Source organism: Agrobacterium sp. CCNWLW32 (assembly GCF_037083425.1).
In the GTDB taxonomy this organism is placed as follows: domain Bacteria; phylum Pseudomonadota; class Alphaproteobacteria; order Rhizobiales; family Rhizobiaceae; genus Agrobacterium; species Agrobacterium radiobacter.
Genome location: NZ_JBAOJM010000012.1, coordinates 1 through 56,407, shown reverse-complemented (window position 1 = coordinate 56,407; position 56,407 = coordinate 1). Strand labels below are relative to the sequence as shown.

Sequence of the window (56,407 nt, the reverse complement as noted above, 5' to 3'; positions counted from 1 at the left end):
TTCAGCCCGCCCGGATGTTTTGCATCAGCCTTGACCTCGATGCGCAACCGGATGGAGCGGTGGCTGGCCAGATCGATATCTGCCAGCGTCACATCCGAAATCCGGGTTCCGTCAACATAGGTTCCCTGCGCGGTGATGCGCCAGGTCTTGAGCATGCCGTATTGGGAACCGGAGAGTTTCCACCAGTCTGGCGTAAACACGCCCCGCTTGTCGCCGAAGTCCCCGGGCGAGGTCCACACACCGATTTCCCTGCCGTTGACGGACAGCGTGATATCGGACGGCCAGTCGCTGTGCGTTCCCGGCACCTCGGAACTGACCTCCATCGAAAACTCTATTTCCTCGACGCTACGCCCCTGAATCTTGGCATTGTTGGGGAATTGATACTCCACGAAGCCCGATGTCAGCCACAACAGCGCCGTCTTCATCCGGTCTGGATCCATGAAAGTATCGGGCACATCAAGAAGGCCGATAATGCCCTCCGGCGAGCAGATACCGCAGGGCGCGGTGACCGAACTCTGGGTATAAAGGCCGAGCGGCATGGCGACCGCGATGTAATTTGATGCTGCCGGCGCCTCGGGTTTGCGGAAGGAAACGATGAGTTCGTCACAGGTGGCGAAGCAGATTTTCTGATTGCCCTTGCGCGCCTTGCGCGTCTCGGTTCGCAGCAGCCCCGCCTCCTCGAGAACGGCAACGCCGGCGGAAACTGTGGACTGCGGCAAATCCAACCTCTGCGCAATTTCGTTGACATTGAGGCCGCTCGCCTCGTGCAGCAGCTTCAATATCTGCACGCGGATCAGCGACGCCGCCGCTTTCAGGACATCGAACTCTTTTTCAGCATCAACGAGAAGGAAATTGGGCGCCATATTCTAATCTTCAGATTTATCGATCCAGATCAGAATTTCTGGCTTAAATGCCATGCACTTGTCCAGCACTGTTTGTCTGACAAACAATTTTCAAAGGTGTGAAGCGCCATTCACCCTAGGCATGCCATAAAAAGCACCGCCACACGGCTTCGATTCCGTGTGGCGGCGCCCGTTTCGTCGTCAGCCGCGCTTGCGCAGGGTCCGCGTGCCGGTGTCGACGAGGTTTTGCGCCGCTTCGTCCACGCTGGCGCGGCCGAAGGCGAGCGAATCGGCGATGGGACGCATCACGCCACGGTCAAACTCGTTGGCGCCGATCGGGGCGGGTTCCGGATAGGAATCGAGCTTGCCCGACAGGCTTTCGATATAATCCACCGTCTTGCGCTCGGTCTCGTTGAGGCTCGGCAACAATGCTTCCCGCACGACCTTGGCCGGCGGCACGCCACGCTCGACGCCGAGCACCTTGCCCGCCTCGAGATCATTGACGAAGAAGTTGATGAATTTCGCCGCCGCCTCCGCATTGGTCGAGGTGGACGAAATGGACCAGATAAGGCCCGGCCGGTAATAGTGCCCGGTCGGCTTGCCCGCCCCCTCACCCGGCAGCATGCCGATGGACAGCGTCTGTTTATTGAGCTTCTGATAACCGACCAGCTGGTTGGAATAGGCAAAACCAATGGCCGAATTGCCAAGCGTCAGGGCGTTGGATTCGATGGTATTGTCGTCACGCGTCTGGATATCGGCGGAAACGCAGAGCTTGTTCTCGCGCAGGTCCTCCCAATAGGCGAACCATTCCTTCGCATCTTCCTTGTTGAAGCCGATGGTGCCGTCCTGAAACAGAAGCTTGCCGCGCTGGCGCAGCCAGACATCGAAAACATAGTGATAACGCGCACCATAAGGCACCGCCCAATAGTTCCGTTTTGCCGGGCCGTTCTTCTTGAAATCACGCGCCAGTTCCGCCAGCGCCTTCCAGGTGATCTGGTCCTGCGGCACGGAAACGCCGGCTTCCTTCAGCGTATCGGCGTCATACATCATGCAGAAGGAATTCAGCCCGAGGCCGACGCCGTAAAGCTTGCCATCGATACGGCAGAGATCGACTTCGCTTTTGCCGAAGGTGGAAAGATCAAGCGACTTGCCGACGAACTGGTCCAGCTCCATGCAGGCGCCACGGCCGGAATAATCGGCAATGGTGGAAGGTTCTAGCTGGAAGATGTCGGCGACGTTCCGTCCCGCCATCGATGTCGCGAGCTTGGTCCAGTAATCGGAACCGGCGATCATCTCACCGCTGATCTCCGTCTGCGGGTTCGCCTTCTGGTAAAGGGCGATCACGTCGTTGGTGCGCTTGCTGCGGTCGGCAGATCCCCACCATACGCAGCGAAGCCGGGTTTCGGCCGCGGCCGCGCGAAAACCGCCCGCCGCCACGCCGAGACCGGCCAGCGCCGCCGTCACCAAAAATCCACGTCTGTCGATAGTTTGCATCTGCTCCTCCCGCGTTTTGCAAGTTTTTCACTGAACACTTAAATTCTTGCAAATTTTCTTAGTTTGCAATATTTGCATCATATTAGATTTTTTTGCAAGCGCAGGAGACGATATGAACGATACGCCCGACATCAGCCGCCCGCGCCAGTCGGATATCGCCCAGCGCGCCGGCGTTTCCATCAGCACCGTTTCGCGGGTTCTCGCAGGGGAAAAGGGTATCAGCGCATCCATCCAGACCAAGGTTCTGGGGGTGGCGGCGGAGCTTGGTTATCCATTGCGGCCGGTCACGACCCAGACCGGGGGCGTGCCGCTGGAGGGCAAGAAAATCCTTGCGCTCATGTCCGCCGAAAGGGCGACCGGCGATATCGGCGCTTTTTATCACGATATTTTCGACATGCTGCGCAGCCTTGCCCAGACGGATGGCTTCGAACTTGATATCAGGCTTCTGCATCAGAAGCAGATCGACGACGCCCTGACCCAGCGGGTCTGCGAGGTGGACGGTCTTCTCGCCATCGGTCTCGATCCCGAGGACGAAATCATCCACCGCATCACGCAGGGTGTGCTGCAACCGGTTCTGGTCAACAGCGCCGATCCCTCGATGATGCTGGATTGCGTCTCGCCTTCCAATTTTTACGGCGGCGCGCTGGCGGCGCGGCGGCTTCTGGAACTCGGCCATCGCAAGGTCGCCTATATCGGCCCGCATCATCGCCACACCATAAGGGAGCGTATGCGCGGCTTTCGCCATACGATCCTCGAGGAAGAGGGCGCGACCTATGAGGAGTTTCTGCTTTCGACGGCGGATAGCGGTTTCGGACAGGCAGGCGATGCGGTTCGTCAGCTATTGGCCAAAAACCCTGAACTCACCGGCATTTTCTGCATGAATGACGCGATTGCGCTGGGTGCGCTTGGGGCGGCGCAGGAGCTTGGGCTCGGCGTGCCGGATGATCTTTCCATCATCGGCTTCGACGACCTGCCCTTTGCCGAACTCTCCACGCCCCGTCTCAGCACAATCCGGGTCGATCGTCGCGAAATCGCCCGTGAGGCGGTGGAACTGATGCGCCGCCGGCTGACGGAACCTTCCGCCAATGCCCGCCAGGTGCAGCTTGGCGTGCAGCTCGTGGAAGGACAGACGGCCGGCAAGGCGAAAAAGACGGGAAAGGCGACACGCGATGCATGACACCATGACCAAGGTAAATATGGCCAGGTTTAATCCGCTGCACGGCAATCCGCTCAAAAGCCGCGCCGATGTCCGGCGGGCGCTGGATGACAGTTTCGCGCCGCTTCTTGCCTATTTTTCGCCGGGCGGCGCGAGAGTGACGCTCAGCGGGGCCGCCGCGCATTTCGACCGGGCGGCGGCGGATCTGGAAGGTTTCGCCCGGCCGCTCTGGGGCATCGCCCCGCTTGCGCTCAGCGGCGATCATTTCGACCATTGGCCGCTTCTGGCGCAGGGAATAGCCAACGGCACCGATCCCTCCCATCCCGAATATTGGGGTGACGTGCGCCAGAAGGACCAGCGGTTGGTGGAGCTTGCCGCAATCGGGTTTGCGCTGCGGCTTGCGCCTCAACACCTGTGGGAACCGCTGTCCGAGGTGCAGAAAGACAATGTGCGCCGTTATCTGCTGACGGCGCGCGAACGCAATTACGCCGATAATAACTGGAAGTTTTTCCGGGTGATGGTCGATATGGCCCTTGATCATCTCGGCATCGATTTCGACCGCAGCCTGACCGAGACATTCCAGAAGGAACTGGACGAGTTTTATATCGCTGACGGCTGGTATCGCGATGGCAACTACCGCCGCATCGATCACTACATCGCCTTCGCCATGCATTTTTACGGCCTGATCTACGCGAAGCTCAGCAAGCCTGATGATGCCTATGCCGAACGCTACCGCGAGCGCGCTCGCCTCTTCGCTGGCGATTTCGCCAGCTGGTTCGATGAGGATGGCGGCACACTCGCCTTCGGGCGCTCCATGACCTATCGTTTCGCCTGCGGCGGCTTCTGGGCAGGTCTGGCCTTTGCCGATGAGGAGGCGCTGCCCTGGGGCGAGATCAAGGGGCTTTATCTGCAGCATCTGCGCTGGTGGGCGAAAAAGCCGATTGCCGACCGCGACGGCGTGCTCTCCATCGGCTATGCCTATCCGCAGCTCACCATGTCTGAGAGCTATAATTCGGCGGGCTCGCCCTACTGGGCCTTCAAGGCCTTTCTGCCGCTGGCCCTGCCGGAAAACCACCCCTTCTGGCTGGCGGAGGAAAAGCAGCCTGAAACATCCGCAAACCCAAAGCCGCTCGCGCATCCCGGCATGGTGATGATGCGGGCGACAGGCAATGTCACGGCGCTTTCCAGCGGCCAGGAAAACCTTTCCATGCGCGGTGGGCCGGAAAAATATGCCAAATTCGCCTATTCCTCGCGTTATGGTTTCGGCGTGGAAGTGGATGAGCGCGGCTTCCGCACCAATGGTTTCGACAATATGCTGGCCTTTTCCGAAGACGGCCTGCATTACCGCGTGCGTGAGACCAACGAAAAGGTTCTGCTGGCGGGAGAAAGCCTGCGGGCGACATGGAAGCCGTTCCCCGATGTCGACGTTGAAACCACGCTGGTTGCGGCCGGTGACTGGCATGTCAGGCTGCACCGGATCAGGTCGACCGGCCTCCTTTCGGTGACCGAAGGCGGCTTCGCCATCAGCCGCAACGACGGCGACCGTGATGCCGTGAGCGAAGAGGCGGGCCGGGCGACAGCCGATTGCGGCGCCGACATATCCGCCATCATCGATCTCGGCTCCAGCATAATCCGTCACGGCGTGGCGCTGAAGGCGCTGCCCAACACCAATCTCATCAACGCCAAGACCACGGTGCCGCAATTGCGGGGCGAGATTCCGGCGGGCGAAACCCTGCTTGCCTGCGCGGTCTTTGCGGGGGTGGCCGGGCCAGAAAGCGAAAAAGCGCTGGCGACAGTTCCGGCACTTCCGGATATGGAGGCGCTCGACCGCCTGTTTGCGGAACAGGGTGTTCCGGTCAGCAGCATGGCGGCCACGGGAGAGCCGCAATGACGAGCCCGCTTCCGCGTCTCAGCCTCGCCATGGACCCGGAGCGAACCCAGCATGTGCTGACACCGCAGGCGTTCGAAAGGCTGTCACAGAGCGTCGAGATTCTCGATGCAGGGCGGATCTGCGATTTCCACGCCGCTTCAGTAAAGGAGCAGCTGGCGCGGACGGATATTCTTCTGACCGGCTGGGGCTGTCCGGATATCGGCGCGCGGGAACTGGCGCTGATGCCGCGTCTCAGGCTGATCTCCCATGCCGCCGGCACGGTCAAATATTTCCTGTCGCAAGCGGTGTTTGATCGCGGCATTACCGTATGCAGCGCGGCGGAGGCGAATGCGCAGCCGGTCGCCGAATTTTCGCTGGCAATGATCCTGCTGGCCGGCAAGCGCACTTTCGGCTTCCGACGTCTTTATCTGGAGCATCGCGACCGCGCGCCTGTCGAGCGATTGCAGGCGCAGGCCATCGGCAATCTCGGCCTGACGGTCGGCATCGTCGGCGCATCGCGCATCGGACGCCGCGTCATCAATCTGTTGCAACCGTTCGAGCTCAACCTCATCCTTTTCGATCCGCTCCTGAGCGTAGCGGAGGCGGAAAAGCTCGGTGTGCGTCTTGTCTCGCTCGAGGAACTGATGGCGATGAGTGATGTCATTTCCCTGCATGCGCCCTCCCTGCCGCAGACACGGCATATGATCGGCGCGGCAGCGCTTGCCCGCATGAAGGACGGCGCAACCCTGATCAACACGGCGCGCGGCGCGCTGGTGGATGAAGACGCGCTTCTGGCCGAACTGAAAACCGGACGCATCGAAGCCGTCATCGACGTCACCGACCCGGAAGTGCCGCCACCGGGGTCACCCTTTTACAGCCTGCCGAACGTCTTTCTGACGCCGCATATCGCCGGCGCCACCGGCCTTGAACGTGCAAGGCTCGGCGACATGGCGATTGCCGAAATCGAACGCTTCTGCCGCGCAGCGCCATTGCAACAGCAGGTGCGGCCGGAACATCTGGAACTGATCGCATGAGAATGTTTGAGCCGGGCCTCTGCTCCGTCACCTTCCGCTCCCTGTCGGTGCAGGCCGTCATCGACCTTGCCGCCGCAAATGGCATCAGGGCAATCGAATGGGGCGCGGATATCCATGTGCCGTCAGGCGACCTTGCCAATGCAAGGAATGTGGCGGCGCGGACGGCGAAAGCGGGCCTCGTCGTCTCTTCCTACGGCTCCTACATTTTCGCACCCGATTTTTCGCCCGAGGACATGACCGCCGTGCTGGAAACAGCAAAGGCGCTCGGCGCCGGCCATATCCGCATCTGGCCGGGCCAGCGCAAACGCCCCTCAGCGGATTATTCGCCCTCGGAGCGCCGCGCGGCAACTGAGGCGCTGGCGTCAATCGCCCGCCGGGCGGAAGACTATGGCATGACGATCGGCCTCGAATATCACCCCAATTCGCTGACCGACACCCTGCCCTCGGCCCTGCAGCTGGCGCAGGATCTGGCCGCACCCAACCTCTTCTTTTACTGGCAACCCGCACCCGGCCTGCCGCTGGACGATGCACTTGCGGAAATATCCGCACTCGGCTCGCGCATCTGCCATCTTCACGTCTTCGCCTGGCTTGCCGACGCCAGCCGCCTGCCGCTTGCCGAGCGCACGGACTACTGGCGGGCCTGCATTGATGCGCTGCCGGAAAGCGCTTGGGAAAAGACGGGCTATGCGATGCTGGAATTCGTCAAAGGTGACGACGTCGGGCAGTTTTCGGCAGATGCGGTGATGCTGCGGCGAATTCTTGCCGGTTCGTAGAACCGCTTTTTCCCTTATCGAAAACCAATGCGGCGAACTAAAAACTCGCTGTCCGTCACAGAGCGTCCTGCGGCCCTCATCCCTGTGCCCGTCACAGGAATGAGGGGAGGGTTTGCCTCCCCCATCCGGTTCTGCACCTTATATCCGCCGCCCATCCGCCCCGAACAGATGCGTCTTCGAAAGATCAAAGGCAAAGGGAATTGTTTCGCCGATGCGGATTTGGCGCTGGCCGTCCAGCAGCACAGTGGCGGGCTGGCCGTCGGGGGTGTTGGTGTAAACCACCGTCGAGCCGCCGAGATGTTCCACGAGCTGGATAGAAGCTTCGCCGAGCGAGGATTGCGCCTGCGGGTTCACATGTTCGGGACGCACGCCGAAGGTGAGCGGCTCGCCCTGCGCAGCCGCGACGGGCTTTTCCAGCACGATGCGCTGGCCGGCCACCTCGATGGTGCGGTTGGAACTGTCCCCTGCAGCCACTTTTGCGGAGAGGAAATTCATTTTCGGCGAACCGATGAAGCCTGCCACGAACTGGTTGGCCGGATTGTTGTAGAGATCGAGCGGGCGGCCCACCTGCATGATGCGGCCGTCACGCAGCACCACGATCTTGTCGGCCATGGTCATGGCCTCCACCTGGTCATGCGTCACATAGATCATGGTACTGCCCAGCGTCTGGTGCAGCTTGGCGATTTCGACGCGCATCTGCACGCGCAGTTCGGCATCGAGGTTGGACAAAGGCTCGTCGAAGAGGAAGATTTTCGGCTCGCGCACGATGGCGCGGCCGATGGCCACACGCTGGCGCTGACCGCCCGAAAGTGCCTTCGGCTTGCGCTGCAACAGCGGGCCGATCTGCAGGATATCGGCGGCCTTCTGCACCCGCGCCTCGACTTCCGGTTTCTTGTAGCCTGCCGTTTCGAGACCGAAGGCGAGGTTCTTGTAGACGCTCATATGCGGATAGAGCGCATAGGACTGGAAGACCATGGCGATGCCGCGCTTGGAGGCGGCTGTTTCGTTGACCCTTTCGCCGTCGATACGAAGATCACCTTCCGAGATTTCCTCCAGACCGGCGATCATGCGCAGAAGCGTGGACTTGCCGCAGCCCGAGGGGCCGACGAAGACGGTGAACTCACCCGGCTCGATCTTGAGGTCGATGCCGTGAACGACCGGAAAGGCGCCGAACCGCTTGACGATTTTTTCCAGAGTAATGCTGCTTGCCATGCTGTTTCTCCCGACTGCCGCGCCGCATTCAGGGCGGCAGCGACAGTGTTGATTGTCTTAAAATGCGTTCCCGATCTCGGTTCCGTTCAGCGTTTCATGCCCGTGGTGGCGATGCCTTCGATGAGCAGCCTCTGGAAGAACAGGAAGAACAGGAAGACCGGCACCAGTGACAGGTTGGACATGGCGAAAAGCGAGGTCCAATCCGAGCTGCCGGTGGAATCCACGAAGGATCGGAGACCGAGCTGCACGGTGTAGGTATTGATGTCGTTCAGATAGATCAGCGGCCCGAAGAAATCGTCCCAGGTCCAGATGAAGGAAAAGATGGCGGCGGTGGCCAGCACCGGCAGCGACAAAGGCAGCATGATCTTCCAGTAGATGCGGAAGGGTGAGCAACCGTCCATGACAGCCGCCTCATCCAGCTCACGCGGGATGCCACGGAAGAACTGCACCATCAGGAAAATGAAGAAGGCATCCGTCGCCAGATATTTCGGCACGATCAGCGGCAGCGAGGTGTTCACCCAGCCCATTTCCAGAAACAGGATATATTGCGGGATGAGCACGACGTGATAGGGCAGCATAAGCGTGCCGAGCATAAGCGCGAACCAGAAATTGCGCCCGCCGAAGCGGAGGCGGGCGAAAGCGAAGGCGGCAAGCGAGCAGCCGACGACATTACCGATGGTGGCGAGTATCGATATGAAGAAGGAGTTCCAGAAGAACTGCCCGAAGCTCACCTGCAGCCCCGTCCAGCCGCGAATATAACCGCCGAAATCGACCGCCGAGGGGATGAGCGAGGAAGAGCCGAACAGCTCGTCCTGCGGCCGGAAGGAACCTGATATCATCCACAGGATCGGATAGAGCATCGCGAAGGACGCGATGATCAGAGCCGTGTGGAGCATCACCGATTTCAGCGGTGAACGTTGCGGGCCTTGTCCCGGCCGGGGGGCGGTAACAGCATCAGTCATCGTAGTGCACCCAGTATTTCGCGCTGAGGAACGAGAAGGCCGTGAACAGCGAGATGATGATCACCAAAATCCAGGCAAGCGCCGAGGCATAACCCATGCGGAAGAAACCGAAGGCTTCCTGGTAGAGATAAAGCGTATAAAACAGCGTCGAGTTGATCGGCCCGCCGGTGCCTTCGGAAATGATGAAGGCGGGGGTGAAGGCCTTGAAGGCGTCGATCGTCTGGATGACCGCGTTAAAGAAGATGACAGGCGTCAAAAGCGGCAGCGTAATGCGGAAGAATTGCCGCACCTTGCTCGCACCGTCGATTTCGGCGGCCTCGTACATATCCTGCGGGATTTGTCTCAGACCCGCGAGGAAGATGATCATCGGAGAACCGAACTGCCAGACGGACAGGATGACCAGCGTGTAGATCGAGTAATCCGGATTGGAAATCCAGCTCGGCCCTTCATAACCGAAAGCCTGCCACAGGATCATGTTGACGAGACCGTCAGAGGCGAAAAGCTGGCGCCAGAGCACGGCAATAGCGACGCTGGAACCGAGCAGCGACGGCAGATAGAAGATCGCCCGATAAAGCGTCAGGCCCTTGATGCCGCGATTGAAGGCGAGCGCCACCAGAAGCGCGAAGATCAGCTTCAGCGGCACCGACAGCAGCACATAGGTAAAGGTGACCTGCATGGCGGCGGCGAATTTGGGGTCGGCCGTGGCGATGCGCACGTAATTTGCCGCCCCCACCCAGTCCGGCGACTGCAACAGGTCGTAATTGGTGAAAGACAGATAAAGCGACGCGAGCGCCGGACCGAGGGTGAGGCCGAAGAAGCCAATCAGCCAGGGCAGGAGAAACAGGTAGGCGTGAATGTTGCGGTCGAAAATCCGCTTCACACCGCCCCGTTTCGGGAGAGCCGCGCCACGGCTCTCCTCTACAAGAGTTTCAGATCGAAAGGCCATAAACCATCACTTCCGTTTGATAACGGTTTCGGATTCCTTGACGAGGCGGTCGCCGCCCTCTTCCGGCGTGACCTTGCCGAAACCGATTTCCTCCGCCGTGCGTTTGAGGACGAAGGCGAATTCGCCCGCGCCCGGAGGCGGTGCCGGCGGCAGTTCGCCGACACCGGGGGTAATCTCGGCGATATAGTCCACCATGATCTTGCTGACCTCGTCGAGCTTGCTGCTCAGCTGGTTGCGCATGGATTCCGATGCCGGAACGCCGCGCTCGACACCGAGAATGTCGATACCCTGCGGTTCGGCAACGAGAAAATTGATGAAGCCGACCGCCTGCTCGATGCCGGCGCTGCCGTTTGCGACACTGATGAGCATGGAAGGTTTGAGGTAATGGCCGGAAGGGCCATCCTTCGTGCTCTTCGGATAGGAGCTTATGGCAAGCTTGGACTTGTTGAGCTTCTGATAACCGACGAACTGGTTGGAATGGGCAAATGCGGTTGCCGCCTTGCCCGTCGTCAGCGGGTTCGTTTCGATGTTGAGCTGGTCAAGTGCCTGCACATCGGCGGGCACACAGGCGCCGCTCTTGCGCAGATCCGCCCACAGGGTGAACCACTTGGTCGCATCGGTCGGATCAAAGCCAATGCCGCCATCCTGCGTGTAGAGCGACTTGCCGTTCTGGCGCAGCCAGTTTTCAAAGCTCGGCTCCACGCCGCTGGCGTCGGCCGTCGCGTAATAACCGGGCTTCGGCTTGTTCTTGCTGAGCTTGGCGGCGTTTTCGGCAAACTCTTCCCAGGTCTGGCCGATCGCTGGCGGCGTTGCGCCTGATTTCTCCCAGGCTGCCTTATCGAAGAAGACAGCGCTGGAATTGACACCGAGATTGATGCCGTAGAGCTTGCCATCGACCCGGCCGGAATCGATGTTCATCTTGCCGAAATCTTCGATCTTCAGGCCCTTGCCGATATAGTCATCCAGCGGCGCCAGCGCGCCGCGGCGGCCATATTCGAAGATGTAGCGATAATCCATCTGGATCAGGTCAGGCGCATTGCGGCCGGCAACCTGCGTTGCAAGGCGCGGCCAGTAATCGCTCCAGCCCGCGAATTCACCGGCAATGTCGAGATCCGGCTTGACCTGCTTATAAGCTGCTATCGCCTTGTTGGTGCGATCGGCGCGCTCCTGCGAACCCCACCACAACATGCGAAGGCGCGCGGCCTGAGCCTGCGCCGAACCCCCTCCCAATGTTGCAAGCGACAGGGCCGCAAGCCCTGCTGAAAGCACGCCTCTCCTGTGAAGCATCATGGGCATTGGCAACTCCTCCCTATTGACTGCCAATTGATGATGAACGTAAACGACACTTGCCGTTTTATAACTAATTGGTTACATGGGAACACTGATCGCAAACATTGTCAAGCGGGTGCTGAAATGGAAGAAACGACAAAAAACCAGCCGTCCGATCCGGCCCCCGATCCGGCCATGGAGAATACACCGTCGCCCAAGCGCAAACGCGCGACGACACAGGTGCGAAACCCGGAAAGAACGCGCGCCGCCATTCTCGAAGCCGCCCGTCGCGAGGTGGCCGCCAAGGGGCTGGCGGGGGCTCGAATCGATGTCGTCGCCCGGCGCGCCGGCACCAACAAGCGGATGATCTACCATTATTTCGGCGACAAGGATGCGCTTTATCTCGCCGTTCTGGAGGATGCCTATCGCCATATCCGCCACACCGAAAGACGGCTTGACCTGACCCGCAAGGCCCCGTCGGAGGGCTTGCGCGAGCTTGCGCTTTTCACCTGGCACTACTTCCTCGACCATCCCGAATTCCTGAGTATCCTCGCCACGGAAAACCTCAATAAAGCCCGATATCTCAGGCAATCTCCGACGATTGCGGCGATGCATTCGAATTTTATTTCAGAACTCGAGGACGTGCTGCGGCGAGGCAGCGACGCGGGCGAATTTCGTGATGGCCTCGATCCGATCGACGTCTATCTGACCATCGCTTCGCTCGGCGCTTTTTATCTTTCGAACCGGTTCACGCTGTCGACGATCTTCCAGCGCGACCTCACCGATCCGGCCGAGCTGGAACGCTGGGGCCAGCACATCGTCGATACCCTGCTTGCTGCAGTGCGGCCGGTCTGAGCCGGCCGAACCGAATTCCTCTTTAACAACAGCGACGACGCGCCATTCGCATCCGCGAAGCGCGTCGTTTTCTTTTGCGGCGCGGTGGCGATACGTAAACGCGACAGTTCGCACAAGACGAATTTTTCCTGTCGAAAACACCTTGACAGATCGCATCCTTCACGACCACAAATAACCAAATGGTTACAAATTTCCATGTTTGACAGAAGCGGCTTTCGGGAAAAGGCCGCCTTGGGAGGAAATTCATGAAACGTATCGGCGTCATCATGCACGGCATCACCGGCCGCATGGGTTACAACCAGCATCTCGTGCGCTCCGTTCTCGCCATTCGAGATCAGGGCGGTGTGCTTTTGAAGAACGGTGAAAGGGTCATGCTCGACCCCATTCTGGTCGGCCGCAATGGCGCGAAGATCGAGGAAATCGCCAAAAAGCACAATGTCGCGCGCTGGACGACCGACATCGACGCTGCCCTCGCAAACCCCGATGACACACTGTTCTTCGATGCCGGCACGACGCAGATGCGCGGCAGCCTGCTGGAGAAAGCCATCAAGGCCGGCAAGAACGTCTATTGCGAAAAACCCATTTCTGACACGATGGAAGAGGCATTGGCCATCGCCCGGCTCGCCGAAAGCGCCGGCATCAAACATGGCGTGGTGCAGGACAAGCTGTTCCTGCCGGGCCTGCGCAAGCTCGCCATGCTGCGCGACAGCGGCTTTTTCGGCAAAATCCTCTCCGTGCGCGGCGAATTCGGCTACTGGGTTTTTGAAGGCGACTGGCAACCGGCGCAGCGGCCCTCCTGGAATTACCGCCTGAAAGATGGCGGCGGCATCATTCTCGATATGCTGTGCCACTGGCGTTATGTGCTCGACAATCTGTTCGGACCGGTGAAATCCGTAAGCTGCCTCGGCGCCACCCATATTCCGGAACGTTTCGATGAGCAGGGCCGCGCTTATGTGGCGGATGCTGACGACGCCGCTTATGCGACCTTCGAGTTGGAAGGCGGCGCCATTGCCCATATCAACTCCTCATGGGCGGTGCGGGTGCGCCGCGACGACCTCGTCACCTTCCAGGTGGACGGCACCCATGGTTCGGCGGTGGCGGGCCTGACCAAATGCTTTACCCAGCACCGCACCAATACGCCGAAGCCGGTGTGGAACCCGGACCAGCCGCAGACCATCGATTTCTACAAGACCTGGCAGGAGGTGCCGGACAATGTCGTCTACGATAACGGCTTTAAGGCGCAGTGGGAAATGTTCGTGCGCCACCTCGTCGACAATGATCCGTGGCCCTATGGCCTCATGGAAGGAGTGAAGGGCGTGCAGCTTGCCGAACTTGGGCTGAGATCGTGGAAGGAACGCCGCTGGCTCGACGTTCCCGCCCTTTCCTGAGGAGGCTGATGTGAGCGAGCTCAAGCTTCCGAAAGACGACCGCAGCATCGAGGTCTACAAACTCTCAGGCACGCCGTTCGCCGTTGAAAAACGAAGTGCTGCGGATTTCAACCGCGTCGCTTTCGCCGCCGCCCATGTGGTGGCCGATCCGCTTGCCGATAATGATCCGTGGCTCACGCCCGCCATCGACTGGGACGCCACGCTGCGCTTCCGTCACCGCCTGTGGGACCTCGGTCTCGGTGTCGCCGAGGCGATGGATACGGCGCAGCGCGGCATGGGGCTGGCGTGGCCGCAGGCGCAGGAACTCATCTCCCGTTCGCTGAAGGAAGCCGCCAGCCGCAAGGATGCGCTGATTGCCTGCGGGGTGGGCACCGACCATCTCAATGGCAGTGGTTACGACCTCAACAAGATTGTCGACTCTTACCTCGAACAGCTTGATTTTGTTCAGGGAGAAGGTGGACGCGTGATCCTGATGGCCAGCCGTGCGCTGGCCGCTGCCGCCCGCTCGCCGGATGATTATCTGAGGGCTTATGCCAGGGTTCTCTCCCGTGTGGAAGGAAAAGTGGTGATCCACTGGCTGGGCGAAATGTTCGACCCGGCGCTGGAGGGCTATTGGGGTTCGGGCGACCATATGACGGCCATGGAAACCTGCCTTGCCATGATCGAGGAGAATGCCGACAAGATCGACGGCATCAAGATTTCGCTTCTTTCCAAGGAAAAGGAAATCGTCATGCGCCGTCGCCTGCCGGCTGGCGTGCGCATGTATACCGGCGACGATTTCAACTATGCCGAACTGATCGCCGGCGACGAACAGGGCCATTCGGATGCGCTGCTCGGCATTTTCGACGCCATTGCGCCGGCCGCCTCCAAAGCGCTGGCCAGCCTGAAGCGTGGCGCGGACAATGAATTCTTCGACATTCTGGAGCCGACGGTGGCGCTTTCGCGTCATATCTTCAAGGCCCCGACCCGCTTCTACAAGACCGGTGTAGTGTTTCTCGCCTACCTCAACGGGTTACAGGACCATTTCACCATGGTTGGCGGCCAGGAAAGCACCCGCTCCACGCAGCATTTCACCGAGCTTTTCCGGCTGGCGGACAAGGCCAATGTGCTTGCAGAGCCGGATCTGGCGACGCAGCGCATGAACGCGTTTCTCGCCGTCCGGGGTATCAGCTGAAACAGAATGAGGGGAGATACCGACATGAGCCTTGAAGGCCTTTCCATCAATTTCGCCACCGTGCGGCAGGGTGGCGATTTCGGCGCTATTGTCGATGCCTGCCTTGCGCACGGCATCACCGCCATCTCGCCCTGGCGCGAGCAGGTGCACGGTGTCGGGCTTGCCGAAGCCGCCCGCATCGTCGAACGGAACGGGCTGCGTCTCAGCGGCCATTGCCGTGGCGGCTTTTTCCCCGCCCACGATGCCGAAGGCCGCCGCATCGCCATCGAAGACAATAAACGCGCCGTCGATGAAGCCGCCGCGATGAAAGCCGATTGCCTTGTGCTTGTCGTGGGCGGCCTGCCCGCCGGCTCGCGCGATCTGAAAGGTGCGCGGCAGATGGTGGAAGACGGCATGGCCGAACTGCTCCCCTATGCCCGCGCCGCCGGCGTCCCGCTGGCCATCGAACCGCTGCATCCCTTCTATGCCGCCGACCGCGCCTGCTTCAACACGCTGAAACAGTCGCTCGATCTCTGCGACAGGTTAGGGTCGGGAACAGGCGTTGCGATCGATGTCTACCACGTCTGGTGGGACCCTGAACTGGAGGAGCAAGTGGCGCGTGCGGGAAGGAACGGGCAAATTCTGGCGCATCACATCTGCGACTGGCTGGTGCCTACCACCGATCCGCTCAATGATCGCGGCATGATGGGCGACGGCGTGATTGACCTTAAGGCATTTCGCGCCATGATCGAGGCCGCCGGCTTCCATGGCCCGCAGGAAGTGGAAATCTTTTCGCATCGCTGGCAGGCGCGGCCGGTGGACGAGGTCCTCGCCACCGTGGTGGAGCGTTTCAAGACTGTTTGTTGATATATCCGGGAGAGAGCAAATGCCTGAAAAGGTGAAACGCAAACGCTATGCGCTGGTCGGCACCGGCAATCGCGGCACCACCATGTGGGGCCGCGAATTGCTGGCCGGCTGGAGCGACTATGTCGAACTGGTCGGCATTTGCGACCTGAACCTGATGCGCGCCGAACGCGCCCGCGCCATGATGGGATCAAGCGCGCCGCTTTACGACGATTTCGACCGGATGATGGAAGAGCAGCGCCCGGAACTCGTCATCGTCTGCACGCCTGACGATACTCACGACGACATCATCATCCGCGCGCTGGAAGGCGGGGCCGATGTCATCAGCGAAAAGCCCATGACCACCACCCCGGAAAAGATTGACCGTATTCGCGCCGCGGAGGCGAAAAGCGGCCGCCGTGTGGATGTCTCCTTCAACTATCGTTTTTCTCCCACCGCCGCACGCATCAAGGAGCTGATCGATGAGGGTGCAATCGGCACCGTCACCTCGGTCGATTTTCACTGGTATCTCGATAACCAGCACGGCGCGGATTATTTCCGCCGCTGGCACGCCTTCACCGAACATTCCGGCAGCCTGTTCGTGCACAAGGCCACGCACCATTTCGATCTTCTGAACTGGTATCTCGATTCCGACCCCGTGGAGGTAAAGGGGTTCGGACAGTTGCTGCATTATGGCAAGAACGGCCCGTTCCGGGGAACGCGCTGTCGCACCTGTCCACACAAAAACGAGTGCGATTATTTCATGGATCTGGGCGCCGATCCTTTCCTCGATGCTCTCTATGAGGACCCTTCGGCGGTGGACGGCTATATGCGCGATGCCTGCGTCTTCCGCGAGGAAATCGACATTCCCGACACCATGAGCGCCTCGATCCGCTATGCCAGCGGCGTGCAGGTCTCCTATTCGCTCAACACCTATATGCCGATCGAGGGCCACCATATTGCCTTCAACGGCCATAAAGGCCGTATCGAAATGCGCCAATATGAAAAGCAGCCCTGGACGGAGCCGCCGGCCGACGAAATCCTGCTGGTGAAAAGCTTCGGCGGCGGTGTTGAACGCATATGGGTGCCGCATGAGCCAGGCGGCCACTATGGCGGCGACAACCGCATGCGAGACATGATCTTCAAGCCGGGCTCGAACGACCGGCTGCGGCAGCGGGCGGGTTCACGCGCCGGCGCGATGTCCGTTCTGACAGGCGTGGCCGCGCTGAAAAGCGCCCGTGAGGGCGGCACAGCGGCGGTGAAATCGCTGCCAGTTTAGCCGCGACAGCCTGCGGCCTCGTCGACAGATGGGCCGCAGACGGCAATTACCAAAAAAGAACGGACGATATTCCGCAGATTACGCGCTTCTTCCCTGCCGATAAAATGATCGCCGGGGGAAGAAAGAGTGAGTCATGTCCAGTTTTGAATCCTTCGTTCCGCTCATCATCATCGGCGTCAGCCTCGTCGTATTCTTCAAATGGGTGGGGCGAGATATGAACCGGGAAGAGAAAAAACCGCGTTCCCGCCGCTGATGGCGGAAAAACGCGCCCGCGCGGCGTGGAGGCGGAACCAGTACCTTTTCTCCGGCGTTTTCCCTGCAAGAAGGAGGACGCAATATGACGAAGAAAAAGAAATCGAAAACCGTTGAAAAAGGGCCTTCCAGCCCGAACGACATTCCCCCCGCCGGCCCGCATGCCAAACCCTCCCTCACCGACTATGACAAGACGCCGGGCGCGGGCAGCCTGCCGGATGACCGTGAGAAAGACGTGTCTCCAGGCGCGGGTTGATGCGCACGGGACGGAGGGCCGCGCCAAGCCCGAAGGACTCTGCGGCGATCGGGAAATAGTGTCCTGAACCAGATACTTACCCGCTGGGCAGTGGCTCGCCGGTGCTTTTTTGTTCTCCGCCCATTGCAAAATCAAAAATTGAGCCTATATTTTGGATATCGACCATTGCTTGTGACGTCGTTCTGGAACAGACTGTTCCCCGTCGGATTTCCTCTCAAATAATCGATCTTATCCCGCAAGGTATCGCGGGAACCACAACGATTCTACGAAAGGAAATCGTTATGAACACTGGTACTGTAAAGTGGTTCAACGCCACCAAGGGCTTCGGCTTCATTCAGCCTGACAACGGCGGCACGGACGTTTTCGTTCACATTTCCGCTGTTGAGCGCGCTGGCATGCGTTCGCTGAACGACGGCCAGAAGATCAGCTACGAGATCGTCCAGGACCGTCGGTCCGGCAAGAGCTCGGCTGACAACCTTCAGGCAGCTTGATATTCGTCATTTGACCACGCAGACCACGGATGTACTGGCTGCAGGTTTAAGTGATTGTGAGAGGTCGGGTCAAAGCCCGGCCTTTTGTTTTTGGGCCATGGAGGTCCTCATGCGTAAAAATCCCTACCGATGCGGCGATGCCATATTCTTGAAGCCAGGCGTGCTGGGCAACAACCAGCCCGACGGTCCTGGCAGGGTCGTATCGATCCTGCCCGAAGCGCAGGGAACTGTACGCTACAGGGTGCGTTTCCAGCATGAAAATTTCGAGCGCAACATCGCACTCGATGAAATAAGTGCGCCCACCTCGGCGCCATCGCCGTCGCGCAACAGCGAAAGCCCATCGGCGCGCGAAACGGGATCGAGCTGGATCAATCCGGACAGGATTAAAATCAGAAAATAGCAGCTGCGGCTGCATAAAGGAGATATTCGTGCAGGTACTCGTTCGAGACAATAATATAGAGCAGGCCCTTCGCGTTCTGAAAAAGAGAATGCAGCGTGAGGGCATTTTCCGCGAGATGCGGGCCCGGCAGTCCTATGAAAAGCCCTCGGAAAAGCGCGTCCGCGAAGAAGCAGAGGCCGTGCGCCGCCACCGCAAGCTGGCGAAGAAAAAAATGCAGCGCGAAGGGCTGTTGCCCGCCCCCAAAAAGGTTGCCCGCCCCCGCTAGCCGTTCGATACTGCTCTTCCGTAAAGGAGAATGCCATGGCTGCGACAAAAGAAGCTTTTTTCAAACCCGGCAAACTATCCGCGCAGGACAAGGCGTCACTGACGGATAGCGCCGCAAAGCAGATCATAAACGCCGAGGCCGCTCAGCGCGCCCGCAAAACGGAACGCCTTCGCCAGCTTCGCGAAGCCCAGGAAGCGACGATCATAACCGACACGCCCGTTTCCGCAAAAAAACGATCCGGCAAGAAATAGCCGGACGGGATTTCCAGCATCGACGATCGAACGGGTCTTGAACGGATTATCTCATACCCGCTCAAGGCCCCATCAATCCAACAGGAGGAGGACACCATGGCCAAGGGTCAATTGCGCAGTAACAAGGAAGTCCGAAAACCGAAGAAGGACAAGACGGCGAAAGTGGCTGCAGCGCCGCCAGCCGGTTCGCAGGTCAAGTTCGCAAATGCCACGACAGCGGACGGCAAAAAGAAGTAGTGCGACGCGCAGCCGGCAAGCCACGACGAATAAAAACATCGCGATAGGCGCCGGACTTGTTTTGGCCACATTGCCAGTTTAAATAGCTCTCATGGCAACTGCTGGTGAGCGCGAATGAAATCGATGTTCGCAGTTGTTTTAGTCGCTTCAGACTTTTGACCACGGATGTACTGGCACTGGTGTTGAGAGCGATATGAGGAAGGTCGGTGCAATATTGCCCCGGCCTTTTTTGTTGCCTGCGGCAGCGAATGCTGCATCTTCCCTGCGGTAACGGAATTAACTTGCCTATTCCCCATAAACGGCGCACGCTTCTTCATCGGTAATTAAAGGGCGTTGCCACCGTCAGGCCTGCTGCATTTCCAGCCCTGTCCCGCCTGCTGACCACCAGGGAAGCGATTCGGAATTCACGCGACATGCATGACGCCACGGGCCGGCAACGGTTTCCCTGGCGCTGCCCGCGTCTCAAGGCGTTGAAGCGTCCTCGCACCATCTCCGGATGGCAGCGCGACGCTCCGGCTTTTGTGAACCTCACAAGAAAGGAGGACGCCATGTCTTCCGCATATGAAAATTGCATCATCACATCGCAGGACCTCAAAATGCTCCAGTCCGTGCTGGAAGGTCTCGGTTATGATCGCCACACCATGGATGACGAAATCATTCTCTACAACAATGCCGCCCGCAAGGTGATCCAGCTCTTTCAGGATGGCTTGACCGACCCCGCCGATATCTCGGAGGAAATGCTGTTTCTGTTCGGGGTTCACAAACATGAACGCGTAAGACCGTGGAGACCGCTGCCGCGTTATGCCATCCAGGGTCTGCCGCCTCTTTACCGGTGATGCTGTTGCCGCCCTTTTCGTGGCAACCACGCGAATCGGCCTTCAAAATCACCGATGAAAATAACGGCTTGGCAAAAGCCATATATCAGGCAACACTGAAATTGAGCGTCCCGCGCGCGATCAGGCGCATCCGGGAAGCTTGGGTATGGAATGTGCATCAGGTGAGTTGCGGGACCATGACCGGCCTGCGCCGGGTCCCGACTGTCCCCATGCCGGTAAGTTTTGCGTCTGCGTGGAGGTGAGTATGACGTATGACTGGAGCGGCCGCAAAATGCGCCGCATGCGAGCGGCGAAACTGACGATCATCAGCCTCGTCGCAGCTTTCGTGCTGACAGCCCCGATTTTCGCCCATTATTGAGGTTCGCAGCCGCAAGGCAGGATCATACCGGCTGGCGGATTTCACTCCGCTTTCTCAACCGGTTCTTCAACCATTTCTGAACGGGCTGGTCATAATAAACCGTCAGCCACCATGACAGGCACGTCGTGGCGATGAGAAAAACAATGCCCGCCGGCAGAGCGAGATTTTCCCTGTGCCCCGCCGGGATCAGAAACTCCGTCCAGGCCAGAAGCGGAATATGCAGCACATAGACCGCATAGGACGCCGTGCCGAGAAACACCGACACCATTCCCACCCCGCGCCCCGGAACCGTCTTGCTGGCCACGAATAGCAGCAGCGGCCAGACAAACAGGACAACCGCAAGATCGAAGAACGGCCGAAGCTCGCGCGACATGGGCACAGCCAGAATGAAACAGACCAGCAGAAGGCAAAGCGCCGCCTGAAAGGGTTTCAACTGCGGTACGCGATTGCGGAAACGGTAAATCAGCACGCCGGCAAAAAACGAGAAGAACACCCGGCCCATGCCTGCATACATTTCGTGCCAGCGAAACCCCGCATGCAAACGGCCGAACTCGGCGGCCGCCACCATCAGCACAAGCGCGCTGACGGTGAGCACCACAGCGGTCTGTCTCATCGTGGCCCGAACACCCCAGCGGGCATAAAACGCATTCACCACCAGTTCGTTGAAAAGCGACCATGCAGGGCTGACGAGAAACAACGCGCCGTTCAGGGTCAACGTGAAGGGCGCCGGCAAAAACAGCAGCCCCGTGAAAAGGGCAAAAGCGAGCTCGCCGGGATCGACCAGACGATGCAGATCGTCGATCGGCGTCGGCACGCCCAGCACGTAGAGGCAGATGAAATAAGCCGCCATCAACGCCAGCGCCAGCGCATAAAGAGGGTAAAGACGCGCAAAGCGCGCCTTCAAAAAAAAGCCCGGTGTAATCGCCCCTTCGCTCAGCTTCCGGCTATAGGCATGCGCCAACACGAAACCGCTGAGCGCAAAGAACAAATCCACGGCGAGATAGCTCGAAGCCGTGCTTTTCCCGAACAGATCCTCGGCATGGCGGTGGACGATGAAAAGGGCAGCCACTCCCCTTATGCCGTCGAGTAATATGAAGCGTTCCGGGGACGACTGGACCATGGCGTGAGGCTCGGTGTGGCTGGTGGATTTAAAAGTTCACAAGCAACGAGCTTTAGCGCGTAGCGGTTTGCCGCTGCCAGTCACAAACTGGTTAACGTGGCAAACATCCCGTATTATTATAGGGTACTAAAGGGTGATCGACACCCTTTCGCGGCTGCGAAAGGCGTGCTACGTCCGGATGTCATCGATCTTTTGACCCTTTGACTCTGCGGCCTGTCCTTTTGAATTCAGCTTGATTTCACTTGGATATCTTCGGCGCAAATTCAGATCGGGCGGGTTCGGCGGCAAACAACTTTCTCGGAGTCTCACCATGTCCACCATTGCAGAACGTATCAGAAAAATCATCGTGGACCAGCTTGGCGCCGACCCCGCCAATGTGGTGGACGATGCCAATTTTGCTGACGATCTCGGTGCGGATTCCCTGGAGACGGTTCAGATCGTCATGGAAATCGAGGAGGAATTCGGAGTGGAAATTCCAGATTCCGCCGCAAGCACGATCCTGACCGTCGGCGACGCCATCCGTTTCATCGAAAAAAACAAGGCGTGACCGACGGGGGAATTTACCCCGCAGATGACGCCGCTGAAACAGCCTGCGCCTGCGGCTTGGCCAGAAGCAGGCTTTCGGCATAGGCCATCATCAACGGCCCGACACCCTTGGCATCATCGGACACCACCGGTTCGGTCAGATAATATTCCGGCGTTCCATCGCGATAATTGCCCTCGAAGCCGCCAAGGCCCGCGACATGCACGATGCCGGTGAGGCGCATCACGCCCTCTTCATCGGCTTTCAGCCGGGTTTCCAGAAGCGCCTCAAGCGCGCGTCGACCCGCCGAAACGGCGGCATTCGCCTCTTCGCCCTGCACAAGCTTCAGTCGCACTGCGTGCAGCAAGGCATAGGCAAACATCGCCGAGGCGGATGTTTCCTCATAATTGCCCGCAAGGCCCGGATTGTCGAGAACCTGCATCCAGAGGCCCGTCTTAGTCTGCCGTGCGATGATGCCCGCCAGAAGACGCCGTGTGCTCTCCCGAAGCTCCGCCGTCGCTCCATCCTCAGGCAGGATGGTCAGTGCGTCCACCAGCGCCATGGCGAGCCAGCCCACCGCGCGCGCCCAGATGGCGGGAGACTTGCCGCTCTGAGGATCGGCCCAGCGCTGGCTGCGGCTCTCGTCGTAACCATGGGCATAAAGCCCGCCACTATCCGCCGTGGCCGCGAGCGCCGCTGAAAACTGCCGCAGCGCATCGTCGATCAGTTCTGTTCGGCCCGTCGCCTGCGCATATTCGATCTGGAAAGGGAGCCCCATATAAAGCCCGTCCAGCCAGACCTGGTGCGGGTAACGCTTCTTGTGCCAGTAATTCCCGGAGGCAATACGCGGATGGCTGCGGAGTTGTCCCGCCAGATGTTCCGCCGCAGCGAGGTAACGCGGATCATCCGTTTCCACCGCAAGGGGAAAGAGAATGCGGCCGGCGAGAATATGGTCGATATTATATTCCTGCGGATCGTAACCGGCGAGCGTTCCGTCAGCCGCTATCTGTGCATCGGCCAGACGGTGCAGATGGTCATTCCAGCGCGCCTCTCCGGTCGCCTCGAACAGCTGCTGCAAGCCGCGATAGACACATCCATCCTCATAACACCAGCTTCCGCCCTTGTAGTAACGATAGCGGCTCGAGAATTGATCAAAATATTCATTGGCTTTCATGGAGTTTCTCAATCGAAATCTGACACAATGGAAACGGAAGCGTCGCTCAGCAGGGCGGGATTATCGCAGACTATATGCGCCTGCTCGAAAACAATCGCCTCATGGCGCATGGGGCGCACCCGGTCGGCCATGATCGGCGGCGTTGCGATGGCCGACAGATCGCGCGAGACGATGGTGACGTTGCGGATGGTGACGTTGCGGATGGGCGCTTCGGCAAGACCGAGAAAAGCGCCGGCAGCATGGGAGAGATTGCGGATTTCCACGTCCTCCACGGTAATGCCGTCGATAAAGGGAGTACCGCTATCGACCGGCGCCGGGTTTCGCGACTGCACCCAGTCATCATGTCCGTCGGCGTCGCAATGGTAGTGAGCATTGGCGGAAAGCGCGGTCTTCACGCCATCCAGCAGCACCCGGCGCATGGCGATGTTGCTGACGGTGCCGCCCCGCCCGCGCCGTGTCTTGAGGCGCAGGCCGCGATCCGTGCCGATCATGTCGCAATCCTCAACCGCCACGTCATGCACGCCGCCGGACATTTCCGAACCGATCACCAGCCCGCCATGGCCGTGCTCCATCAGGCAATGACCTACACGCACGCCGCGTGTTTCCGCAAGATGATCGTCCTCGCCGTCAGGGCCTCGCTTTCCCGCCTTCACCGCGATGCAATCGTCTCCGACGGAGAAGCGCACGCCTGATATCGTGACGTTGCGGCAGCTTTCTGGATTGAAACCATCGGTGTTCGGGCTGTCATGCGGCGCGACGATGCTGAGACCGGCGGCGATCATCTCTTCACAGCCCTGCGGATGGATCGTCCATGAGGCGGCGTTTCGGATGGTGAAACCGAGCAGATTTGTCTTCCGGCAGGAGACGAGGTGAAGGCCGCGCGGTCGGCGCGCGCCATCGCGGGTTTCTTTCGGCCAGCTCCACCAGTCGCCCGCGTCGCCGGAGCCATCGAGAATGCCCCTGCCCTCGATGACGAGTTTATCTGCCCCGATGGCATGAACCGGCGCGGCAAAACAGGCATCCGGTAATCCTTCCCAGCTGCCCAGCATGCGGCCGGCCTCATCGTGTGCGGGCAATATCGGCCAACCCTTGCGGGTGGAGGGTGCGCGCAGCACGGCTCCCTGCGCAAGGTGAAAGGTCATGTTGCTTTTGAGGCGCACGGGAAAGGCGGTCCAGACACCGGCTGCAAGCCGCAACGCGCCGCCCTGCGGCACGGCGGCAATCGCCCTTTCCAGCACCTGCGCATTGGCGCGCACACCCTCTTCATCATCGAGCGCGACATCCGGCGTCAGGGGAAATGCCGCAGCCTCCACAAGCCCGGCACAGGGAGAAGTTCTGAACTCCAGCCTTCCGAACCCTTCCGCTTTAAAGATATAGCGCGTATCCGGGGATAGATCATGCAGCAGCGTCACGACGGTCGCGGTTTCGCCGCTCCGTTCGTCGCCATCCGGCGACGTCAGACGCCATTCCGTTCTGGACGGAAGGAAATATCGAGCGCCGGGCGCGGCAAGGCAAAGCGCTGCCGTTCGCGCCGAAGACGCGATGACAAGGGGTTCGTTCATGCTCTCTTCTCGTCTTTCGTGAATGGCCGGCCAAACCCTTGGCGGACATGCTTCATATCATCCGGCGGCCGGATAAAGGGCCCGCCACTATCCAGAGGCGGCGGGCCATTGTCGTCAATCGAACTTGGCAAGAACATCGTTGGTCGTATCGATGATCTGCTCGGCTGCCTGTTCCGCCGTCAGCTGGCCATAGGCATATTCTTCAAGCGTATCGATAAAGCCCGAGCGGATTTCCGGATGTTCGTTGAAGGGGGAAACCACCGGTCCCGATGCCGCCATGACGATGGCGTTGGCGGCGCGCACTTCCGGCTCGCCCTTGTCACCCAGACGCGCCGCCGCAGCCTTCGACGCCGGCAGACCGCGCGAGGTGCCAAGCGCGTCGACGCCCTCCGGCTCGTTAAGCAGGCAATTCAGAATCTGCGCAGCCGCTTCTGGATTTTTGGAGTTTTTCGAGATCGAAAACACCATGGAGGGCTTGCGATAAACGCCTTCAGTCGCGGCATCAGCAAGCTTCAGCATCGGCACCGGTTTCAGAACCTGCCCCTCCTTGAGCGGATCGGCATATTTCGAATAGGTCGAATCCCATTCATAGGAGCCGGCGATGCGGCCTTCGGACCAGGACGGCTTTTCATAGAGATTGACGTTGCCATCGGCCGCTTCCTCTTTCTGGGAGCGGATGGAGCCGGTTTCGACCAGCTTGCCGACGAAGGAGATCCCCTCTGCCAGCTCCTCCGGCGTCCAGGCCACGCGGTTGGTCTTGGGGTCGACCAGATCCTTGCCGGTCTTCTGCACGATGGCCAGCGTTACGAGCAGCTGGGCGGTCTCTTTCACGGCATTGAAGGTGTAATAGTCCTTGCCGAGCTTTTCCTTGATGGTCTTGGTTGCCGCAAAGAACTCATCCCAGGTCTTGGGGATTTCAACACCCGCCTTTTCGAAGGTGGTGGCATTGAAGAAAAAGACGCGGCCGGTGGTGGAGACGGAAAGCCCCTGCAACACGCCGTTCATCGAACCAGCGTCCAGATCGCTCTCTGCCCATTGCGAAAGATCGAGCGGTTTCAGCTGGCGCAGATCGGCAAAACCTTCACCGTTCTTGGAAAACAGCGGCAGCCATGGCCAGTTGACCTGAACGATATCGGCTTCCGTCTTGCCGGCCATCTGCGTGGTCAGCTTTTCCAGATAGCCATCGAAGCCGGTGAATTCCCCCTTCACCGTGTGGCCGTATTTCTCGCCGCAGGCGGCAATGGCCTTCTGGGTGGCGACATGGCGGCTTTCACCGCCCCACCACGACATGCGCAGTTCCGCAGCATTCGCCGCGGGGGCCGCCGCCATGGCGACATAGGCGGCACCGGCGAGCATCGCCATCATTCTTGTCATCGTCTTCATTGTTCTTCTCCTCCTCGAAAAATCAGGCACGCGCGTCCCCTCCTCACAGCGAGACGTTGCGGCCATCGGCCTTGTCGAAAATATGCAGCTTCTCCGGGTCCGGCTTCAGCCGTAGGATACCGTCGCGTCCGAGCGCTTCGAACTCCGCCGCCCCCACCACGCTCACCAGCTTCTGGCCGCCGAGATCGGCGTGCAGATAGACCTCATGACCCATGAATTCCGCGTTGGTCAGCTTCGCCTGCAAGACCGGACCATCAGCCTCGCCTGCCAGCGAGAGATGCTGCGGGCGAATGCCGATGACGGCATCTACCGGCTTTGCTGAAAGACGCCTTTCAAGATGCGCGCCGATCGGCAGGCGCTGCCCGCCAATGACGAATTCCGCACCGTCGATGGTCACATCCACGAGGTTCATTTCCGGCATACCGATAAAACCGGCCACGAACAGATTGGCGGGATGGTTGTAGAGCTCCTTTGGCGTCGCGACCTGCATGATGCGCCCGGCCTGCATCACGCAGATGCGGTCCCCCATGGTCATGGCTTCCGTCTGGTCATGCGTAACGTAAATGACCGTGGAGGACAGACCTTCCGCCTTCAGCTGGCGGTGCAGATCGGTGATGCGTACCCGCATGGAGGCGCGCAGCTTGGCATCGAGATTGGACAGCGGCTCATCGAACAGGAACACGCCAGGTTTCTTGATGAGCGCGCGACCCAGCGCCACACGCTGCGCCTGTCCGCCGGAAAGCTGCTTCGGCAACCGGTCGAGCAGCGGCTCGATTTCGAGAATGCGCGCGACATTGTCGATCGCCTTTTCGATCTCAGGCTTGGCGACACCGGCGATCTTCAGGCCGAAGGCGAGATTGCCGCGCACCTTCATATGCGGATAAAGCGCATAATTCTGGAATACCATGGCGATGGAGCGCTTGCCGGGCGGCAGGTCGTTGACACGCTGGTCACCGATGAGGATTTCGCCGCCGGTGATTTCCTCCAGCCCCGCCACCATGCGCAGCGTCGTGGATTTGGCGCAGCCGGAGGGGCCGACAAACACCATGAACTCACCATCCTCGACGTCGAGATTGATGCCATGCACGGCCTTGAAGCTGCCGCCATAGATTTTTTCGAGATTTTTAAGTTGAACGCTTGCCATTGTCAGCCCTTGACCCCGCCAGACGAGATCCCTTCAATGAAATACCGTTGCGCCGCAAAGAACACGATCAGCGCAGGTGCGATCGTCAGCACCGACATCGCCAGGATGCGGTTCCATTCAAAGGCTTCGGTGGTGTCGATGGAGAGTTTGAGCGCAAGGCTCACCGGATATTTGTCGACCGAGGACAGGTAGATCAGCGGCCCGAGGAAATCGTTCATCGTCCACATGAACTGGAACAGGCAGACCGAGATCAGCGCCGGCGCCAGCATCGGCACGACGATATAGATGAGCGTCTGCAGGCTGTTGGCGCCATCCACGCGGGCGGCCTCTTCCATGTCCGATGGCAGCGAGCGCAGGAACTGCACCAGCATGAAGACGAAAAACGCATCACCGGCGAACGCCGAAGGAACCCAGAGCGGCAGGAAACTATCCAGCCAGCCGAGATCACGGAACAGAATATATTGCGGAATGCGGGTGACGACATTCGGCAGGAGCAAGATGGCGATGACCGAGCCGAACAGGATTTTCTTCAGCGGAAAATCGAAGCGGGCAAAGGCATAGGCCGCCATGGTGCAGGAAATCGCCGTGCCGATGACCTTCGGCAGGATGATCAGGAAGGAATTCCAGAAGAACCGGCCGAACGTATAGGGCGTCGAGGTTTCCCAGCCGCGGATATAGCCATCCAGCGTCGGGTTTTCCGGGATGAAGCCGGCGCCGGAGAAGATTTCCGAATTGGTCTTGAAGCTTGCGCCCACCAGCCAGATCAGCGGGTAAAGCATGACAAGGCCGACGGCGAACAGCAGCACGTAGCGGACGGAGGTGGAGAGCAGCCTGAGCCGTGCCCGGCGGGCCGCCTGCATGTCGTTTAGGGTTGCGATATCGGTCATGGCATCAATTCCGCTTGTCGCCGGCGTAATAGACCCACTTCTTCGAGGACCAGAAGGCCACGAGGGTCAGCACGGTGATGATGGTGAAAAGCACCCAGGCGATGGCGGAGGCATAGCCCATGTTGAACTTCTTGAAGGCCTCGTCGTAGATATAAAGTGGCAGGAGGTAAGTGGACTTCAGCGGCCCGCCCTGGGTGATGATGTAAGGTCCGTTGAACTCCTGGAATGCCTGCACCATCTGCATGATGAGGTTGAAGAAGATCACGGGTGTCAAAAGCGGCAGCGTGATGAAGAAGAAGGTCCTGACCTTGCCCGCGCCATCGATGGCGGCCGCCTCGTAAAGCGATTTGTCGATGGATTGCAGGGCGGCGAGAAAGATCACCATCGCCGAACCGAACTGCCAGCAGCGCAGCAGCGTGATGGTGAAAAGCGCGTTGCCGGGATCGCCGAACCAGTCCACCGGCGACAGGCCGATGGCGGCAAGCGCCATATTGGCGAGCCCCTCGCTTGCAAAGATGTAGCGCCACAGCACCGCAATCGCGATCGAGCCGCCGAGGATGGACGGCACGTAAAAGGCCGTGCGGAAGAAGTTGATGAATTGCAGCTTGTAATTGAGTATAGCCGCAATGAAGAGGGCGAAGGCAAGCTTCAGCGGCACCGTCAGAAACACGTAAAACAGGGTAACGTTCAGCGATTTCATGAAGGTGCGGTCGCGGGTGAAGAGCCGCTCGTAATTGGCCAGCCCCGCCCAGCTGGGATCGCTCATCAGGTCGTAACGGGTGAAGCTGAGATAGAGCGAGCCGAGAAACGGGATTGCCGTGAAGACCAGCAGCCCGATGATGTAAGGCGTCAGATATCCCAGCCCGAGGAAGCGCTGAGATTTCATGATGCTCCTCCCCGCGCCCCGATGGAACGCGAATGACAGAATACAATTTCGTACAAGTGAATCTCCCGGAACGGCCGGCGGCGGGCGTATGATGGCGCAATTTCTCACCGCGGCCGATCTCCTCCCTCATTGATACGGCGCGTAAAAGCTATTTATCCGATGACAAAACCAAATTTCCGCGCCAAGGTGAATTAACAAAGACGAGGAAAAAGATGGACGAAATCGAAGGTGGTATTCTGTCGTCCGTTCCACCTGCGGCGCTGAACCTCAACCTGACGCGCGCGACGATCAAGATGGAACATTCGCGCACCTGGCAGATCGACAAATCCAACCAGGTAGACGACCTCATCATCTGCCTGGAAGGGCGAGGGCATTATCTCGTCGATGGCGAATCACGGGTGCTGGAGCCCGGTGATGCGATGCTGATTTTGGAGGGGCAGCGCTTTGTTGGCTGGAACGAGCAGGCCGTGACCTATCGCGGCGTGGCGCAGCATTTCACGCTCGATATTTATGGCCGCCACAACCTGATCGCGCAGATGGACCTGAAGCCGAAACTACGGCTGAGCCGCTGGGCGCTTTTGGAGCCGCTCGTGCGTCACTACCGGCAGAGCGCCCCGCCCTCTTCCGTGACACTCGGCCAGCACCATCTTTTCATGGTGCTTCTGATCGCCTTCATCGACGATGCCTTCCTCGGATGGGTTGACCGCCCGAGTTTCCAGCCGGAAGGCACGGAAGGCCTCGACCTTGCGGTGATGAAGGCGATCACCATGATTTCGGCCAATCCGCTGGACCCTGATATTGCCGGCAGGGCGACCGATGCAGCCCCCTATAATCGCGATTATTTCCTGCGCGAATTCCAGAAACGGGTTGGCCGGACGCCGCGGAAATATCAGGAATTCAAGCGCATGGAACGCGCCATGCATTTTCTCGAGGCAGGGCTTTCAGTCTCGGCGGCCGCCGCCGAGGTGGGGTATGGCGACCCCTATTATTTCTCGCGCATGTTCAAACGCACGCTGGGGCTAAGTCCGCGCGAGCATATGAACCGCATACGCCGCAGCCGGCATGGCAACCTGATGGCGTTTGACGAGCACGAACAGCAGAGGCTGCTTGCCGCCGAAACGGAAACGGCCCCGGCATAGCGGGGCCTTATTGCGACGGGGCCTGGAAGCTATCGGCCATCCCGGTGTGAACTATGCCGTCGTAAATGGCCGCAGCTTGAACAGGGCCTCAGGGTTTTCCACCAGTGCACGATGACGGGCCGCCTCATCTGGTAGCCAGCCGAGCGTCAGTTCAGCAAGGCGAGCATCGTCCGGATAGGCAGCCGTTTCGCGCACCGAATTATGCGGCCAGTTGGTGCCCCAGACGATGCGCTCCGGCGCATGGGCGGCGATCACCCGCGAAAAGGCGGCGACATCCTCATAGGGCCACTTCTCCCGCGAACTTTCATAGACGCCGGCGAACTTGAACCAGAGATTGCCGCGATCCATCAGCTTCAGAAGAACAGTCATTTCCGGACCGTCCGTTTTGATGCCCTTGAAGAACTTGCCGTGGTGATCGAACACCCAGCGTGAGCGGATTTTCTGAAGACGTGGCAGGTGGTCGAGAAGACCATTGCCGTCGAATTGCACCGCCACCATCCAGTCAGCCGCGTGCGCCCTCTCATCCACCGCCTCAAGCTCGGAAAGGTTCACCGCACCGCCAGGCAGATCCATGATGCGCGCGCCAACGGCACCGGCGGCGGCAAGCTTTTCCATGTCCTTCTCGGTCGTACTCGCATCGATAATGACCACGGCGCGGGCCGCTTCGCCCATCTCAGCAACACAGGCGAGCGTGTTGCCATTATCGCGCTGATGGGCGTTTCCCTGAGTGATGATGACCCGGTCGATGCCGAGCCATTGCATGAGCTTGCGATAGTCCTCCGGTCCCGGCAGGGCGCCCGGCGGCAGGCCCGGCCCGCCCGGCAAGGCCGGATAACCGGGCAGATACATATGCATCTGCGTGTCGACGGCCCCTTTCGGGAAGGCGGGCCGAGGTGCTGTGCCGCTCAGTTTTCTGACGAGTTCGCTCACGGGTCTGGCATCCTGAATTCAAGCAATGCGTCGCGGTTGATCTCAATTCCAAGACCGGGACCATCGGGAATGGCGACAATGCCGTTTACCGCCTCGATCGGCTTGCTAAGCACGGCCTGGCGGAACGGATTATAGGTGCGGTCGAATTCCATGATCGGCTCTATCGGATTGACCCGCACCGGATCTGGCGTCATCGCCGCCATGAATTGCAGCGCGGCGGCGATCTGCACGCCGGTCCCCCAGACATGCGGCACGATGCGCACGCCGTGCAGCGTGGCAAGCGTCGCAATCTTCTGTGTTTCGGAAAAGCCGCCGCAGCCGCATAGATCGGGCTGGAGAATATCCACAGCACCGGCGGAAAGCGCCTGCCACATGCCATAACGTCCATGCCAGGTCTCGCCGCCCGCAACCGGGATTGGCTGGCCCGCCCGCACCCGGGCATAGGCATCAAGCTGTTCCGGAACCACCGGTTCCTCAAACCAGTCGATACCATAATCGGCAGCGCGCTTGCCGAGCGTGATGGCTTCGGTGACGGTATAACCGTGATTGGCGTCGATCATCAGCCGCATATCCGGCCCGATGGCCTCCCGCACCGCAGCGATGACCCTGAGGTCTTCCTCGATACCGAAACCGATCTTGATCTTGCAGGCGTGAAAACCCTCTGCCCGGCGTTCCGCCATCTCCAAGGCATTGTCGGAGACGCGGTCAACGCCATCGCGCTTGAAACTGCCAGTCGCATAGGCGCGAACGCTTTCGCGCCAGCGCCCGCCGAGCAGCATCGAGATGGAAGCACCGTAGTGCTTGCCCTTGATGTCCCAGAGCGCAATGTCGATGCCGGACAAGGCAGTGAGGCTGAGGCCGCGCTGGCCCTGATCGCGCAGGGCATTATAAAGCACGGCCCAGATTTTTTCGGTCTGGCGCGGGTCCTGGCCGATAAGCCAGCCCGCATAAGCCTGAACCACGGCGGCATTCGGCCGTGCCGGGCCGAGGCATTCACCCCAGCCGACGGTCCCGTCGTCACATTCGATCTCAACCAGAATATGGGCGCGTCGATCAAAGCGCATGGATGCACTTTCAAACGGCGTGTCCAGCCGGTGCTCGAGCAGATGCGTGCGCACCGCCGTGATTTTCATGGCTCCCCTCCCGCTTGTCTCGATCAGGCCCCCTAATCAGGCTTTGCGCTTATGCGTGCCGATCAGGGCATCGAGCATGCCGATTTCCTCATTCGTCAGGTCCTTCAGCGGCGCACGCACCGGACCGGCGTTGAAGCCCTGCAGGCGCACGCCGGCCTTGACGGCGGAGACGGCGTAACCCTTGGCGCGGTTGCGGATCGCCATGAACGGATAGAAGAACTCCGTCAGGATGCGCTCGCAGGTGGCGCGCTCACCGGCACGCAGCGCCGCATAGAACTCATTGGCAAGGCCCGGCACGAAGTTGAAGACCGCCGAGGAATAGGTGGTGAAACCGGCGCCGAGATAGGCTTCGGCAAACAGTTCCGCCGTCGGCATGCCGCCGAGATACATCAGGCGGTCACCCATCTTGGCGGTGATCTGGCGCACAAGGCCGATATCGCCGGTGCCGTCCTTGAAACCGACGAGGTTCGGGCATTCGTCGCAGAGACGCGCCAGCGTATCGGCCTGCAGCACGGAATTGTCACGGTTATAGACCATGACGCCGATGCCGACCGACTGACACACCTTCTTGATATGGGCGTAAAGCCCTTCCTGCGGCGCATCGATGAGGTAATGCGGCAGAAGCAGGATACCGTCAGCACCGACCTTTTCGACAGAGCGGGCAATATCAACGGCGATCTCGGTGCCGTAACCGCAGCCGGAAACAATGGCGGTTTCGCCGGCAACTTCCTTGGCGGCGGAGACGATGGTGGGGATCTCATCCGGCTTCAGCGAAAAGAACTCACCCGTGCCGCCGGCGGCAAACAGCACCGGCGCCTTGTATCCGGCGAGCCATTCGACATGCGCCCTGTAGCTATCGGCCGCAAAACGACCCTCGGCATCGAAATGGGTGACCGGGAAAGACAACAGACCGGAGCCAAGCGCCGTCTTGATTTGTTCAGGGTTCATCATCGAAATTCCTCTGCAAGTTCACTGACTGAAAGCCACCTAAGCCGCTTGCCGCATCTTTGTCAACAACTCATCATACATCTTGTATGATGAATTTCGAAAATCTGTCACAGATCAACGCGCCAGCCAGCCGCCATCAACATTGAGAATGGCGCCATGCACGTAATCCGCCGCCGGCGAAGCCAGAAAGACCGCTGCACCGGCGATATCTTCGGAATGACCCCAACGGCCGGCCGGAATACGCTCGAGAATGGCTTTGTTGCGGGCGGCATCCGCGCGCAACGCCTCGGTATTGTTGGTTTCGATGTAACCGGGCGCGATGGCATTCACATTGATGCCCTTCGCAGCCCACTCATTCGCCAGAAGCTTGGTGAGACCGGCAACGCCATGTTTCGCCGCCGTGTAGGACGGGACGCGAATGCCGCCCTGAAACGACAGGAGCGAGGCGATATTGACCACCTTGCCGGGCCGACCTTTTGCCAACAGCTCTTTCGCAAAGGCCTGCGTGGTAAAAAACAGCGCCTTGAGATTGACATCCATAACCTCGTCCCAGTCGAGTTCGGAAAACTCGACTGAATCGGCACGGCGGATGATGCCGGCATTGTTGACGAGAATATCGAAGCCGGCATCGACAAAACTGTCCTTCGCCGCCAGCGGATCGGCGAAATCGATCGACAGGGCGCTCGCCTTGCCGCCATCCTTCGCGATGATATCAAGCGTTTCATCCGGTGCGCGGCGCGCGGCGCAGACCACCTCCGCACCGGCTGCGGCGAGCCCCACCGCAATCGCCTGACCAAGACCGGTATTCGCGCCTGTCACGAGCGCCTTACGCCCCTGAAGCGAAAAGGGATTTCTCATTTCAGATCCCCCGGCTGGATGAAGTCCATGTCGGTATAGTCGACATTGTCGCCCGCCATGGCCCAGATGAAGGTGTAAGAACCGATGCCGGCACCGGAATGGATGGACCAGGGCGGCGAAATCGCGCCTTCTTCGTTCGAAATGAACAGATGGCGGGTCTCCTGCGGCTCGCCCATCAGATGCAGGACGCGCGACTTTTCATCCATGCCGAAATAGAGATAGGCTTCCATGCGGCGGTCATGAATATGCGAGGGAATGGTGTTCCAGACGGAGCCGTCCTCAAGCATCGTATAACCCAGCACCAGCTGGCAGCTTTCCATGACAAGCGGATGGATGAACTGGTTGATGGTGCGCTTGTTGGAGGTTTCGGTCGCGCCGAGCTTGACCTCCTTGCTGTCGGCAAGGCTGACGAGCTTTGCCGGCAGGCTGCGATGCGCCGGGCAAGACGTGATGTAGAATCGGCCGGCACCATCAAACGTTACCGCGCCGCTGCCCGCACCGAGATAAAGCACGTCACCGCGATTGAGTGTGTAGGTCTCGCCGCCGGCGCTGACGGTGCCCGCCTCGCCGATATTGACGATGCCCATTTCACGCCGGTCGAGGAAGGACGGCGTCTTGGTTTCTTCCACCTTGTCCAGCGTCAGCGGCGCACCATTTGGCACCGCGCCGCCCATGACGAAACGGTCGTAATGGGTATAGATCAGCCTGATTTCACCGGAACGGAACATGTCGTTGGCGAGGAAATGCCGGCGGAGCCCTTCGGTATCCAGCGTTTTTGCATATTCCGGGTTCACGGCCTGCCTTGTCTCGACGGTCAGCATCAAACTCATCCTTCATGATTGTTGCGTATGGCACATAATATATGTTATCCGCTTTTTGTACGATCTGTATGACAAGGTCAAGAGGTGCCGGCATATCTCGACCACGCTGCGGACGTGGAACAGGCTTGGGAGAATTGCAATGAAACGGCTTCTTGTTACCGGTGCGGCGGGCCAGCTTGGCCGCGTGATGCGTGAACGCCTTGCACCGATGGCCGAGATATTGCGTCTTGCCGATCTCGCCCCGCTCAACCCGGCAGGGCCGAACGAGGAATGCGTGCAATGCGACCTTGCGGATGCGAATGCCGTGGATGCCATGGTCGCCGGTTGCGACGGCATTGTTCATCTGGGCGGCATTTCGGTGGAGAAGCCCTTCGAACAAATCCTTCAGGGCAATATCATCGGGCTTTACAATCTCTACGAGGCCGCCCGCGCCCATGGCCGGCCGCGCATCGTCTTTGCCAGCTCAAACCATACAATTGGCTATTATTCCCAGACCGAGAGGCTCGGTCCCGACGTGCCCGTCCGGCCGGACGGGCTTTACGGCGTTTCCAAATGTTTCGGCGAAAGCCTTGCCCGCATGTATTTCGAGAAGTTCGGGCAGGAGACGGCGCTGGTGCGCATCGGCTCCTGCACGCCGGAACCGACCAATTACCGTATGTTGTCCACCTGGTTCTCATACGATGATTTCGTATCGCTGATCGAAGCGGTGTTTCGCGCGCCGGTGCTCGGCTGCCCGGTCGTCTGGGGCGCATCGGCCAATGATGCCGGTTGGTGGGACAATTCGCATCTCGGTTATCTCGGCTGGAAACCGAAGGACAATGCCGAGACCTTCCGGCAGCATATATCAGCGACAACGCCGAAGCCTGCCCCTGAGGATGCGCTGGTGCGGTTTCAGGGCGGTGTGTTCGTCGACAATCCGATCTTCAAGGAAAGCTGAGATGCCGCATGAAACATTCCCGGCGCAAGCGGCGGGATTGCAAGCCGGGCAGCGAATGACGTATCGAGGACCGGTGCACGCAACCGACATTTTTTAGAACGGCGACCAAGATGACAAAAGCGACAACCTCCGAACCGGGCGCTCCACAGGGCAGAACGCTTGTGGTGAAGGTTTCGGAGGAACTCCGCAGCCAGATCGCCAAGGGCCGTTACAAGACGGGCGACCGCCTGCCCTCCGAAGCGCAGATGACGCAGGAATTCGGCGTCAGCCGCACGGTGGTGCGCGAGGCTATCGCTTCGCTGCGATCCGACGGTCTGGTCGAACCCCGTCAGGGCGCCGGCGTCTTCGTGCTGGAGCCCGCACCTGCGGAGCGGCGGCCCTTCCACAATGTTGATCTCGCACGCGTCTCCTCGCTGATCGAGATGCTGGAGCTACGCACGGCCGTGGAAGGCGATGCCGCCGGCCTTGCCGCCATTCGCCGTTCACCGGCGCAGGAAGAAAAGATCATCGAGGCCTTCGATGCCTTCCGCGCCAGCGCCGCCAAGGGCAGCCCGACGGCCGAAGCCGATTTCGCCTTTCATCTCGCCGTGGCCGAGGCGACCAACAATCCCCGCTTCAGCGAGTTCCTGCAGGTGCTGGGGCCGACCGTCATTCCACGCCGCGCCGTGGCCGAAAACGGCTCGGAAACCGTGCTTTCACCTGCCGATCTCAGCCGTCTCGTCGGCGAACACGAAGCGATCCTGATCGCCATACAGGACGGCAACGAGGATGCGGCGCGAAGCGCCATGCGCAACCACCTGAAAAGCAGCCAGACGCGGTATCGCGCCATGCTGCGCGCACCACGCTGAAACTGCCTAAACCGCATTACATGATTGAGGAGAACGACATGCAGCAGCTACCGACATTCCCCACCATTTCACCCGACGATGGTGTCGAACGCACCGTGCTTTCCGAAGCGCCGGAGCTGATGGTGGTTTCGTTCCGTTTCAAAACCGGTGCCGAAGGCAAGCTGCACAGCCATCCGCATGTGCAATCCACCTATGTCGCCAGCGGCAGTTTCCGTTTTTACCGCGATGGTGAAGCCTATGACCTGCAGAAGGGCGACAGCCTTATTGTGCCCGGCCATATCGAGCATGGTTGCCTGTGCCTGGAAGAGGGCGAGCTGATCGACTGCTTCACCCCGCGCCGCGACGATTTTCTCTGAGGCAGAGCGCGGCGGCAGGTCGTCACTCCAGTGACAAATCCCGCAGGGTGCGTGGCAGGCTGTTCATGCACTCCACCCCTGAAGGTGTGACCAGAAACTGGTCCTCGATCATCAAAGCCCCCAGCCCTTCGCCATAAAAAGGTGCTTCGAGCGCGACCACCATGCCCGGAAGAATGATTTCCGGGTTGTCGTGGGAAAAGAATGGCCATTCCTCGATACCCACACCGCCGCCGACGGAATGGCCGAAATGGCCGCGATAATATTCGCTGAAACCGTCCTTGCGCATCGAGGCGAGCATGGCGGCGTGCACCGCACCGAAGCTGTTACCGGGGCGAAGCGCTTCCAGCCCGCAGGCGAAGGCCGCTTCAAGCGCTTTGAAGATATCGGACGCCAAAGGCGAGACCGGTCCCCACGAGAAACTCCGCGCGCCATCCGATGAATAACCGTCGACCAGCGTGCCGACATCGGCCTTGATCAGCGCACCCGGCGTCACAGCCGCCGCCATATCCGACAAGGCAGGCCCCACGGATATGTAATCCCAATGCCCGCTCAGCGAAAAACCGGATTTCGCGGCATATGCCTGCACGCCGGATTTCCAGGCGTCGGAGAGTTGGCCAAGCATCGCGCCCGGTCGAACGGCGGCTGCCATCTCGACCAAGCCTGCCTCGGCGGCGGCGGCGGCCTTCCTGAGAAGTTTTATCTCGCGTTCGGATTTCACTGCCCTCAGACGTTTCAGCGCCGTCGAACCATCAATCCATTTCACGTCGGGCAGCGCCTGCCTTAGCGCTGAAAAATCGGCGGCGGGCATGAATTCAAGGTCCGCACCGATGCGCGCCGCAGACAGCCCGCGCTCTCGCAGCAGATCGGAGAGCAGGCCGAAACAGGCGGCGCGGTCGAATGTCTCCGGCCTCGGCCCGCCGCAATTATTGCGGCGATAGGCATCGTCCACCTGCGCGATGGTTCCCACACCCGACAGATCGACCATATCGATCCAGATGCGATGGCAGCGCAGATCGACATCAGGCGCGAGTTTTTTGATGGTCGGGGCGGCGTGATCGCTGACGACGGCGGCAATCCCCGCCCCCGTATCGGCCGGCACCAGCGCAATCGCCGAACCCGCCCTGCCCCACATGGTTGCCACACCGGCATGCGCGCCGACCGCATATCGAAAGGCTTCGGGCTGGAAAAGCACCAGCGCATCCATGCCCGCTTCTCGCATCAACTGCTGGGCACGGCTTCGGTCGATATCGCTCATGGGAACCCCGGTGACTGTTTAGCTGCGGTGTTTCGCTGCAGGTTTATGAACCTACGCTTTAGCAGTCACCGTGAGAGGAAAGAAGGTGGAAGATGATGTCTCCACCCCGAAGATCGTCAGTTGGAGCGAGCGGATGCCCCTTGTTTCTTCTCCCCACCGGGGAGAAGTCCGCGGCAGCGGGATGAGGGGGCAAGCGTCGAGATATGCGGAGAGCTTGCCCCCTCATCCGACCCTTCGGGCCACCTTCTCCCCGGCGGGGAGAAGAAATATGCCGCAATGCCTTGCCCTATCCGAACGAGCGGCGGATAAATCCACCGCTCGTTGTCTTTCACGCCTCCAGCCACTTCACCTGCTCGGCCGTCAGCCTGATATCCAGCGCCGAAAGACTATCCTCCAGCTCCGCAATCGTGCGCGGTCCGATCAGCGGGATGACCGGGAAAGGCTGGGCGATGACATAAGCGAGCGCGATATGGATCGGGTGCCGCTCAAGTTTCTGCGCAAGCTCGATCGCCCTGTCGCGGCGGACGAAATTGCGGTCGGAATACCAGACGCGGACGATTTCCTCATCATCCTGCTTGTCGCGCCCTGCCCGGTCGGTGAAGAAACCGCGCCCCTGGCTGGACCAGGCAAAATTGGGGATCTGGCGGGATTTCAGCCATTCCTTCCACTCGTCATCCGATGCCGCCACGCATCCCGCCCAGATCGGATCGAGCATTTCGGCGAGCGAGAAATTGTTTGAAAGCGCGCCCGGGGCCTGTTTGCCGTTCTTCTGAGCATAGGCGGCCGCCTCGTCCATGCGCTCGCGCGTCCAGTTCGAACCACCGAAAATGCCGCGAATGCGGCCGCGCCGAACCTCGGCATCCATGGCATCGACGAACTCACCGACCGGAATATCCAGATTATCGCGATGCATGAAATAGGCATCGACATAATCCGTCTTCAGACGTTCCAGCGACTGGTCGAGTTGCTTGGCGATCATATCAGGATAGCAGAGCGGCGAATGCGCACCCTTGCCGATCAGCACGATCTCCTCGCGCGGCACATTGCGGCTGGTGTGCCAGTCACCGAAAATCGCCTCGGTCCTGCCTGCGCCATAGACATAAGCCGTATCGAACAGATTGCCGCCCGCCTCGTAGAAGGCATCGAGCGTCAGGGACGCGGAGGCAAAATTGGGGAAAAATTCGAAACCGAGCGCGACCACGGAGGCGGGCTTGGCAAGGCCCGGAATCTGCCGCTTCGGAACCGCGTTTCCAGCCACGACCTTGCCGCCGGTAATGTTGGCAACGCGCGAGGTTGCCTTTTCGACGCTGTATTCAAGGCCGACCGAGGCGCGCCATTGATCCATGACACGCAGATTGCCGAGGCTGTCGGCCCAGCCCATGCCCGGTGCATCGAATTCCTTTTTGCCCTCACGGATCGCCTCACCCGCTGCATCGACCTCAAAGGAATAAAGCCAACGATCCTCCGGCAGCTCGATGGTTTCCACCTTGTCGCCCCTGAAGATATCAATCCGGCCGGTGCCGCCCTTATGGCCGGAAGCGTACCAGAAATCCTTGACCTCGATCCGGCCCTCCGAACCGATGATGCGCAGCACATTGTCCTGCCCCGCCATGATCGAGCAGGACACTTCGGCGACGATGCCGTTGGAAAATTTCAGCACGGCCGAGGCCCATTCGTCGACACCCGACTGGCCGAGATGGGCAGCGCCCGCCACCTTTTCCGGCTCGGCAAAGGGTTTGCCATCCACCGCGCCGGCAATCAGCCGCACCATCGAGACCGGATAACCGCCGACATCGAGAATGCCGCCGCCCGCCATCTCATTGGCGAAGAGCCGGTGATCGGCCCGGAACGAACCCATGTTGAAACCGAAGCTGGAACGGATGATCCGGATATCGCCAACCGCGCGGCTCTTGACCAGTTCGAGCAATTTAGCCGTCTGCGGGTGCAGGCGATACATATAGGCCTCGCCGGCAAAGACGCCTGCCTTTCTCGCCTCGTGGAAAATGGCGTCGGCATCGTAGGCGGAAAGCGCAATCGGTTTCTCCACCAATACATTCTTGCCGGCGCGGATGGCCTTGATCGCCCATTCGGCATGGCCGGTATGGGGTGTGGCGATATAGACGGCATCGATATCGGGATCGGAAAGCAGCGCATCGTACCCATGGATGATGCGCGCACCGGCGAAGGCCTCGGCCAGGCCGGGCTTGTCCGGATTGCGGGTGGCGATGGCCTCTAACCTGCCGGTACGGGAATGGGCGATGCCGTCAGCGAATGTTTTCGCGATAGTACCCGGGCCGATGATGCCCCAGCGGATCGGTTGTTCGGTCGTCATGAAATCCTCGTCTTATGTAGGTGCTTGGGAAAAGGTTCAGCGCAGGCGTTCGCCCTTGCTGTCGAAAAGGAAGGCCCGGCGGGCGGAAAGACCGACCGTCAGCCGGTCGCGATTGCCGACGTCGCGCGATTCCGGCCTCTCGATGATGAGCTGCTCGCCGCCTTCGGTACGGGCATAAACGTAGCTGGTATTGCCGAGATGTTCGGCGACATCGACATGCACGGTGAGATCGGCATCGCCCTGCCCCGCATCGGAAAAATGTTCGGGCCGGATGCCGAGCGAAACACGGGCTCCGTCGTTCAAGCGGGCCTTTGTCGGCAGGGTCAGCCGCACCGCAGGATCGCTGTCGAGCGAGAGCGTCACGCTCTCCGCGCCGCTGCCGATGATGGTGGCGTCGAGAAAATTCATCTTCGGCGAACCGACGAAACCGGCAACGAAACGGTTGGCGGGATCATCGTAAAGATCGAGCGGCGCGCCGACCTGTTCGATATTGCCCGCGCGCAGGACGACGATCTTGTCGGCCAGCGTCATCGCCTCGGTCTGGTCATGGGTCACATAGATCATCGTTGTCCCCAGCTGCTTGTGCAGCCGCGATATCTCGACGCGCATCTGCACCCGCAGCTCCGCATCGAGGTTGGAGAGCGGCTCGTCGAACAGGAAAACCTGCGGTTCACGCACGATGGCGCGGCCGATGGCGACACGCTGCCTCTGGCCGCCGGAAAGTTGCTTCGGCCGGCGCTCCATCAACTCGTTGATCTGCAGGATTTCGGCGGCGCGGTTGACCCGCTTTTGCGTATCGGCCTTGGGATTGCCATTCATTCGAAGGCCGAAGGACAGGTTTTCGGCAACCGTCATATGCGGATAAAGCGCATAGGACTGGAACACCATGGCGATGCCGCGATCCGCCGGATCGGCATCATTGACCGTCCTGCCGCCGATGCTGACATCACCATCCGATATGTCTTCCAGCCCGGCAATCATGCGCAGCAGCGTGGATTTGCCGCATCCGGAGGGGCCAACGAAGACGACGAATTCGCCGTCGGCAATATCCAGATCGGCACCGTGGATGACTTCGAGCGCGCCGTAACGCTTGACCACGTTCTTGAGCGAAAGTTCCGCCATGCGGCCTCCCCTTACTTGACTGCCCCGGCGGAAATGCCGGCGATGAAGTGACGCTGCAAGGCCACGAAAACCACGAGGATGGGTGCGGTGAGCAGCACCGCGCCGGCCATGATGCCGCCCCATGACACTTTGGTGAGCCCGATGAGGGTGCCAAGCGCCACGGGTGCGGTCATCATTCCTGGGCGGGAATTGATGAGAAGCGGCCAGAGGTAGTTGTTCCACGAGGCCAGGAAGAGGATGATCGACAGCGCCGCCATGGTGGGACGCGCCAGCGGCAGGGCGATGCGCAGAAATATCTGCCACTCCTTGACGCCCTCCACCCGTGCCGCATCGAAGAGTTCCGTCGGCATCATCGAGAAGGATTGCCGCATGAACAGCACGCCGAGCGAATTGAACAGCGGCGGCACGATCAGCGCCACCCAGGTATTGGCGAGCTTGAATTCGCGCGCCACCATGATGAACTGCGGGATGACGACGACCGCAAAAGGCAGGGTGATGGTGCCGAGAATGATGGCGATCACCACCCCGCGTCCCGCAAAGCGGTACCGCGCCAGCGCCCAGCCCGCCATCGAGGTCAGGAACACCGAAAGGACAGTGTAGATGACAGCGACGGTGATCGAGATGAACATGGCCCGCAGGAAATTCGTATCCGCCTGAAGGTTCTCGAAATTATCGATGAAGTTGGTGGACGGCACCAGCACAATGTCCGGGCTGAAAATGCCGTAATCCGGCATCGTCGAGAACACGAACATCATCCACAGCGGAAACAGCCAGATGATGGCGAGCGGCGTCAGCGCCGCATGCAGCGCGATCTTCTGCCAGAAAAGCGATCTCGATTTCGATCTCATTTCGGCTCCCTCCCGACCCATAGATTGAGCAGCGAAATGGCGATGGCGAGCGCCGCCATGGTGTAGGCAATGGCCGAGGCATAACCGAAATTGAGCGAGGTGAAGCCCTGCCGGTAAAGGAACAGCCCCAGCGTCTCCGTGCCGCCGCCTGGCCCGCCCCTGTTGGTGATGAGGAAGGGTTCAGCGAAAAGCTGCATGGTGCCGATGACCGACAGGACGACGCAGAAGAGGATGATGGGTTTGAGGAGCGGCAGGGTTATGTAGAAGAACTGCTGCCGTTTGCTCACCTTGTCCAGCGTCGCCGCCTCATAGACATCACCCGGGATGGATTGCAGCCCGGCCAGAATGATGATGGCGTTATACCCCGCCCAGCGCCAGGTAACCGCGATGATGACGAGCGCCATGGCGGCATTGGCATTGTCGAACCACGAAATGGGCGAAAGGCCGACGGAGGTGATGAGCTTGTTGATGATGCCGAAATCGGCGCTGAACATCAGCCGGAAAACGGCGGCATAGGCAACCTCGCCGACAACAACAGGCGCGAAAAAGGCAAAGCGGTAGAGTGGCCGCGCCTTTAGGAGCGGCGAATTCAGGAGCACCGCCATGACGGTGGCGAGCGCGATCATGACGGGCACCTGAATGACCAGAATGATCAGCGTATTGTAGAGCGCATTATAAAAAGCCGGGTCGGAGACGAGCCGCCCCCAGTTCATGGAGGGGGCGAACCGCCACGGATTGATGCGTGTATTCTGGAACGACAGCATGAACGAGCTGATGATCGGCCAGACCCAGAAGGTGGCGAAAATCAGGAGATAGGGCGCAAGGAACGCATAAGCGATCCTGTTCCTTGACGGCATGACGACCTCCAGATGCCGGCGGTTTTGCCGGGTAAATGGAAAAGTTTGAAAGAGGCCTGCCCCCGTTTGAGGGCGAGGCCATGGCAAGGCGGTACCGCGCGTTTCTTCTCCCAGTGGGGGAGGAGGTGGCCCGAAGGGCCGGATGAGGGGGCTAGCTCGCGGTCTATCGCTGGCCTCGCCCCTCATCCCGCTGCCGCGGACTTCTCCCCCTCGGGGAGAAGAAACGCGCGGCACCCGCTCGGTCCATCAGCTACCGACTGTTTACTCCGCGGCCGGCAAACCTGTTGCCGTTTCGATCTGCTTGGCCGCATCATCCAGCGCGGCCTTCGCATCGGGGTACCCGCCCGCAAAGTACTTCGTCTGCGTCGCCTTGTAGATCGCATCGGCATCCGACTGGAACGCCGTGCCGCGGCTTGGCACAATCTTCGGCAGGGTGGCGAGAATATCGGTCCACACAGCCTGCCCGCCCCAATAGGCCTGCTTTTCCTTGACGAAAGGATCGTCAATGGCTGACAGCAGCGAGGGAACGAGGCCGAAGGATTTCAACATCGTCACCTGCCCTTCATTGGTGGTCAGCGCGTAATCGATATATTTCCAAGCGGCCTCCTTGTGCTGGGATGTCGAGCTGATTGCGAGTGACGAACCGCCGAGATTGGCCGCATGCGGGCCATCCGGCGTCAGGCTCGGCATCAGATAGACGCCCCATTTGCCGGAAAGATCAGGAGAGCTGGAACGCACCGTGCCTTCATACCAGGCGCCATACATCTGGCTTGCGGCCTTTCCTGCCGTATTGGCCTGGATCTTTTCATCCCAGATCGCGGCCGTGATGATGCCGGCGTCTTTCATCTCCTTGACCTTTTCAAGGGTCGCGACACAGGCGGGCTTGTTGATGGTGATGCTCTGGCCATCGGTCGAAAAGTAACCGCATCCCTGTTCATTGGCGATCATGCGGAACCATTCGCTGTCGCCGTTGAAATCGGCTTGCGCCATCACCGTGCCGGGATTGGCAGCCATGACCTTTTTGCCCGCAGCGATGAAATCATCCCAGCTTTTGATGGTGGCGGGATCTACACCCGCCTTTTCATAGAAGTCGCGGCGATAGAACACCGCCACTGGACCCGAGTCCCACGGAACCGCATAGGCGACGCCGTCAACCTCTAGTTCCGTGCGCTTGAAATCAGGGAAAAGCGCCTGTTTCTCAGGCGTGTAGCCAAGCTCGGTCAGATTGGCGAAACAATCGGGGAAGCGGCTCCAGAACAGCTCCGCCTCGAAATTCTCTATGGTGACAATGTCCGGAAGACCATCACCACCGGCTGCGCAGGCGGCAAGCGTCTTGTCAAAAACCTGATTGTTTCCAAGGTCTTCAACGACGATCTTGATATCCGGATTCTGTTTATTGAAACCTTCCACCGTGGATTTCAGCGCGGAAGCCGCGACATTCCAGCTCCAGATGGTGACGGTCTCGGTTTGCGCGAAAGCCGGGGCTGCAAGAAGCAGCATAGCGGTAGACGCGCCTAGAAATTTCAAGCACATTGAAAACCTCCCTTTTTCAATTGCCGTTCTTAAGCGAACATGGGCACATTAGCGGCGGCAGGAAATCTGTCTCGTAAAAAGGGAACACCGATTTGGCGGAAAGTAAGATTGCCGAAAGAGCCTTCTACCAACCGGGTGCGAGCAGCATCGAAGGCATGCCGACAACGCTTCAGCTCTTTCATAATCACCCGCCCATCATGCTCCGCCCCCACTGGCACGCGCAGGTCGAGGTGAATTATGTGATGTCGGGATCGGTGCATTACCGCATGGGCGATCATGAACTCTCGCTCGAGGCCGGCCAGATGTGCATTTTCTGGGGTGGCCAGCCGCACCAGATGGACCGCTCCTCCGACGATTCCTTTTATGCGGGCGCGCATCTGCCGCTCGTGCATTTCTTCCGTATGCGCCTGCCTGCCGCCGTCTCCAGCCAGTTGATGGGTGGCGCCACAATGGTGAGCGCCGAAACTGACCTGGCGGATAAGGAGAATTTCGGCCGCTGGTTCCGCTATGTCGCCTCGGGTGATCCGGCCAGAGCGCAACATGCGGTGGAGGAATTGCTGCTGCGGGTGGAACGGATGTTTCTCGAACCCTATTCCGTCGTATCGTCCGCCGCCGATGCAAAACACAGAGAGGATGAGGAAGGCATGGCGCCATCCATCGGCGTGGTGCGCATGTGCGATTTCATCGCCGCCAATTTCCTCGACGATATCGACGCGACCGATATTGCCCGCGCCGCATCATTGCATCCGAAATACGCGATGAACCTGTTCCGGAAATCCACAGGCATGACGCTGATCAAATATCTGACCCTGCTACGCCTTTCGCGTGCACAGGCAATGCTGATGACCGGCAAGGACAATATTCTGCAGATCGCCATGGAAAGCGGCTTCGGCTCCGTCAGCGCCTTCAACAAGGCGTTTCGCCAGATCGCCGGCATGTCACCTTCCGATTTCCGCCGCGACATGCGGGCGACGGCGGCTTAGGGCACCTCCCTCATTCCTGTGCTTGTCACCGGAATCCAGTCGACGCGCGTCTACGCGGCGAGAGGACTCTTTTCAGCTCAAGACTTTGGCGGGCTGTATCCCTGTGACAATCACAGGGATGAGGAGGAGCCTGAAGCCTAGTCCCCAATTTCTTCCGGTTTCGGAAAAGCTCCGCCGCGCTGCCGCGCCGCCTGCCGATAAGCCCGGGGCGAACTGCCGAGCATCCGCCGGAACATGGTGGTGAAGGCGGGAATGTTTTCATAACCGGCATCCAACGCCACATTGGTCACCGCCTCGCCGGCCGCCAGCCTCGGCAGTGAAGCGAAAATGCAGGCCTGCTGGCGCCAGGTGACGAAACTCACCCCGAGTTCCCGGCGGAACAGGCGCGTGAAAGAGCGGCGGCTGATTCCCATGGCTGCCGCCCAGTCGTCGATCTCCACCCGTGCTACGGGCTTCTTGAGGAAATCGCGGCAGAGCGCAGCCAGACGCTGATTATCGGGAAAAGGCAATCCGAGCGGCCTTTCCGGCAGGCGGTTGACCTCGTCCAGCAAAAGCGCGCGCACGAGGCCCTGCCGATGAAATGCCGACGGCTGGTGTTCCTCAGCCAGCAGTTCCGAAATCAGGCTGGAGGCGAGATCGGTTATTTCCACCACCCGCGGCGCGCCGGCATGGAAGAGATCGGGATGAACGTAGATCGAGTGCATCTCCACCGTGGAAATGGTCTCGGCCTCGTGCTGCAGCCCGGCAGGAATGAGGAGCCCGTGACCGGGCGGTATCATCCAGCGCCCATCGGCGGTGCTGACCAGCACCACACCCTGACGGGCACACCAGATCTGCACCCGGCTGTGGCTGTGGGGCGGGGTTCGGTGCCCCGTGGGATAGACGCGGCAAAGCGCCAGCACCGGTTCATTGGTGCCGTCGATCAATTTCAGACTGCGTTCATGCTCGTCCTGCGTCAGCCCTGCAGGCGGCCGCGATTTGATTTTTGCCATTTGGCCCACTCACAAAGAAACTCGTCCAGAACAAAAATGCAGGCCAGAAACAATATGAATAAAAGCGGGAAGAAATAAAGACACGTTTCCCGCCCTTCCATCGGGAATCTGGAGAGGATACACCATGGCCACCGTCACCAGCGCCGGGTTCAACCCGCAACGCACGGCGTTTTCAATCATCGCTGCCGCGAGCTTCTGCCATATGCTCAACGACATCATGCAATCGCTGCTGACGTCGCTTTACCCGCTGCTGAAGGCCAATTACGCGCTCGATTTCATGCAGATCGGGCTGCTGACCTTCGCCTTTCAGGTCACCGCATCGCTGTTGCAGCCGGTCGTCGGCATGGTGACCGATCGCTGGCCCATGCCCTTCTCCCTGCCCGTCGCCATGCTGTCCACCTGCGCCGGCCTCATCACGCTCGCCTTCGCCCACAGTTTCGAGGTTCTGGTGATCGGCGCCTGCCTCATCGGCATCGGCTCGGCGATCTTCCATCCGGAAGCCTCGCGCGTTGCGCGCCTGGCATCCGGCGGCCGTCACGGCCTTGCACAGTCCTTCTTCCAGGTCGGCGGCAATACCGGAACGGCCATCGGCCCGCTGCTCGCCGCTTTCATCGTCATACCGCTCGGCCAGTCGAGCCTCAGCTGGTTCTCGCTGATTGCGCTCGTCGGTTTTGGCGTGCTTTCGTGGGTCGGCGTCTGGTATACCCGCCATCGCCGCGCCACCGTCGGCAAGGCCCCTGTCAGCCGCGCCCTGCCGCTGGCACGCGGCACGGTTATGATGACGCTTCTCGTTCTGGTGGTCCTGACCGCAACCAAGAACGCCTATCTCGCCAGCCTGTCCAGCTACTTCACCTTCTACACGATCGACCGGTTCGGTCTTGGCGTGCAGGACGCGCAGGTTCTGCTGTTCCTCTTCCTCGGGGCTTCAGCACTCGGCGTGTTCTTCGGCGGCCCGATCGGTGACCGTTTCGGCTCCCGCGTGGTCATCTGGTTCTCGATCCTCGGCGTCATTCCCTTCGCGCTGATGCTGCCCTATGCCAACCTGTTCTGGACGGCGGTTCTGGTCGTCGTGATCGGCTTCGTCTTCTCGTCGGCCTTCTCGGCCATCGTGGTGTTCGCACAGGAACTGGTGCCGGGTCGCGTCGGCCTCATCGCCGGCATGTTCTTCGGTTTCGCCTTCGGTTTCGGCGGTATCGGGGCGGCGGTTCTGGGCGTCTATGCGGACAAGGAAGGCATTGAATTCGTCTATCGCATCTGCTCCTACATGCCGCTGCTCGGCCTTTTGACGGTGTTCCTGCCGAAGCTGCCAAGCCACCGCTAAAAGCCTTGCGTTCAACGCTTTTCATCACGGCGGTCACCTGTGATACTCAGGTGATCGCCGTGATCCGTTAAGCGAAGACCGCACTCTGCGCCAAAAACCGTCAGGCCGATTTACGCAACATCAGATCGGCGCTGAGGAGAATGCGCTCGCGCATCCGGGTTGCGTCATCCGCCTCTTCATCCAGCTTCTGCAACAGAAGCTCGATCGAGAGCCTGCCGATCTCGTTATAGTTCTGCGCCACCGTGGTAATCGGCGGGCAGGCGTAACGCGACAGCGGATGATCATCATGGCCGGCGACCCGGAGATCGTAATCCGCACCGTGACCAACCTTGATCCCTTTCTGGAAGGCGGCGGCGATGACGCCGAAGGCGATACGGTCGTTGGCGCACAGAATGGTGCGCGATGGCAAAAGCCCTGCCCCATCAAGCAGCCGGGAGGCTTCATCAAAGGCGAAACGTTCGAAATCCCAGGTGACGATATCAGGGACATCGATCACATGCGGCTCGAAACCGAGACGCTGCATGGCCTCCACGTAAGCCGTGCGGCGCGTCGCAGCATTGGTGTTGACCTGCGGCATGTCGAAGAAACAGGGCGGCTCGCCCGAACGGCAGAGATAATCCACCATCAGCCCGACACTCTGGCGGTTGTCGGTGCCGACAAAGGCCGAGGTCTCATCGAGAGGCGAATCCACATAAACGATCGGAATACTGGCCGCGAGCTGCTCCAGCGTGGCGCGGTGGGATTTGACACCGAGCGGGGCGATGATGGCGCCCGCGACATTCATCGACTTGAAGGTGCGGATGGCGCGGTCTTCAATCTCCGCCTTGCCGTCAGATGACAGCACGAAGGCAAGGAACCCCGCCTCATTGGCGATGAGTTCGATACGGCTCGTCAGCGCCATATAGAACGGGTCCGTCGAGTTCGGGATGATGATGCCGATGATATTGGAGCGGCGGCGGTTGAGGTTCACGGCAAAGATATTGGGCCTGAAGCCCGATTTCTTCAGCGCGTCCTCAATGGCATCCCGGGTCTTCTTGCGGACCGAGGCCGGATCATTGAAGTATTTCGAAACGGTCGGGCGGGAAAGGCCGACGAATTCCGAAAACTCTTCCATCGTCCTGATAGATTTGGCCAAAGTGCTTGCCCCCATGAAATATTACATGTGGTATTCTATATCGACCGGCCTTCGCACGAAAAGCCGGTCGAATGTGGTTATCAACGGCCAAAAGATCATTCGGCCGCAAATTGCACTTTCATTGTAGCCGGATCGGACGGCTTTTTCGTAAAGAACGGCAGCATCTCCGAAAGCGGCAGTCGGTGCGACACCAGCCGCGCCATGACATCACCATCCGTCTCCAGAATAGCTAACGCCTGCGGAATGTTACGGTTCAGCGAATGTGAACCGACAAGCTTCAACTGACGCCTGAAGATTTCGAAGGGCGAGACAGCAATGCGGGCATCCGGCGCGCAGACGCCAAAGAACAGCGCCGTACCGCCATCGGCAACCAGCGGGATCATCGCTTCCGCAACAGCGGCGATGCCGGTCGCATCGGCCACGAAATCGAACGATTTCTGTTGCCGCAGGAGCGCTTCCGAGCCGGAAACCGCCACCTCAAGCCCGAGATCTTCGGCGAAGGCCAGCCTGCTTTCATTGATGTCGGCAATCGTCACCGTCCTGATGCCGCGCGATTTCAGCGACAAGGCAAGCAGCAGGCCGATAGGGCCGGCACCAAAAACCAGCGCGTTTTCCGGTACGATACCACTTTCGCCGATGCCCGCGCTCTGCATGCCATTGACGACGCAGGCGAGCGGTTCTGCCAATGCCGCGACATGATAGGGCATGGAACCGATGCGGTGCAGGTGATCGGCATGCACCACGCTGAATTCCGCAAAGCCGCCATTATGGGAGACGCCATAGGCCTTCAGTGTGCTGCAGAGGTTGGTAAGCCCCTTCCTGCAACTCGCGCAGACGCCACAGGGCAGATTGGGATCGACCACCACCCGTTCGCCAACCTTGATGCCAGTCACATCAGCGGCCACGGCCGCGACTTCACCGGCATATTCATGGCCCGGGATAACGGGAAAGGCACCGTCGCCATAACGTGCATGGAGTACATCGATGTCGGTGTGGCAAAGCCCCGAAGCCTTGACCCGCACGAGGGCGTGGCCCGGCGGTAGATCCGCGACCGGAACCTCCGCCAGCACGACGCGTCCCTTCTCGACGAATTGAATGGCATGCATGGTCATCTCCGGCTTTTCAGCTCATCCAGTTGCCGCCATCGACATTGTATGTCTGGGCGAGAATATAATCGCTGTCGGAAGAGGCGAGGAAAACCGCCAGCCCCTTGATGTCATCGGGCGTGGCGAAACGGCCGATCGGCACGGATTTAGCTACCGCCGCCTTCTTCTCCCCCGGCCTCAGGCCTTCCCATTTGGCAAAATGTGCATCGACCACTTCCCAGTGCTCACCATCCACGACACCGGGCGCGATGGCGTTGACATTGATGCCGTGCTTGACGAGCGCCAGCGCCGCCGACTGCGTGGCGGAAATGATCGCGGCCTTGGAAGCGCAATAAAGCGTGACGAGCGCCTCACCGCGACGGCCGGCCTGGCTCGCCATATTGATGATCTTGCCGCCGCGTGCACGGGCAATCATGACATTGGAGACGGCCTTCATCATGAAAAGCGGTCCCTTGAGATTGATGTCGAAAACCCGCTCATAGCTCTCTTCGGTAATACCGTTGATCGGCGCCATATCGAAGATAGCGGCATTGTTGACAAGGATATCGATGCCGCCGAATTCCTCATCCACCGCCTTCACCACCGCATCGATCTGACCAAGGTCAGTCACATCCAGCTTTACGGCCTTGGCAGAAGGGCCGATGGCGGCGGCAGACGCCGTCGCACGGGCGATATCGATGTCAGCGATGATGACCTTTGCGCCTTCATCGGCAAAAGCCTGTGCGAAACCAAGGCCGATACCGCGGGCGGCGCCGGTAATCAGCGCGACCTTGTTGTTCAATCTCATGTCGATCTCCGTGATGCATGGCGGACAACTCGGCCATGCTCGCTTGTTGTTAGATGCAATTTTCTCACCCCCTCATCCCTGTGCTTGTCACGGGAATCCAGTCGACGTGACTCTCATGCGGCGGAGAGAGTTCTTTCAGCCCAAGGGCTTGGGCTGGCTGGATTCCTGTGACAAGCACAGGAATGATGGCGGCGGGTGTGGGGCCACCCATGCCGCCCGCCGCCAAAGTGACGAACGGGCGGCACGCCGGGAGGACGCGGCTACTTGATGTAGCCCGCGCGGGTCATGTCACGCTCGACCTGTTTCTGTGCGCCCTCAAGCGCCGCATCGACGGTCTGCTGGCCGGAAAGGGCTGCCGCGATCTGCTGGCCGACAACCGTGCCGATGGACTGGAATTCCGGTATGGCGACGAACTGCACGCCGGTATAGGGAACCGGATCCTTGGTCGGTTTCGACGGATCGGCCGACATGATGGCCTTCAGCACCGTATCCGCAAAGGGCGCCGCCTTCTTGTATTCCGGCAGCTCATAGGTGGATTTGCGCGTGCCCGGCGGCACGGCTACCCAGCCTTCGCTTTCACCGACCGTCTTCACATAGGACTTCGAGGTCGCCCATTTGACGAAGGACTTGGCGGTTTCGAGCTTCTTCGTGCTGTTCGGAATTGCAAGGTTCCACGACCAGGACCAGCTCGACCCGTTCGGCGTCGCCTCGACCGGAGCCCGCGTGAAGGCGGTCTTGTCGGCGACCTGGCTCTGTTTGGGATCATAGACCCGGCCTGCCGCCGAGGTGGCGTCGATCCACATGGCGCAGCGGCCGGATGAAAACAGCGTCTGGTTCTCGTTGAAGCCGTTGGCTGCCGCACCGGGCGGGCCGTAAGAGGTCATCAGCGCGACGTAATCCGAGATCGCCTTTTTCCACGGCTCGCTCGTCAGCTGCGGCTTCCAGTCCATATCGAACCAGCGTCCGCCATAGGTGTTGATCATGGTCCCGAGGAAAGCCATGTTCTCGCCCCAGCCCGGCTTGCCGCGCAGGCAGATGCCATATTGCTGCTTCGACTTGTCGGTCAGCTTGGCGGCAAAATCCTTGATCTGGTCGTAGCTCGGATTATCAGGCATCTTCAGACCGGCCGCGTCGAACAGGTCCTTACGGTAAAGGGTAAACGAGCTTTCGGTATAAAACGGCACCGCGTAAAGCTTACCGTCCACCGTCAGGCCTTTTTTGATCGGATCGAGCAGATCGGCGTAATCGTAATCGTCGCCGAGATCATCGACCGGCGCCAGCCAGCCCTGCTTACCCCAGATCGGCGCTTCATAACCGCCGATGGTCATGATGTCGAACTGGCCGCCATTGGTGGCGATATCGGTGGTGACACGCTCGCGCAGGACATTCTCTTCCAGCACGATCCAGTTGATCTTGTTGCCCGTTTCCTTCTCCCAGGCGCTGGAAAGCTTCTGCATAATGATCATGTCGCCATTGTTGACGGTGGCGATGTTGATTTCTTCCGCCTGCGCAAGACCGGCGAAAAGGCCGATGCCGACCACGGACGATGACAGAATTCCCATAAATTTGTTCATGATACCCGCTCCTCCTTTACGGATGTCCACGCACAACAATACATGCGTAAATTTTTTATCCTTCAAAACTCACTCCTTTGTCAACATACGAAAATAAAACCAATCACGGCCACGTCGCCGAAAATACCATAAATGATTGTTTTACCGCGAATAACATCTTCAAAAATTATTTCATCGAGCAGCCATCCCGCTGCGATGCAGCAAAATTTTTATCACCACATATATTGACGCGCGTAAATTTTTGAATGATATCCGAAAGCAAGAGTCCGCGAAATGGCGGGATTTTCCTCGCCCGAAAGGCCGGGACCGAATGCATGAGGAGTAGACGATGAGGCAGACATCCGCACTGGCGCCGCACACGAAAGGTCCGACCATCACGGCAGGTGAAATCCTCGTGGAAATCATGGCGACGACGGTGGGCGACGGGTTTCTCGAACCGCAATCGCTGATCGGCCCCTTCCCGAGCGGCGCACCGGCCATCTTCACCGATCAGGTGGCGCGTTGCGGCGGAAGCGCCGGCATCATTGCCGCAGTTGGTGACGATGATTTCGGCCGTCTCAATGTCGAAAGGCTTCGCCGCGACGGCGTTGATGTCTCGGCCATCGCCACAATAGCCGACCGGCCGACGGGCAGCGCCTTCGTGCGTTACCGGGAAAATGGCGCACGGGACTTCGTTTTCAACATAGCCCATTCGGCGGCGCGCGAAACGCATATGACGGATGAAGCGCAGGCCCTCATTGAAAAAGCCGGGCATGTGCATGTCATGGGATCGGCCTTCGCGATTGCCGGTATTGGCGAGATCATTCTGGAAGCGATCAAAAGCGTCAAGGCGCGCGGCGGCTCGGTGTCCTTTGATCCGAACATCCGCAAGGAACTGGCGCAGGACGATGCCGGCCGCAGGCTGATCGATGATCTCCTTGGTGTCACCGATCTTCTGCTGCCTTCCGGCGAAGAGCTTCAGGCCGCCTCAGGTCTGGATGACGAGGACGCAGCGATCGAAAAGCTCCTCGCCTCCGGGATCGGCGAGATCGTGCTGAAACGCGGTGCGGATGGCGCAAGCCATTTCAGCCGTACCCATGGACGTATCGATGCCCCCGGCCTGAGGGTTCGCGAAGTCGACCCGACCGGTGCCGGCGACTGTTTCGGCGCAACCTATCTCACCTGCCGCCGCCTCGGCATGCATCCACAAAAGGCGCTCGCCTACGCCAATGCCGCCGGCGCGCACAATGTCACTCGCCGCGGCCCGATGGAGGGCGCCGTCAGCCTTTCCGAACTCGACGCCTTTCTGGCCGCGCAACTGTCGGAGGAAATCCTGTGACCGGCATACTCGAAAATCTCGCCGCCGCGCGCCGCTCCGGCAGGCCCGCTGGCATCACCTCAGTCTGCTCCGCCCATCCCGTGGTTTTGCGCGCCGCAATTCGCCGCGCCGCCGCCGGCAAAACACCGGTGCTGATCGAGGCCACCTGCAACCAGGTCAATCACCTCGGCGGTTATACCGGCATGACACCGCGGGACTTCGTCACCTTCGTCAACAGCATTGCCGAGGAAGAAGGATTGCCCCGCGAACTAGTGATCTTTGGCGGCGATCATCTCGGCCCCAATCCCTGGCGCAGGGAAAAGGCCGAAGATGCGCTGACAAAAGCCGCCGCGATGGTCGAGGCCTATGTGGCGGCGGGTTTTCGCAAGATCCATCTTGATGCATCGATGGGCTGCGACGGTGAGCCGGCAGCGCTGGACGACGTCACGATTGCCAACCGGGCCGCGAAACTCGCGGCCGTCGCCGAAAAGGCAGCCATCGAGTCCGGCTTGCCAAAACCGCTTTATATTCTCGGTACCGAAGTGCCGGTGCCGGGCGGCGCCGATCATGTGCTCGACACGGTTGCACCAACGGAGCCGCAGGCAGCGCGCCAGACAATCGAGCTTCACCGCGAAATCTTCGCACGGCATGGTCTTTCCGATGCGTTCGAACGGGTCATCGCCTTCGTCGTACAGCCCGGCGTGGAATTCGGCAGCGACAATGTCGTCGCTTATAATCCACAGGCAGCCATTGCCTTGAGCGCCGTGCTGGATGCCGAACCACAACTGGTTTTCGAGGCCCATTCCACCGATTACCAGACACAGGCCGCTCTCACGACACTGGTATGCGATGGATATCCCATCCTGAAAGTGGGTCCCGGCCTGACCTTCGCCTATCGCGAGGCGCTTTACGCTCTCGACATGATCGCATCCGAGATGGTCAGCGACTATGGCGATCGTCCCCTGGCGCGGACCATGGAAGAGCTGATGCTCTCCTCGCCCGGTGACTGGCGCGGACATTATCATGGCGATGACATCACGCTCCGATTGCAGCGCCACTACAGCTACAGCGACCGTATCCGCTATTACTGGACGCGGCCGGAGGCGCTTGCGGCCGTTTCCGCCTTGCACAAGGCACTGGATGGGAAGACAATTCCCGAGACCCTGCTGCGGCAGTATCTCGGCGAGCTACCGCTCGCGACGGTTGCGGGCAAGGATATGGAGGAGGTTCTGGTCGCGGCGGTGGATCAGGTACTGGCGACCTACCACGCAGCAACGGGCGAAGGTCGCCACTGAGACAATCATTGAGTTTGGATGCCCCAGCGGGTGTCTTTCTGGGAGGGGACTATCATGGCAACACGGAACACGAGCGGCCTTGCGCGGGTGATGCTAGCGCCGTCGGTCCTGCTTTTGCTGGTATGGATGATCGTGCCTTTGGCGATGACCCTGTGGTTCTCGTTCCAGAACTACAATCTGCTCAACCCTGCCAATGTCAGCTTCGCCGGCCTGTTCAATTACCAGTATTTCTATACCGATCCGGCCTTCTTCCAGTCGATCTGGAACACGCTGCTGATCGTCGGCGGCGTGCTTTTGATCACCGTCATCGGCGGCATCGCCATTGCGCTGCTACTCGACAATGACATCTTCGGTCAGGGCATCGTGCGCATCATGATCATCTCGCCCTTCTTCGTCATGCCGCCTGTCGCAGCACTGGTGTGGAAGAACATGATCATGCATCCCGGTTACGGCGTGCTTGCCGATCTGTCGCGCTTCTTCGGCCTGCAGCCGGTCGACTGGTTCGCGCAGTTTCCGCTGCTCTCCATCATCATCATCGTCGCCTGGCAATGGCTGCCCTTTGCCACGCTGATCCTGCTCACCGCCCTCCAGTCGCTCGATGGCGAGCAGAAGGAAGCGGCCGAGATGGATGGCGCCAACTTCATCAACCGCTTCATCTACCTGACGCTGCCGCATCTTGCCCGCGCCATCACCGTCGTCATCCTCATCCAGACGATCTTCCTGCTCGGCGTTTACGCGGAAATCCTCGTCACCACCAATGGCGGCCCGGGTTATGCCTCGACCAACCTTGCCTTCCTCATCTATCGCACGGCGCTTCTGGGCTACGACGTCGGCGGCGCATCGGCCGGTGGCATCATCGCCGTCGTGCTCGCCAATATCGTCGCCATCTTCCTGATGCG

General features: G+C 59.9%; 55 protein-coding genes (1 of these 55 cut by a window edge). 26 read left to right on the top strand and 29 right to left on the bottom strand.

Annotated features, from left to right (window positions below):
• Positions 1–863 carry the 5' portion of an ArsR/SmtB family transcription factor gene (locus tag V6R85_RS20800; protein ID WP_020812829.1) on the bottom strand. The gene continues 67 nt to the left of window position 1, outside the view, so only the first 863 of its 930 coding nucleotides appear in the window; it begins with the start codon at positions 861–863; its stop codon lies off the left edge, out of view.
• Positions 864–1,043: 180 nt separating this feature from the next.
• Positions 1,044–2,336, bottom strand: a complete 1,293-nt coding sequence (locus V6R85_RS20795) for an ABC transporter substrate-binding protein (protein WP_026372429.1) — start codon at positions 2,334–2,336, stop codon at positions 1,044–1,046.
• 112 nt (positions 2,337–2,448) lie between these two features.
• Here V6R85_RS20795 and V6R85_RS20790 point away from each other — a divergent pair, with 112 nt between their 5' ends.
• The 4 genes from V6R85_RS20790 to V6R85_RS20775 are packed head-to-tail and all read left to right on the top strand — an operon-like array spanning position 2,449 to position 7,169.
• A complete protein-coding gene (locus V6R85_RS20790; RefSeq protein WP_003508175.1) occupies positions 2,449–3,513 on the top strand; it encodes a LacI family DNA-binding transcriptional regulator in 1,065 nt (354 codons plus the stop codon).
• A complete protein-coding gene (locus V6R85_RS20785) occupies positions 3,506–5,383 on the top strand; it encodes a DUF2264 domain-containing protein (RefSeq protein ID WP_111792134.1) in 1,878 nt (625 codons plus the stop codon). Before V6R85_RS20790 ends, V6R85_RS20785 begins: the two co-directional genes overlap by 8 nt.
• Positions 5,380–6,396, top strand: a complete 1,017-nt coding sequence (locus V6R85_RS20780; RefSeq protein WP_112488987.1) for a hydroxyacid dehydrogenase — start codon at positions 5,380–5,382, stop codon at positions 6,394–6,396. The genes V6R85_RS20785 and V6R85_RS20780 overlap by 4 nt, the downstream gene beginning before the upstream one ends.
• Complete coding sequence (locus V6R85_RS20775) at positions 6,393–7,169, top strand: sugar phosphate isomerase/epimerase family protein (protein WP_112958723.1); 777 nt, start codon at positions 6,393–6,395, stop codon at positions 7,167–7,169. Before V6R85_RS20780 ends, V6R85_RS20775 begins: the two co-directional genes overlap by 4 nt.
• A 138-nt stretch (positions 7,170–7,307) precedes the next feature.
• Here the strand turns inward: V6R85_RS20775 and V6R85_RS20770 are convergent, their stop codons facing one another.
• The 4 genes from V6R85_RS20770 to V6R85_RS20755 form a co-directional block, all read right to left on the bottom strand.
• Positions 7,308–8,381, bottom strand: a complete 1,074-nt coding sequence (locus V6R85_RS20770; protein ID WP_003508161.1) for an ABC transporter ATP-binding protein — start codon at positions 8,379–8,381, stop codon at positions 7,308–7,310.
• An 86-nt stretch (positions 8,382–8,467) separates the two neighbouring features.
• Positions 8,468–9,343, bottom strand: coding sequence for a carbohydrate ABC transporter permease (locus V6R85_RS20765; RefSeq protein ID WP_020810285.1), 876 nt, complete (start codon positions 9,341–9,343; stop codon positions 8,468–8,470).
• Entirely contained in the window at positions 9,336–10,289 is a 954-nt protein-coding gene (locus V6R85_RS20760) for a carbohydrate ABC transporter permease (protein ID WP_020810284.1), read from the bottom strand. The genes V6R85_RS20765 and V6R85_RS20760 overlap by 8 nt, the downstream gene beginning before the upstream one ends.
• Before the next feature lie 6 nt (positions 10,290–10,295).
• Positions 10,296–11,585, bottom strand: a complete 1,290-nt coding sequence (locus V6R85_RS20755; protein ID WP_026372436.1) for an ABC transporter substrate-binding protein — start codon at positions 11,583–11,585, stop codon at positions 10,296–10,298.
• Between the two features lie 117 nt (positions 11,586–11,702).
• Between V6R85_RS20755 and V6R85_RS20750 the strand changes: the two genes are divergently transcribed.
• From V6R85_RS20750 to V6R85_RS20695, 12 genes are all read left to right on the top strand, one after another.
• Positions 11,703–12,413 carry a TetR/AcrR family transcriptional regulator gene (locus V6R85_RS20750; protein WP_003508154.1) on the top strand — a complete coding sequence of 237 codons (711 nt, stop codon included), beginning with the start codon at positions 11,703–11,705 and terminating at the stop codon, positions 12,411–12,413.
• 245 nt (positions 12,414–12,658) lie between these two features.
• The gene (locus tag V6R85_RS20745) at positions 12,659–13,801 is read left to right on the top strand and encodes a Gfo/Idh/MocA family protein (protein ID WP_020811350.1); all 1,143 of its coding nucleotides are present in this window, start codon (positions 12,659–12,661) and stop codon (positions 13,799–13,801) included.
• Positions 13,802–13,811: 10 nt separating this feature from the next.
• Entirely contained in the window at positions 13,812–14,975 is a 1,164-nt protein-coding gene (locus V6R85_RS20740; RefSeq protein ID WP_112958724.1) for a DUF993 family protein, read from the top strand.
• Between the two features lie 24 nt (positions 14,976–14,999).
• Positions 15,000–15,821, top strand: a complete 822-nt coding sequence (locus tag V6R85_RS20735; RefSeq protein WP_003508150.1) for a sugar phosphate isomerase/epimerase family protein — start codon at positions 15,000–15,002, stop codon at positions 15,819–15,821.
• A gap of 19 nt (positions 15,822–15,840) precedes the next feature.
• Entirely contained in the window at positions 15,841–17,076 is a 1,236-nt protein-coding gene (locus V6R85_RS20730; protein ID WP_003508149.1) for a Gfo/Idh/MocA family protein, read from the top strand.
• A 337-nt stretch (positions 17,077–17,413) separates the two neighbouring features.
• The gene (locus V6R85_RS20725; RefSeq protein ID WP_003508147.1) at positions 17,414–17,584 is read left to right on the top strand and encodes a hypothetical protein; all 171 of its coding nucleotides are present in this window, start codon (positions 17,414–17,416) and stop codon (positions 17,582–17,584) included.
• 281 nt (positions 17,585–17,865) lie between these two features.
• Positions 17,866–18,075: a cold-shock protein gene (locus V6R85_RS20720; RefSeq protein WP_003508146.1), complete on the top strand. Its 210-nt coding sequence runs from the start codon at positions 17,866–17,868 to the stop codon at positions 18,073–18,075.
• Between the two features lie 109 nt (positions 18,076–18,184).
• A complete protein-coding gene (locus V6R85_RS20715) occupies positions 18,185–18,475 on the top strand; it encodes a hypothetical protein (RefSeq protein ID WP_003508143.1) in 291 nt (96 codons plus the stop codon).
• A 28-nt stretch (positions 18,476–18,503) separates the two neighbouring features.
• Positions 18,504–18,740 (top strand): 30S ribosomal protein S21, encoded by a 237-nt coding sequence (gene rpsU / locus V6R85_RS20710; RefSeq protein WP_020810479.1) that lies wholly within the window; start codon positions 18,504–18,506, stop codon positions 18,738–18,740.
• A 35-nt stretch (positions 18,741–18,775) separates the two neighbouring features.
• Positions 18,776–18,991 carry a hypothetical protein gene (locus V6R85_RS20705; RefSeq protein WP_003508141.1) on the top strand — a complete coding sequence of 72 codons (216 nt, stop codon included), beginning with the start codon at positions 18,776–18,778 and terminating at the stop codon, positions 18,989–18,991.
• A 96-nt stretch (positions 18,992–19,087) separates the two neighbouring features.
• Positions 19,088–19,228: a hypothetical protein gene (locus V6R85_RS20700; protein ID WP_003508140.1), complete on the top strand. Its 141-nt coding sequence runs from the start codon at positions 19,088–19,090 to the stop codon at positions 19,226–19,228.
• A 548-nt stretch (positions 19,229–19,776) separates the two neighbouring features.
• Entirely contained in the window at positions 19,777–20,064 is a 288-nt protein-coding gene (locus tag V6R85_RS20695; RefSeq protein WP_035213201.1) for a hypothetical protein, read from the top strand.
• A 380-nt stretch (positions 20,065–20,444) separates the two neighbouring features.
• On the opposite strand, the gene V6R85_RS20690 is transcribed toward V6R85_RS20695, so the two are convergent.
• The gene (locus V6R85_RS20690) at positions 20,445–21,542 is read right to left on the bottom strand and encodes an acyltransferase family protein (protein WP_112958747.1); all 1,098 of its coding nucleotides are present in this window, start codon (positions 21,540–21,542) and stop codon (positions 20,445–20,447) included.
• A gap of 310 nt (positions 21,543–21,852) precedes the next feature.
• Between V6R85_RS20690 and V6R85_RS20685 the strand changes: the two genes are divergently transcribed.
• Entirely contained in the window at positions 21,853–22,089 is a 237-nt protein-coding gene (locus V6R85_RS20685; protein ID WP_020810476.1) for an acyl carrier protein, read from the top strand.
• Between the two features lie 13 nt (positions 22,090–22,102).
• On the opposite strand, the gene V6R85_RS20680 is transcribed toward V6R85_RS20685, so the two are convergent.
• The 6 genes from V6R85_RS20680 to V6R85_RS20655 all read right to left on the bottom strand — a co-directional run bounded on the left by V6R85_RS20680 (position 22,103) and on the right by V6R85_RS20655 (position 29,101).
• Complete coding sequence (locus V6R85_RS20680) at positions 22,103–23,239, bottom strand: glycoside hydrolase family 88/105 protein (RefSeq protein WP_112958748.1); 1,137 nt, start codon at positions 23,237–23,239, stop codon at positions 22,103–22,105.
• 8 nt (positions 23,240–23,247) lie between these two features.
• Positions 23,248–24,801, bottom strand: a complete 1,554-nt coding sequence (gene pglA / locus V6R85_RS20675; RefSeq protein WP_112958749.1) for a polygalacturonase PglA — start codon at positions 24,799–24,801, stop codon at positions 23,248–23,250.
• Between the two features lie 114 nt (positions 24,802–24,915).
• Positions 24,916–26,184, bottom strand: a complete 1,269-nt coding sequence (locus tag V6R85_RS20670) for an ABC transporter substrate-binding protein (RefSeq protein WP_112958750.1) — start codon at positions 26,182–26,184, stop codon at positions 24,916–24,918.
• A 43-nt stretch (positions 26,185–26,227) separates the two neighbouring features.
• Positions 26,228–27,328, bottom strand: a complete 1,101-nt coding sequence (locus tag V6R85_RS20665) for an ABC transporter ATP-binding protein (RefSeq protein ID WP_099086907.1) — start codon at positions 27,326–27,328, stop codon at positions 26,228–26,230.
• Between the two features lie 2 nt (positions 27,329–27,330).
• Positions 27,331–28,215: a carbohydrate ABC transporter permease gene (locus V6R85_RS20660; RefSeq protein ID WP_003508131.1), complete on the bottom strand. Its 885-nt coding sequence runs from the start codon at positions 28,213–28,215 to the stop codon at positions 27,331–27,333.
• A gap of 4 nt (positions 28,216–28,219) precedes the next feature.
• On the bottom strand, positions 28,220–29,101 hold the full coding sequence (locus V6R85_RS20655) for a carbohydrate ABC transporter permease (protein WP_003508128.1): 882 nt from the start codon (positions 29,099–29,101) through the stop codon (positions 28,220–28,222).
• A gap of 212 nt (positions 29,102–29,313) precedes the next feature.
• Between V6R85_RS20655 and V6R85_RS20650 the strand changes: the two genes are divergently transcribed.
• Complete coding sequence (locus tag V6R85_RS20650) at positions 29,314–30,240, top strand: helix-turn-helix domain-containing protein (protein ID WP_003508126.1); 927 nt, start codon at positions 29,314–29,316, stop codon at positions 30,238–30,240.
• Between the two features lie 51 nt (positions 30,241–30,291).
• Here V6R85_RS20650 and V6R85_RS20645 read toward each other — a convergent pair whose 3' ends face one another.
• The 5 genes from V6R85_RS20645 to kduI all read right to left on the bottom strand — a co-directional run bounded on the left by V6R85_RS20645 (position 30,292) and on the right by kduI (position 34,930).
• Positions 30,292–31,170, bottom strand: coding sequence for a D-galactarolactone isomerase (locus tag V6R85_RS20645; protein ID WP_080570353.1), 879 nt, complete (start codon positions 31,168–31,170; stop codon positions 30,292–30,294).
• Entirely contained in the window at positions 31,167–32,303 is a 1,137-nt protein-coding gene (locus V6R85_RS20640; protein ID WP_080866736.1) for a D-galactarolactone cycloisomerase, read from the bottom strand. The genes V6R85_RS20645 and V6R85_RS20640 overlap by 4 nt, the downstream gene beginning before the upstream one ends.
• Positions 32,304–32,339: 36 nt before the next feature.
• Entirely contained in the window at positions 32,340–33,251 is a 912-nt protein-coding gene (kdgD, locus tag V6R85_RS20635) for a 5-dehydro-4-deoxyglucarate dehydratase (protein WP_080867429.1), read from the bottom strand.
• Positions 33,252–33,365: 114 nt separating this feature from the next.
• Positions 33,366–34,109, bottom strand: a complete 744-nt coding sequence (kduD, locus tag V6R85_RS20630; RefSeq protein WP_020812566.1) for a 2-dehydro-3-deoxy-D-gluconate 5-dehydrogenase KduD — start codon at positions 34,107–34,109, stop codon at positions 33,366–33,368.
• On the bottom strand, positions 34,106–34,930 hold the full coding sequence (gene kduI / locus V6R85_RS20625) for a 5-dehydro-4-deoxy-D-glucuronate isomerase (protein ID WP_020812567.1): 825 nt from the start codon (positions 34,928–34,930) through the stop codon (positions 34,106–34,108). Before kduI ends, kduD begins: the two co-directional genes overlap by 4 nt.
• A gap of 139 nt (positions 34,931–35,069) precedes the next feature.
• On the opposite strand from kduI, the gene V6R85_RS20620 reads away from it, so the two are divergent.
• The 3 genes from V6R85_RS20620 (at position 35,070) to V6R85_RS20610 (ending at position 37,071) form a co-directional block, all read left to right on the top strand.
• Positions 35,070–35,867, top strand: coding sequence for an NAD-dependent epimerase/dehydratase family protein (locus V6R85_RS20620; RefSeq protein WP_112958751.1), 798 nt, complete (start codon positions 35,070–35,072; stop codon positions 35,865–35,867).
• Between the two features lie 110 nt (positions 35,868–35,977).
• Positions 35,978–36,715, top strand: a complete 738-nt coding sequence (locus tag V6R85_RS20615; RefSeq protein ID WP_003508113.1) for a FadR/GntR family transcriptional regulator — start codon at positions 35,978–35,980, stop codon at positions 36,713–36,715.
• Positions 36,716–36,753: 38 nt separating this feature from the next.
• Complete coding sequence (locus V6R85_RS20610; RefSeq protein ID WP_003508111.1) at positions 36,754–37,071, top strand: cupin domain-containing protein; 318 nt, start codon at positions 36,754–36,756, stop codon at positions 37,069–37,071.
• Between the two features lie 22 nt (positions 37,072–37,093).
• Here the strand turns inward: V6R85_RS20610 and V6R85_RS20605 are convergent, their stop codons facing one another.
• From V6R85_RS20605 to V6R85_RS20580, 6 genes are all read right to left on the bottom strand, one after another.
• Entirely contained in the window at positions 37,094–38,326 is a 1,233-nt protein-coding gene (locus V6R85_RS20605; protein ID WP_026372461.1) for a M24 family metallopeptidase, read from the bottom strand.
• A 328-nt stretch (positions 38,327–38,654) separates the two neighbouring features.
• On the bottom strand, positions 38,655–40,658 hold the full coding sequence (locus V6R85_RS20600) for an aldo/keto reductase (protein ID WP_003510392.1): 2,004 nt from the start codon (positions 40,656–40,658) through the stop codon (positions 38,655–38,657).
• Positions 40,659–40,694: 36 nt separating this feature from the next.
• Positions 40,695–41,780, bottom strand: coding sequence for an ABC transporter ATP-binding protein (locus V6R85_RS20595; protein WP_003510391.1), 1,086 nt, complete (start codon positions 41,778–41,780; stop codon positions 40,695–40,697).
• Between the two features lie 11 nt (positions 41,781–41,791).
• Positions 41,792–42,628 carry a carbohydrate ABC transporter permease gene (locus V6R85_RS20590; protein ID WP_003510390.1) on the bottom strand — a complete coding sequence of 279 codons (837 nt, stop codon included), beginning with the start codon at positions 42,626–42,628 and terminating at the stop codon, positions 41,792–41,794.
• Positions 42,625–43,485, bottom strand: a complete 861-nt coding sequence (locus tag V6R85_RS20585) for a carbohydrate ABC transporter permease (protein WP_003523586.1) — start codon at positions 43,483–43,485, stop codon at positions 42,625–42,627. The genes V6R85_RS20590 and V6R85_RS20585 overlap by 4 nt, the downstream gene beginning before the upstream one ends.
• A gap of 261 nt (positions 43,486–43,746) precedes the next feature.
• Entirely contained in the window at positions 43,747–45,018 is a 1,272-nt protein-coding gene (locus V6R85_RS20580) for an ABC transporter substrate-binding protein (RefSeq protein ID WP_112958752.1), read from the bottom strand.
• A 92-nt stretch (positions 45,019–45,110) separates the two neighbouring features.
• On the opposite strand from V6R85_RS20580, the gene V6R85_RS20575 reads away from it, so the two are divergent.
• A complete protein-coding gene (locus V6R85_RS20575; protein ID WP_003510385.1) occupies positions 45,111–46,001 on the top strand; it encodes a helix-turn-helix domain-containing protein in 891 nt (296 codons plus the stop codon).
• A 137-nt stretch (positions 46,002–46,138) separates the two neighbouring features.
• Here V6R85_RS20575 and V6R85_RS20570 read toward each other — a convergent pair whose 3' ends face one another.
• The gene (locus V6R85_RS20570) at positions 46,139–46,993 is read right to left on the bottom strand and encodes an AraC family transcriptional regulator (RefSeq protein ID WP_003510382.1); all 855 of its coding nucleotides are present in this window, start codon (positions 46,991–46,993) and stop codon (positions 46,139–46,141) included.
• Positions 46,994–47,117: 124 nt separating this feature from the next.
• On the opposite strand from V6R85_RS20570, the gene V6R85_RS20565 reads away from it, so the two are divergent.
• Positions 47,118–48,314, top strand: coding sequence for an MFS transporter (locus tag V6R85_RS20565; RefSeq protein WP_003510380.1), 1,197 nt, complete (start codon positions 47,118–47,120; stop codon positions 48,312–48,314).
• Positions 48,315–48,414: 100 nt separating this feature from the next.
• Here the strand turns inward: V6R85_RS20565 and V6R85_RS20560 are convergent, their stop codons facing one another.
• From V6R85_RS20560 to V6R85_RS20545, 4 genes are all read right to left on the bottom strand, one after another.
• Positions 48,415–49,428 (bottom strand): LacI family DNA-binding transcriptional regulator, encoded by a 1,014-nt coding sequence (locus tag V6R85_RS20560; RefSeq protein ID WP_003510378.1) that lies wholly within the window; start codon positions 49,426–49,428, stop codon positions 48,415–48,417.
• Between the two features lie 116 nt (positions 49,429–49,544).
• Complete coding sequence (locus V6R85_RS20555; protein ID WP_112958755.1) at positions 49,545–50,555, bottom strand: D-altritol 5-dehydrogenase; 1,011 nt, start codon at positions 50,553–50,555, stop codon at positions 49,545–49,547.
• A gap of 16 nt (positions 50,556–50,571) precedes the next feature.
• The gene (locus V6R85_RS20550; protein WP_112958754.1) at positions 50,572–51,342 is read right to left on the bottom strand and encodes a galactitol 2-dehydrogenase; all 771 of its coding nucleotides are present in this window, start codon (positions 51,340–51,342) and stop codon (positions 50,572–50,574) included.
• A gap of 260 nt (positions 51,343–51,602) precedes the next feature.
• Positions 51,603–52,916: an ABC transporter substrate-binding protein gene (locus tag V6R85_RS20545; protein WP_174055153.1), complete on the bottom strand. Its 1,314-nt coding sequence runs from the start codon at positions 52,914–52,916 to the stop codon at positions 51,603–51,605.
• A gap of 328 nt (positions 52,917–53,244) precedes the next feature.
• Between V6R85_RS20545 and V6R85_RS20540 the strand changes: the two genes are divergently transcribed.
• The 3 genes from V6R85_RS20540 to V6R85_RS20530 all read left to right on the top strand — a co-directional run.
• Positions 53,245–54,234 (top strand): tagatose kinase, encoded by a 990-nt coding sequence (locus tag V6R85_RS20540; RefSeq protein ID WP_111781229.1) that lies wholly within the window; start codon positions 53,245–53,247, stop codon positions 54,232–54,234.
• Positions 54,231–55,508 carry a D-tagatose-bisphosphate aldolase, class II, non-catalytic subunit gene (locus tag V6R85_RS20535; protein WP_111781222.1) on the top strand — a complete coding sequence of 426 codons (1,278 nt, stop codon included), beginning with the start codon at positions 54,231–54,233 and terminating at the stop codon, positions 55,506–55,508. Before V6R85_RS20540 ends, V6R85_RS20535 begins: the two co-directional genes overlap by 4 nt.
• Before the next feature lie 54 nt (positions 55,509–55,562).
• Positions 55,563–56,407, top strand: an 845-nt coding sequence (locus V6R85_RS20530; protein WP_336377183.1) for a carbohydrate ABC transporter permease, incomplete at its 3' end; no start/stop codon positions are given.

What these genes read in the sequence shown, in the direction of transcription:
- V6R85_RS20655 (WP_003508128.1), bottom strand. Translation starts at nt 29,101, where the DNA reads ATGAAATCTCAGCGCTTCCTCGGGCTGGGATATCTGACGCCTTACATC.
- V6R85_RS20695 (WP_035213201.1), top strand. Translation starts at nt 19,777, where the DNA reads ATGTCTTCCGCATATGAAAATTGCATCATCACATCGCAGGACCTCAAA.
- V6R85_RS20700 (WP_003508140.1), top strand. Translation starts at nt 19,088, where the DNA reads ATGGCCAAGGGTCAATTGCGCAGTAACAAGGAAGTCCGAAAACCGAAG.
- V6R85_RS20775 (WP_112958723.1), top strand. Translation starts at nt 6,393, where the DNA reads ATGAGAATGTTTGAGCCGGGCCTCTGCTCCGTCACCTTCCGCTCCCTG.
- V6R85_RS20555 (WP_112958755.1), bottom strand. Translation starts at nt 50,555, where the DNA reads ATGCATGCCATTCAATTCGTCGAGAAGGGACGCGTCGTGCTGGCGGAG.
- V6R85_RS20545 (WP_174055153.1), bottom strand. Translation starts at nt 52,916, where the DNA reads ATGAACAAATTTATGGGAATTCTGTCATCGTCCGTGGTCGGCATCGGC.
- V6R85_RS20560 (WP_003510378.1), bottom strand. Translation starts at nt 49,428, where the DNA reads ATGGAAGAGTTTTCGGAATTCGTCGGCCTTTCCCGCCCGACCGTTTCG.
- V6R85_RS20540 (WP_111781229.1), top strand. Translation starts at nt 53,245, where the DNA reads ATGAGGCAGACATCCGCACTGGCGCCGCACACGAAAGGTCCGACCATC.
- V6R85_RS20690 (WP_112958747.1), bottom strand. Translation starts at nt 21,542, where the DNA reads ATGGTCCAGTCGTCCCCGGAACGCTTCATATTACTCGACGGCATAAGG.
- V6R85_RS20600 (WP_003510392.1), bottom strand. Translation starts at nt 40,658, where the DNA reads ATGACGACCGAACAACCGATCCGCTGGGGCATCATCGGCCCGGGTACT.
- pglA (WP_112958749.1), bottom strand. Translation starts at nt 24,801, where the DNA reads ATGAACGAACCCCTTGTCATCGCGTCTTCGGCGCGAACGGCAGCGCTT.
- V6R85_RS20785 (WP_111792134.1), top strand. Translation starts at nt 3,506, where the DNA reads ATGCATGACACCATGACCAAGGTAAATATGGCCAGGTTTAATCCGCTG.
- V6R85_RS20590 (WP_003510390.1), bottom strand. Translation starts at nt 42,628, where the DNA reads ATGAGATCGAAATCGAGATCGCTTTTCTGGCAGAAGATCGCGCTGCAT.
- V6R85_RS20770 (WP_003508161.1), bottom strand. Translation starts at nt 8,381, where the DNA reads ATGGCAAGCAGCATTACTCTGGAAAAAATCGTCAAGCGGTTCGGCGCC.
- V6R85_RS20705 (WP_003508141.1), top strand. Translation starts at nt 18,776, where the DNA reads ATGGCTGCGACAAAAGAAGCTTTTTTCAAACCCGGCAAACTATCCGCG.
- V6R85_RS20745 (WP_020811350.1), top strand. Translation starts at nt 12,659, where the DNA reads ATGAAACGTATCGGCGTCATCATGCACGGCATCACCGGCCGCATGGGT.
- V6R85_RS20680 (WP_112958748.1), bottom strand. Translation starts at nt 23,239, where the DNA reads ATGAAAGCCAATGAATATTTTGATCAATTCTCGAGCCGCTATCGTTAC.
- V6R85_RS20720 (WP_003508146.1), top strand. Translation starts at nt 17,866, where the DNA reads ATGAACACTGGTACTGTAAAGTGGTTCAACGCCACCAAGGGCTTCGGC.
- V6R85_RS20565 (WP_003510380.1), top strand. Translation starts at nt 47,118, where the DNA reads ATGGCCACCGTCACCAGCGCCGGGTTCAACCCGCAACGCACGGCGTTT.
- V6R85_RS20790 (WP_003508175.1), top strand. Translation starts at nt 2,449, where the DNA reads ATGAACGATACGCCCGACATCAGCCGCCCGCGCCAGTCGGATATCGCC.
- V6R85_RS20760 (WP_020810284.1), bottom strand. Translation starts at nt 10,289, where the DNA reads ATGGCCTTTCGATCTGAAACTCTTGTAGAGGAGAGCCGTGGCGCGGCT.
- V6R85_RS20610 (WP_003508111.1), top strand. Translation starts at nt 36,754, where the DNA reads ATGCAGCAGCTACCGACATTCCCCACCATTTCACCCGACGATGGTGTC.
- V6R85_RS20765 (WP_020810285.1), bottom strand. Translation starts at nt 9,343, where the DNA reads ATGACTGATGCTGTTACCGCCCCCCGGCCGGGACAAGGCCCGCAACGT.
- V6R85_RS20780 (WP_112488987.1), top strand. Translation starts at nt 5,380, where the DNA reads ATGACGAGCCCGCTTCCGCGTCTCAGCCTCGCCATGGACCCGGAGCGA.
- V6R85_RS20550 (WP_112958754.1), bottom strand. Translation starts at nt 51,342, where the DNA reads ATGAGATTGAACAACAAGGTCGCGCTGATTACCGGCGCCGCCCGCGGT.
- V6R85_RS20650 (WP_003508126.1), top strand. Translation starts at nt 29,314, where the DNA reads ATGGACGAAATCGAAGGTGGTATTCTGTCGTCCGTTCCACCTGCGGCG.
- V6R85_RS20685 (WP_020810476.1), top strand. Translation starts at nt 21,853, where the DNA reads ATGTCCACCATTGCAGAACGTATCAGAAAAATCATCGTGGACCAGCTT.
- V6R85_RS20615 (WP_003508113.1), top strand. Translation starts at nt 35,978, where the DNA reads ATGACAAAAGCGACAACCTCCGAACCGGGCGCTCCACAGGGCAGAACG.
- V6R85_RS20620 (WP_112958751.1), top strand. Translation starts at nt 35,070, where the DNA reads ATGAAACGGCTTCTTGTTACCGGTGCGGCGGGCCAGCTTGGCCGCGTG.
- V6R85_RS20750 (WP_003508154.1), top strand. Translation starts at nt 11,703, where the DNA reads ATGGAAGAAACGACAAAAAACCAGCCGTCCGATCCGGCCCCCGATCCG.
- V6R85_RS20755 (WP_026372436.1), bottom strand. Translation starts at nt 11,585, where the DNA reads ATGCCCATGATGCTTCACAGGAGAGGCGTGCTTTCAGCAGGGCTTGCG.
- kduI (WP_020812567.1), bottom strand. Translation starts at nt 34,930, where the DNA reads ATGCTGACCGTCGAGACAAGGCAGGCCGTGAACCCGGAATATGCAAAA.
- V6R85_RS20665 (WP_099086907.1), bottom strand. Translation starts at nt 27,328, where the DNA reads ATGGCAAGCGTTCAACTTAAAAATCTCGAAAAAATCTATGGCGGCAGC.
- V6R85_RS20595 (WP_003510391.1), bottom strand. Translation starts at nt 41,780, where the DNA reads ATGGCGGAACTTTCGCTCAAGAACGTGGTCAAGCGTTACGGCGCGCTC.
- V6R85_RS20570 (WP_003510382.1), bottom strand. Translation starts at nt 46,993, where the DNA reads ATGGCAAAAATCAAATCGCGGCCGCCTGCAGGGCTGACGCAGGACGAG.
- V6R85_RS20715 (WP_003508143.1), top strand. Translation starts at nt 18,185, where the DNA reads ATGCGTAAAAATCCCTACCGATGCGGCGATGCCATATTCTTGAAGCCA.
- V6R85_RS20730 (WP_003508149.1), top strand. Translation starts at nt 15,841, where the DNA reads ATGCCTGAAAAGGTGAAACGCAAACGCTATGCGCTGGTCGGCACCGGC.
- V6R85_RS20660 (WP_003508131.1), bottom strand. Translation starts at nt 28,215, where the DNA reads ATGACCGATATCGCAACCCTAAACGACATGCAGGCGGCCCGCCGGGCA.
- V6R85_RS20605 (WP_026372461.1), bottom strand. Translation starts at nt 38,326, where the DNA reads ATGAGCGATATCGACCGAAGCCGTGCCCAGCAGTTGATGCGAGAAGCG.
- V6R85_RS20725 (WP_003508147.1), top strand. Translation starts at nt 17,414, where the DNA reads ATGACGAAGAAAAAGAAATCGAAAACCGTTGAAAAAGGGCCTTCCAGC.
- V6R85_RS20640 (WP_080866736.1), bottom strand. Translation starts at nt 32,303, where the DNA reads ATGAAAATCACGGCGGTGCGCACGCATCTGCTCGAGCACCGGCTGGAC.
- kduD (WP_020812566.1), bottom strand. Translation starts at nt 34,109, where the DNA reads ATGAGAAATCCCTTTTCGCTTCAGGGGCGTAAGGCGCTCGTGACAGGC.
- V6R85_RS20580 (WP_112958752.1), bottom strand. Translation starts at nt 45,018, where the DNA reads ATGTGCTTGAAATTTCTAGGCGCGTCTACCGCTATGCTGCTTCTTGCA.
- kdgD (WP_080867429.1), bottom strand. Translation starts at nt 33,251, where the DNA reads ATGAACCCTGAACAAATCAAGACGGCGCTTGGCTCCGGTCTGTTGTCT.
- V6R85_RS20735 (WP_003508150.1), top strand. Translation starts at nt 15,000, where the DNA reads ATGAGCCTTGAAGGCCTTTCCATCAATTTCGCCACCGTGCGGCAGGGT.
- V6R85_RS20670 (WP_112958750.1), bottom strand. Translation starts at nt 26,184, where the DNA reads ATGAAGACGATGACAAGAATGATGGCGATGCTCGCCGGTGCCGCCTAT.
- V6R85_RS20795 (WP_026372429.1), bottom strand. Translation starts at nt 2,336, where the DNA reads ATGCAAACTATCGACAGACGTGGATTTTTGGTGACGGCGGCGCTGGCC.
- V6R85_RS20585 (WP_003523586.1), bottom strand. Translation starts at nt 43,485, where the DNA reads ATGCCGTCAAGGAACAGGATCGCTTATGCGTTCCTTGCGCCCTATCTC.